General features: G+C 71.4%; 8 protein-coding genes (1 of these 8 running past the window's edge). 4 read left to right on the plus strand and 4 right to left on the minus strand.

Annotation, left to right across the window (positions count from 1 at the left end; genetic code table 11):
- From AB0C46_RS14495 to AB0C46_RS14510, 4 genes are all read right to left on the minus strand, one after another.
- Window positions 1-11,099: type I polyketide synthase (locus tag AB0C46_RS14495; RefSeq protein WP_362828143.1), on the minus strand; the 11,099-nt coding region annotated here is incomplete at its 3' end.
- A gap of 92 nt (window positions 11,100-11,191) precedes the next feature.
- Entirely contained in the window at window positions 11,192-23,056 is an 11,865-nt protein-coding gene (locus AB0C46_RS14500; RefSeq protein ID WP_362828144.1) for an SDR family NAD(P)-dependent oxidoreductase, read from the minus strand.
- A 327-nt stretch (window positions 23,057-23,383) separates the two neighbouring features.
- The gene (locus AB0C46_RS14505) at window positions 23,384-38,248 is read right to left on the minus strand and encodes a type I polyketide synthase (RefSeq protein ID WP_362828145.1); all 14,865 of its coding nucleotides are present in this window, start codon (window positions 38,246-38,248) and stop codon (window positions 23,384-23,386) included.
- Between the two features lie 46 nt (window positions 38,249-38,294).
- Window positions 38,295-48,038, minus strand: coding sequence for a type I polyketide synthase (locus AB0C46_RS14510; protein WP_362828146.1), 9,744 nt, complete (start codon window positions 48,036-48,038; stop codon window positions 38,295-38,297).
- 478 nt (window positions 48,039-48,516) lie between these two features.
- Between AB0C46_RS14510 and AB0C46_RS14515 the strand changes: the two genes are divergently transcribed.
- The 4 genes from AB0C46_RS14515 to AB0C46_RS14530 all read left to right on the plus strand — a co-directional run.
- Window positions 48,517-49,881 (plus strand): NDP-hexose 2,3-dehydratase family protein, encoded by a 1,365-nt coding sequence (locus AB0C46_RS14515; protein WP_362828147.1) that lies wholly within the window; start codon window positions 48,517-48,519, stop codon window positions 49,879-49,881.
- A gap of 896 nt (window positions 49,882-50,777) precedes the next feature.
- Window positions 50,778-53,558, plus strand: a complete 2,781-nt coding sequence (locus tag AB0C46_RS14520) for an AAA family ATPase (protein WP_362828148.1) — start codon at window positions 50,778-50,780, stop codon at window positions 53,556-53,558.
- Between the two features lie 495 nt (window positions 53,559-54,053).
- A complete protein-coding gene (locus AB0C46_RS14525; protein ID WP_362828149.1) occupies window positions 54,054-54,785 on the plus strand; it encodes a LuxR C-terminal-related transcriptional regulator in 732 nt (243 codons plus the stop codon).
- An 884-nt stretch (window positions 54,786-55,669) separates the two neighbouring features.
- Window positions 55,670-57,671 carry the 5' portion of an AAA family ATPase gene (locus tag AB0C46_RS14530; RefSeq protein ID WP_362828150.1) on the plus strand. It continues 878 nt past the right edge of the window, so the window shows 2,002 of its 2,880 coding nt (coding positions 1-2,002); its start codon is at window positions 55,670-55,672; its stop codon lies beyond the right edge, outside the window.

The following is a 57,671-nucleotide window of genomic DNA, read 5'->3' on the forward strand; positions in this document are numbered from 1 at the left end:
CCATCCCCACCCTCAACCAACAACCCCCACAACTCCTCCGGCGACCCCACCCCACCCGGGAACCGACAACTCATCGCCACAATCGCCACCGGCTCATCCGACAACGCCATGGCTGCCGGAGCCACGGTCCCCGCCTCAGTCGTCTCACCCCAGCCGGACAATTCAGCTGCCAAGTGGCGAGCCACCACCAGCGGGGACGGATGGTCGAAGACGAGAGTGGCGGGCAGCTGCAGTCCGGTGGCCGCATTCAGATGGTTCCGCAATTCCACGGCAGTGAGTGAGTCGATGCCGAGTCCCCGGAAATCGCGTGTGGGCTCGATCAGCTCGGGACCCGGGTGGCCAAGGACCAGCGCCGCTTGCGTGCAGACGAGTTCCAGGAGCGCTGCTTGCCGCTCGTCCTGCGACAAGGAGGAAAGCTGGGTCCGCAGGGCGTCCGACGGGTTCTTTTCAGCCGGGGAGGAGGCAGCCGTACGCCGAGCACTTGTCCCCAGAAGGCCTCGCAGCGGAGGAGGAAGGGCGTCCGCAGAATGCAGCCCTCGCAACATGGTGTGATTCAGCTGAACCGGGATGACCACAGGTACTGCGGTCTGCCGAGCGGCGTCGAATGCTTCCACACCCCGCTCCTCGGTGAACGGCGTGATCCCGCCGCGTGCCATACGCTGCAGGTCGGCTTCGCTCAATTCGCCCGTCATACCCGCGTCCGGAGCCCACACCCCCCACGCCAATGACTTCGTCGGCAAACCGGACCCGCTACGCCGGCAGGCAAAAGCATCCACAAACGCATTCGCCGCCGCATAGTTGGCCTGCCCGGCGCTGCCAAGCGTTCCCGCCACGGACGAGAACACCACAAACTCCGCCAGGTCCTCGTCCTGGGTCAGTTCGTCCAGGAGCATCAGCGCGTCCGCCTTCGGCGCGAGTACCTTGTCCAGTCGCTCCGGCGTCAGCGAGGACAGCATGCCGTCGTCCAGCACACCGGCCGTGTGCACGACCGCGGTGAGCGGGTGCTCCTTCGGCACGGAGTCCAGGAGCCCGCGCAGTGCCTCGCGGTCGGCGCTGTCGCAGGCGGCGACGGTGACCTCGGCGCCGAGAGCCGCCAGTTCCTCGCGCAGCGCGTCCACACCAGGTGCCTGCTCTCCGCGCCGGCTGGCCAGCAGGAGGTGGCGGATGCCGTGCTCGGCGGCCAGATGCCGGGCCACCAGCGCCCCCAGACCACCCGTACCACCCGTGACCAGGACCGTGCCCTGCGGATCGAGGGGAACCGGCATCGTCAGCACGACCTTGCCGACATGCCGGGCCTGGCTCAGATACCGGAACGCCTCCGGAGCCTTGCGCACATCCCACGCCGTCACCGGCAACGGCTCCAGCACACCCCGCTCGAAGAGGTCGAGGAGCGCAGCCAGCATCTCCCCGATCCGCTCAGGACCGGCCTCCCACAGGTCGAACGCCCGATACCTGACATCCGCATGCGCGGCCGCGACCTCCTGCGCATCCCGGACATCGGTCTTGCCCATCTCCAGGAAGCGACCGCCCCGCGGCAGCAACCGCAGCGAGGCATCCACGAACTCCCGCGCCAGGGAATCCAGCACCACATCCACACCCCGGCCCGCAGTCTCCGCCAGGAACGCCCGCTCGAAGTCCAGATCACGCGAGGACGCGATATGCGCCTCGTCCAGACCCGACCTGCGCAGCGTCTCCCACTTCCCCGGACTCGCCGTCCCGAACACCTCCGCACCCAGATGCCGCGCCAACTGCACCGCGGCCATGCCCACACCACCCGCGGCAGAGTGCACGAGCACCGACTCACCCGCCTGCACGTCGCCCAGCTCCACCAGCGCGTAATACGCCGTCAGGAACACCACCGGAACCGACGCCGCCTGCGCGAACGACCAACCCTCCGGAACCCGGATCACCATGCGCTCATCAGCCACCGCCACCGGACCGAACGCATACGGGAACAACCCCATCACCCGATCACCCGGAACAAACCCGGTCACACCCGGGCCCGTCTCCATGACCACCCCCGCACCCTCAAGGCCGAAGGCTCCCGCATCGCCGGGGTACATACCGAGAACATTCAGCACATCACGGAAGTTCACCCCGGCCGCCCGCACCGCGAGACGTACCTGGCCGGCTCCCAATTCACCCTTCGCCTCGGGGCGCTCCACCAGGCGCAAGCTCTCCGACCCACGCTCGTCGGGGTTGTCGAGACACCACGTGTCCTGCGACCCGTCCGGCATCGGCAGTTCGTCCCGCCGGATGTTCGAACTCAGCCTCGGCCGATAGGCCGTGCCCGTCCGCAGGGCGAGTTCGAGTTCTCCGGTGGCAAGGGCGGTCGGCAGTGCCGCCAGTGAGGCTTCTGTCCCGTCCACGTCCACAAGGACGAAGCGATCCGGGTGTTCCAGGCGTGCGGCTCGGACGAGGCCCCAGACCATGGCTTGCGCGGGCTCTGGCTGTGGCAGCTCCGCCGGGACGGCGTTCCGCGTCACCACCACGAGTCGTGCGGCGGAGTAGCGCTCGGAGTCCGTCCATTGCTGTATGCAGGACAGCGCCCGGTATGTTGCGGCCCGTGCGGCCGCAGGAGATCCGGCGGCTTCTTCGGTAGCTCCGTCGAGCCGCAGCACGATGTATGGGGGAAGGTCTTCGACGGGTGCAGAGTCGAGGTCAGGGAGATCAACGAACTCAACGGCTTCTGCGGTCGTCTCGGGCACCGGAACCCAGTCGACCCGGTACAGCGCGTCGGAGTGGGCAGTGCCTTGCCAGGGACGGCTGAACATCTCGGCGGACATCGGACGGCGGGTGAGGGAATCGATTTCCGCCACCGGCTGTCCTACAGCATCCGCCAGCTGCAGCGAAACGCCGCCGTCCGCACACGCGGAAATGCGTGCCCGGAGCACGGTGGCCCCTGCGGCATACAGCTTCACGCCCTGCCAGGAAAGCGGCAGCTGTCCGCGTACGGAATCCCCGTCCGGTTCGAGCGCCAGCGCGTGAAGGACGGTGTCCAGCAACACGGGGTGCAGGCCGAATGATGATGCCTCGGCAGCTTCGGGGATCTCCACCGAGGCGAAGAGGTCGGCGTCGCGCCGCCATACGGCTCGCAGGCCGCGGAAGGCAGGACCGTATTCGACCCCGGCGTCGGCGAACGCCTCGTACAGGCCGTCCATGGGGACAGGCTGCGCTCCTTCCGGAGGCCAGACGGCAAAGTCGAAGGTCTCCTGGTGACCGCCCGCTCCGAGCAGACCCGTGGCGTGCCGGATCCAGGGTTCTTCCTCGACACCGGTGCTCCCGATACGGCAGGAGTGGATGGTGAGTGCGCGGGCGCCGTGGAGGTCCGGCTCCTGAATGCGCATTTGCAGCTGGACGGTTTCCTGCGCCCGGAGCACCAAGGGGGCTTCGAGGGCCAGCGACTCGATGTGGTCGCAACCGGCCTGGCCCGCAGCGCGGAGCGCGAGTTCCAGGAAGGCCGTGCCGGGCACGAGAGTTGTCCCCTCGATGACGTGGTCCCTCAGCCACGGGTGGTTCTGCACGGAGAGCTGGCCGGTGAAGACGACGGTGTGGGAATCGGCGAGCGTCATGGTGGCTGCGAGCAGTGGGTGCTCGGCAGCTTGCAGTCCGGCCGATCCGAGATTTGTGGCATCGGTGTGGGCGAGCCTGAGCCAGTAACGCTGGTGCTGGAAGGCGTAGGTCGGCAGATCGACGTGGGGGGCGCTGGTGTCGGCGAAGAGTGTGGCCCACTGGACCGCGACACCGTGGGCGTAGGCGTGGCCGAGGGCGGTGAGGAGACCGGTCGCCTCGGGCCGGTCCTTGCGCAGGGCGGGCACGAGGAGGTGGTCGGATCCGGTCAGGCAGTCCTGTGCCATGGCGGTCAGGGTGCCGTCCGGTCCGATCTCCAGGAACCGGGTCACCTCATGCTCCTGCAACCACCGGATACCGTCGGCGAACCGGACGGCGTCACGGACATGCCGCACCCAGTAGTCGGGGGAGGTCAGGTTCTCCGCCGTGGCGAGCTCTCCGGTCACGTTGGAGACCACGGGGATACGGGGCTCCGCATACGCCACGCTCTCCGCGACGGCACGGAACTCGTCGAGCATCGGCTCCATCAGCGGCGAATGGAAGGCATGGCTCACCCGCAGCCGCTTCACCTTCCGACCCTCGGACTCGAAACGCCCAGCGACCTCCGTGACCGCGGACTCCTCACCGGCTACCACGCACGAGTGCGGGCCGTTCACCGCGGCAATACTCACCCGCTGCTCAAGCCCGTCCAGCAGCGGCAACACCTCGGATTCCGACGCCTGGAGCGACACCATCGCCCCACCCGCCGGCAACGCCTGCATCAACCGTCCACGCGCCGCCACCACACGACACACGTCCTCCAGCGAGAACACACCCGCCACATGCGCCGCCACCAACTCACCAACGGAGTGGCCCACCAAGTAGTCCGGCCGGACACCGAACGACTCCACCAACCGGAACAACGCCACCTCAACCGCAAACAACGCCGACTGAGTGAAACCCGTCAGGTTCAGCCTCTCCACATCCGCACCCGCACCCGCACCCGCACCGAACACCACATCCCGCAGCGGGGTTGCCAACTCACCATCGAAGTACGCGCACGCCTCATCAAAAGCGTCCGCGAAAACCGGGAAGGCCTCGTACAACTCCCGGCCCATCCCCAGCCGCTGCGCACCCTGCCCCGTGAACAGGAAAGCCAGGGCGCCTTCGGATGTGGCCATGCCCTTGGGGATGTTCCCCTGCGGTTCGCCCCGGCCGAGCGCGTTCAAGCCGTCGAGCAGCGATTCCCGGTCCTCGCCGAGCACGACGGCTCGGTGTTCGAACGCCGATCGGGTGGTGGCCAGCGACCGTCCCACGTCCCGCGGGCCCAGTTCGGGCCGGGCGTTCAGATGCGCCGACAACCGCTCGGCCTGCGCCCTCAGTGCCGCCTTGCTGCGTCCGGACAGTACCCAGGGCACGAGGGCCGGTCCGGACACCTGAGAGGGGGCATCCTGCGGTTCGCCCACCGGGGGCTGTTCGACCACCACATGGGCGTTGGTACCGCTCACACCGAAGGACGACACACCTGCCCGACGCGGCCGGTCGCCCTCCGGCCATGCCACGTCCTCGGTCAGCAGCCGTACTCTGCCCGCCGACCAGTCCACATGCGAGGACGGCTCATCCGCGTACAACGTCCGTGGCAGAACGCCGTGCTGGAGGGCCAGCACCATCTTGATGACTCCGGCCACGCCGGCTGCCACTTGGGTGTGCCCGATGTTCGACTTCACCGAGCCCAGCCACAACGGCCGGTCCTCGTCGCGGTCCTGACCGTACGTCGCGATCAGGGCCTGTGCCTCGATCGGGTCGCCGAGCGACGTACCGGTGCCATGCCCCTCGACCGCATCCACGTCCGAAGCCGAAAGACCCGCGCCGGCCAACGCCTGTCGGATCACCCGCTGCTGGGAGGGGCCGTTCGGCGCGGTCAGACCGTTTGACGCACCGTCCTGGTTCACCGCACTGCCACGCACCACGGCCAGCACCCGGTGGCCGTTCCGGCGGGCATCCGAGAGTCGCTCCACCACCAGGACGCCGGCGCCTTCACCCCAACTGGTGCCGTCCGCGGCCTCCGCGAACGCCTTGCAGCGAGCGTCCGCGGCGAGGCCGCGCTGCCTGCTGAACTCGATGAACGCCCCCGGAGTCGACATCACGGTGACACCGCCGGCGAGGGCGAGGTCGCAGTCGCCCGAGCTCAGGGACTGGACCGCCAGGTGCAAGGAGACCAGCGAGGACGAGCACGCCGTGTCCACCGTCACCGCGGGGCCCTCAAGACCCAGCGCATACGCCACGCGGCCCGAGACCACAGCGCCGGAGCTTCCCGTGAGCAAGTGGCCCCGGAGGTCGTCGGGCATATCGCCGTCACCTGACCCGTAGCCCTGGTAGCCGCAGCCCATGAAGAGACCGCTGCGGCTGCCTCGTAGTGACATCGGAGCGATTCCGGCCTGTTCGACGGCCTCCCAGGAGACCTCCAGCAACATCCGCTGCTGGGGGTCCATGGCCAGTGCCTCGCGTGGCGAGATGCCGAAGAATCCGGGGTCGAAATCGCCGGCGCTCCGGACGAATCCACCCTCGTGCACATAACTGGTGCCCGGGCAGCCGGAGTTGGGGTCGTAGAAGACGTCGGTCTTCCAGCCACGGTCCTCGGGGAAGGGCGTGATGGCGTCGCCGCCGTCGACGATCAGCTTCCAGAGGTCGTCGGGTGACCGTATGTCGCCGGGGTATCGGCAGCCCATTCCCACAATGGCGATCGGCTCCCCGTCGTCCTGTACGGGGGGCGCGAGTGCGGCCGTGTGCTGCTCCCCGAGGTCCCCCAGCAGTTCGGCTCGCAGATGACGCGCGAGTGCCAGCGGCGTCGGATGGTCGAAGACGAGCGTCGGGGACATCGGCAGTGCGACCGTCGCGGACAGGGTGTTGCGCAGGTCGACCGCAGTGAGGGAATCGATGCCGAGTTCCTGGAAGGTCCGTGCGGCCTCGACGGATTCGGGGCCCGGGTAGCCCAGCACGGTGGCGGTGGTCTGCCGCACCAGGCGGAGCAGGTGATGTTCCTGTTCAGCCGGGGTACGCAGGGGTGCGAGGAGGCTGCGGACGCCCTCGGGCCCGGCGTCCTGGCCGGAATTTTGGGCGGCTGCTTCGGGCAGCTTGCTGAAGAGCGCGCTGCGGCCCGCGGGGAACCGGGTCCAGTCGATATCGGCGATGACGAGGTGTGTCTCGTCGTTGCGGAGTGTCTGGTGCAAGGCGACGAGCGCGGTGTCCGGCTCCATGGGCGGCAGGCCCGCCCGGCTGAGTTTGGCACGCAGGGCGGGGTCGGCGGCCATCCCTTCGTGTGCCCAGGGGCCCCAGGCGATGCTGGTCGCCGGCAGACCCTCACCGCGCCGCTGCTGGGCAAGTGCGTCCAGGCACGCGTTGGCCGCCGCGTAGTTCGCCTGGCCGGCTGCGCCAAGAGCGCCGGCGATGGAGGAGAACAGCACAAACGCGGTCAGGTCGTGTGCGCGGGTCAGCTCGTGGAGGTTGACCGCGGCCTCGGTCTTGGGGCGGAGCACGGTGGCGAACCGTTCGGCGTCCATGCTGACGAGCGTGCCGTCGTCGAGGACGCCGGCGGTGTGGAAGACGCTGGTCAGCGGCTGGTCTTCGGGGACGGAGGCGAGAAGCTGCGCCAGCGCTTCGCGGTCGGCGGGGTCGCAGGCGGCGAGCGTGGCCCGGGTGCCGTGGGCGGCGAGGTCGGCGACGAGGTCCTGGGCTCCTGGGGCGTCGGGTCCTCGCCTGCTGATGAGCAGCAGATGTTCGGCGCCTTCCTGGGCCAGTTGGCGGGCGAGGGCGGAGCCGAGGGTGCCGGTGCCTCCGGTGATCAGGGTGGTGCCGGACGGGGCCCAGGCGGACCCGCGGGGTTGTTCTGGGCGGGCGGTCCGGATCAGCCTGCGGGCGAACAGGCCGGAGGCACGGATGGCGAACTCATTGCCGTTCTCGCTGTCGTGGCCGGGGGTGTCGAGCACCGCACACAGCCGGTCCAGGGCGCGGTCGTCGAGATGTTCCGGCAGGTCGACGAGGCCGGTCCAGTGGTCGAGGTGTTCGATGGCCGCGGTACGGCCGAGGCCCCAGAGGGTGGCCTGCGAAGGGGCGCTGAGCCGGTCGGAGCGGCCGGTGCTGACGGCGCCCCGGGTTGCGGTCCACAACCGGACGGGGGCGTCGGCGCGGAGGAGCGCCTGGACGAGCGCACCGGTCAGGACGAGGGCGGCGGGGGCCTCGGGGTGGTGGGGGTCGCGGACGGTGCCGAGACCGAGGAGGGAGAGGACGTTGATCTCGTCCGGGCCGCTGTCCTGGAGGCGAGTCTCCTCGATCCGTTGCGCGATGTGGTCGGGGCCGGCGTTCGGCGGCAGGCTCACGGTGGTGACGGTCGTGCCGCGCCCGGCCAGCGCAGTGGTGAGGGCGTCGGCGACGGGCTCATGGTGCTCCGGGTCCGTGGCGGGGACGACGAGCAGCCAGTGGGCCGGTGCGGTCGCGGCGGGGCGGTGGGTGACCGGCTCCCACTGCTCTGCGTACCGCCAGGACCGGGCGGTGGAGTGCTGTTGCCGGTCGCGGTGGAACGCCGCGAGTGCGGGGACGACCGGTTCGAGGAGGGAGTGTTCGAGGCGGAGGCTGTCGGCGAGTTCCGGCAGGTTCTGCTGCTCGACGGCGGTCCAGAAAGCGGAGTCGGCCGGCCGGCTGGCGGGGGCGTCCTCGGGGGCCGTGGCGTTGAGCCAGTAGCGGGTGCGTTGAAAGGCGTAGGTGGGCAGGTCGACCCGGCGCGCGCCGGGCAGCAGGGCGGCCCAGTCGAGGGGGGCACCGGAGGCGTGCAGCCTGCCGATCGCGGTGAGCAGGCTGGCGGCCTCGGGGGTGTCCTTGCGGAGGAGGGGGGTCAGCAGCCGGTCGCCGTCGGGCAGACAGGCCGCGGCCATCGCGGTCAGGGTGCCGTCGGGGCCGAGTTCGACGAGCCGGGTGACGTGGCGCTCGGCGAGGGCGCCCACGCCGTCGGCGAAGCGTACGCTCTGGCGGGCGTGGCGCACCCAGTAGTCGGGGCTGCACAGTTCGTCGGGCGTGGCGAGGCGGCCGGTGACATTGGAGACGAGGGGGATCTGCGGCTGCTGGTAGGTCAGGTCGCGGGCCGTGGCCCGCAGCTCTTCCAGCATGGGGTCCATGAGCGGTGAGTGGAAGGCATGGCTGACCCGCAGTCGGGAGACCTTGCGCCGCAGGTCCCGGAAGTGGTCGGCGATGGTGTCCACGGTTGCTTCGTCGCCTGCGATGACGGTGGCTTCGGGGCCGTTGACCGCCGCGATGCTCACTCGGTCACCGGTGGCGGCCAGCAGCGGCAGCACCTCGGCCTCGGCTGCCTGGAGGGAGGCCATGGCGCCGCCGGGCGGGAGGGACTGCATCAGCCGTCCGCGGGCCGCCACCAGTCGGCAGGCGTCCTCAAGGGACAGCACTGCGGCGGTGTGCGCGGCCGCGAGTTCGCCGATCGAGTGGCCCATCAGGAAGTCGGGCTTGACACCCCACGAGGTGAGGAGCCGGAAGAGGGCCACTTCGAAGGCGAAGAGCGCAGGCTGGGTCTGGCCGGTCCGGTCCAGCGCAGCCGCGTCGTCGCCGAAGACGGTGGCGCGCAGCGGCCGGTCGAGTTCTGTGTCGAGGTGCGCGCAGACGGTGTCGAAGGCGTCCTTGAAGGCGGGGAACGCCTCGTACAGCTCACGGCCCATGCCGAGGCGCTGTGCGCCCTGGCCGGTGAACAGGAACGCGGTCTTGCCGCGTACGGGTGAGCCGGTGACCACCTCTGCGGCGGCAGGGCCGTCCTCGGCCAGTGCGGTCAGCCGGCTCCGCAGCTCGGCCAGGTCCGTGCCGAGGACCACCGCGCGGTGTTCGAAGGCCGACCGGCTGGTGGCGAGGGAGTAGGCCAGATCGTGCGGGTCCACGTCGGTGTGGGTGTCCAGGTGCGCCAGCAGCCGGCCGGCTTGTGCCCGTAGCGCGTCCGCACTGCGGGCGGAGAGCACCCACGGGATGTGCGGGAGGCGTGCTGGGGGGCGGTGGGACGCGGCGGCTTCAGTGGCCTGTTCCCGGTCTTCCGGGGTCTGCTCGCGGTCCTGCGGGGCCTGTTCCCGGTCTTCCGGGATCTGCTCGCGGTCCTGCGGGGTCTGCTCCCGGTCTACCGCGGCCTGTTCGCGGTCCTGCGGGGCCTGTTCCAGGATGGTGTGGGCGTTGGTGCCACTGATACTGAACGAGGAGACGGCGGCGCGGCGCGGCCGTGCGCCGTCCGGCCAGGCCACGGGCTCGGTCAGCAGCCGGACGCGGCCCGCCGACCAGTCCACGTGAGTGGACGGCCGGGTGGTGTGCAGGCTCTGCGGCAGGACGCCGTGCCGCAGGGCGAGCACCATCTTGATCACGCCTGCCACGCCGGCGGCCGCCTGGGTGTGACCGATGTTGGACTTCACCGAACCCAGCCACAACGGCCGGTCGGCCGGGCGGTCCTGGCCGTAGGCGGCCAGCAGCGCCTGTGCCTCGATCGGGTCGCCCAGCGTCGTACCGGTGCCATGTGCCTCGACGGCGTCCACGTCGGCGGCGGACAGCCCGGCGCCGGCGAGTGCAGAGCGGATCACCCGTTGCTGAGCGGGCCCGTTGGGGGCGGTGAGGCCGTTGGAAGCGCCGTCCTGGTTGAGGGCGCTGCCGCGTACCAGGGCCAGCACGGGATGGCCGTTGCGCCGGGCGTCGGAGAGCCGTTCGACGAGCAGCATCCCGGCGCCTTCGCCCCAGCCCGTTCCGTCGGCGTCGTCGGAGAACGGCTTGCACCGGCCGTCACGGGCGAGTGCACCCTGCCGGCCGAACTCGACGAAGGCGGCGGGGGTGGACATGATCGCGACGCCGCCCGCAAGGGCGAGATCGCATTCGCCGGACCGGAGGGACTGCGCGGCGAGGTGCAGGGTGACCAGCGAGGAGGAGCAGGCGGTGTCCACGGTGACGGCGGGGCCTTCGAGGCCCAGAGCGTAGGCGACCCGGCCCGAGACGACGCTGCCCGTGGTGCCGGTGAGGATGTGCCCCTCGACGCCCTCGGGGATGTTGCCGCGCAGGCCGGAGCCGTACTCCTGATTGCTGCATCCGGCGAAGACCGCTGTCCTGCTGCCGCGCAGCGTCTTCGGGTCGATCCCCGCCCTTTCCAGTGCCTCCCAGGACACCTCCAGGAGCAGCCGCTGCTGCGGGTCGGTGGCCAGTGCCTCGCGCGGGCTCATCCCGAAGAACTGCGGATCGAAGGCGTCAGCGGTGTGGACGAAGCCGCCGCGGGTGGTCGCCCCATCGAGGGCGCTCGGGTCCCAGCCCCGGTCGGTGGGGAACTCCGACAGCGCGTCGACGCCCCCGGCAAGCAGCTGCCAGTACTCCTCGGGTGTCTGCACATCTCCGGGGAAGCGACAGCTCATGGCGACGATGGCGAGGGGTTCCCCCGCTGCATCGACCAGTTGCTGGTTCTGCTTGCGCAGCCGGTCGTTCTCCCGCAGCGAGGCCCGGAGGGCTTCGACGATCTGATCCGCGGACGTGGCCATGTGTCAGCTCTCCATCATTCCGGCTTCGTCGGGTGTGGCTTCGTCAGGACGGCGGTGCTGCTCAGCCGTCGGCTTCGTCAGGACGACGGTGCTCAGCCGTCGGCTTCGCCGAAGGCGAGGCGCACCAGGTCGTCGACTTCCATGCTTTCGATGGCGGCGGGAGCGGCGTCGGCCCCGAGTTCGCGGTCCGCATGCGCGGTCGCTGGCTCCGCCAGTGCCAGCAGAGCATCGAGGAGCCCGGCCGCCCGCAGGCGTTCGAGGGGGATGGCGGCCAGCGCCTGCCGTACCCCTGCTTCGTCCTCCGGGTCGGGGGCTTCCCCCACGGGCAGACCGGGGACGAGTGTCGTGCAGAGATGTTCGGCGAGGGCCAGCGGCGTGGGGTGGTCGAAGACGAGGGTGGCGGGCAGCAGTGCTCCGGTCGCGGTGCCGAGCCGGTTGCGCAGCTCCACTGCGGTCAGCGAGTCAAAACCGAGATCCCTGAACGACTGCTGGTCACCGACCTCGGCCGCGGAGGCATGGCCGAGTACGGCGGCGATCTGGGTGCACACCACGTCGAGCACGGCATGGTGTGCCTCGTCGCGGTTCAGCGTGGCGAGCGTACGGGTCAGTGTCTCGGCCGAGTCCGCTCCGGCCGGTCCCGCCGGGTCCGCGGCCGCCGTCCGGCGGGGCGTGGTCGGCAGCAGTCCGCTCAGCAGCGGTGGGACGGGCCCGCCCGAGGCCAGGGCACGGGGATCGACCAGCATCGGCAGCAGGGCCGCCTCGGGCCGGCCGAGTGCCGCGTCGTAGAGGGCGAGTCCGCGGTCGGGGGGCAGGGCGGGCAGTCCCGCGCGTGCCATGCGTTGCCGATCGGCTTCGGTGAGTCCGCTGGTCATGCCCGTCGTCCGGGACCACGGTCCCCAGGCGAGCGAGGTGGCGGGCAGCCCGGCGGCCCGGCGCTCGGCGGCGAAGGTGTCGCAGAAGGCGTTGGCGGCGGCGTAGTTGGCCTGGCCGGGAGCGCCGAAGACGCCGGCCGTCGAGGAGAAGATGAGGAACGCGGCCAGGTCCTCGTCCCGGGTCAGTTCGTCCAGGAGCATCAGCGCGTCCGCCTTCGGCGCGAGTACCTTGTCCAGTCGCTCCGGCGTCAGCGAGGACAGCATGCCGTCGTCCAGCACACCGGCCGTGTGCACGACCGCGGTGAGCGGGTGCTCCTTCGGCACGGAGTCCAGCAGTGTGCGCAGTGCCTCGCGGTCGGCGCTGTCGCACGCGGCGACGGTGACCTCGGCGCCGAGGGCGGCGAGTTCGTCGCGCAGTGCGTCCACACCAGGTGCCTGCTCTCCGCGCCGGCTGGCCAGCAGGAGGTGGCGGATGCCGTGCTCGGCGGCCAGATGCCGGGCCACCAGTGCGCCCAGACCACCCGTACCACCCGTGACCAGGACCGTGCCCTGCGGATCGAGGGGAACCGGCACGGTCAGCACGACCTTGCCGACATGCCGGGCCTGGCTCAGATACCGGAACGCCTCCGGAGCCTTGCGCACATCCCACGCCGTCACCGGCAACGGCTCCAGCACACCCTCGTCGAACAGCGCACGGACCTGCGCAAACATCTCCCTGATCCGGTCCGGGCCCGCCTCGATCAGATCGAACGCCTGATACTGCACACCCTCGTGCGCGGCAGCCACCTGTGCGGGTTCACGGATGTCGGTCTTGCCCATCTCCAGGAAGCGACCGCCCCGCGGCAGCAACCGCAGCGAGGCATCCACGAACTCCCGCGCCAGGGAATCCAGCACCACATCCACACCCCGGCCCGCAGTCTCCGCCAGGAACGCCCCCTCGAAGTCCAGATCACGCGAGGACGCGATATGCGCCTCGTCCAGACCCGAACTGCGCAGCGTCCCCCACTTCCCCGGACTCGCCGTCCCGAACACCTCCGCACCCAGATGCCGCGCCAACTGCACCGCAGCCATCCCCACACCACCCGCGGCAGAGTGCACGAGCACCGACTCACCCGCCTGCACCTCGCCCAGCTCCACCAGCGCGTAATACGCCGTCAGGAACACCACCGGAACCGACGCCGCCTGCGCGAACGACCAACCCTCCGGAACCCGGATCACCATGCGCTCATCAGCCACCGCCACCGGACCGAACGCATACGGGAACAACCCCATCACCCGATCACCCGGAACAAGACCGGTCACACCCGGGCCCGTCTCCATGACCACCCCCGCACCCTCAAGGCCGAAGGCTCCCGCATCGCCGGGGTACATACCGAGAACATTCAGCACATCACGGAAGTTCACCCCGGCCGCCCGCACCGCGAGACGCACTTCGCCTTGTTCCAGCGGGCGCGCGGCGTCGTCGTGGGGCAGCAGGGCAAGGTGGTCGAGGGTGCCCTTGCCGGTCATGCCGAGCCGCCAGCAGGTGCCGTCGGTGGGTTCGCGCAGTGCAGTGCCGTCGTGGACCGGGGCGACCTTCGGCAGGTGCACGGTGCCCCCGCGGAGGGCGAATTGGGGCTCGTTCGCGGCCAGCGCCGCGGGCAGCGCGGCGTAGGAGGTGTCCTGGCCGTCGAGGTCGGCGAGGACGAACCGGCCGGGGTGCTCGGACTGCGCCGAGCGCACCAGGCCCCAGATCGGGGCGGCCGCCGCATCGTGGCGGGTGGTGCCGGGGGCATCGACGGCTCCCCGGGTGACGAAAGCGAGCCGGGCCGCGGCAGGTGCTTCCGCCAGCCAGGCCTGGACCAGTGCCAGTGCGCCGGTCGCCGCCTCGTGCGGTTCGACGGCGGGGAGTTCCACGAGGGTGGTGCCGCACGCCTCTTGGAGGCCGTCGGGGCTGGTCAGCCGGGCGAGGGGCAGGCCCGCGTCGGCCAGACCGGCGGCGAGGTGCGCACTGTCCAGAACGAGGAGGCGGGCCGGCTCCTCGGGGGGTGTCGCGGACACGGGGGCCACGGGAGCCACGGGCCAGTCGAGGTGGTAGAGGGGGCCGGAGGACCGTGCGGAGAGCGCTACCCGGTCGGTGGAGAACTCGCGCAGCGTCAGCGCCTCGATGTCGGCGACGGGCCGGCCGTCGGCGTCGGCAAGGGTGAGGGACACGGTGTCGGGTGCGGACAGGTCGAGGCGGACCCGCAGCTGCGTCGCCCCGGTGGCGTGGATCTGCACTCCACGCCAGGAGAAGGGCAGTCGTCCGCTGTCGGTGTCCCCCGTCGGCAGGTATGCAGTCGCGTGCAGGGCAGCATCGAGCAGCGCCGGGTGCAGGGCGAAGCGGTCCGCGTCCTGGTGTGCCATCCGGGGCAGGGTCACTTCGGCGTGTACCTGGTCGCCGTCGCGCCAGGCGGCGTGCAGTCCTTGGAAGAGTGGTCCGTAGCCGAACCCGCCCGCGCTCAGCTGCTCATAGATGTCCTCGACCGGCAGCGGCTCGGAGCCGGGCGGCGGCCATGCCGACGGGGTGGGTGCCGTGGGCTCCGGGTGGACGGCGGTGAGGGTGCCGGTGGCGTGCAGTGTCCAGGGCTCGCCGGGAGCCGGGTCGGCACGGCGCGCATGGACGGTGAACGGCCGGTGGCCCTGCCCGTCGTCGGCGTGCCCGTCGTCGGCGCCGAGGACCGCCTGGAGGTCCACCGCGTCCTCCTCGGGCAGGACGAGCGGGCTGACCAGGGTCAGGTCCGCCACCCGGGGGCAGCCTGCCCGGTCGCCGGCCAGAACGGCGAGTTCCACGAAGGCCGTACCGGGGACGACCGCGGTGCCCCCGAGCGCGTGGTCGGCGAGCCACGGCTGGTCCGATACCGAGAGCCGGCCGGTGAACAGGTGGCTGCCGTCGGCGAGTTCGACGGCAGCGCTCAGCAGTGGGTGGTCGGCCGGGCCGATTCCCACGGTGGCGAGGGGGCGGGGAGTCGGCCAGTAGCGCTGGCGCTGGAAGGGGTACGTAGGCAGGTCGCCGACGGCCGCACGGCCCGGGTGGGCGTTGGCGACGGCGGACCAGTCGAGGTCCGCGCCGTGGACATGGGCACGGGCGAGGCCGTCGAGCAGCGAGCGGGACTCGGCTGTCCGGTCGCGGAGGAGCGGGATGACCGCCGTGCCGGTGGAGCCCGGGGGCAGGCAGCCGGCTGCCATGGCGGAGAGGGTGCCGTCGGGGCCGAGTTCGACAAAGCGCTGTACGCCCTGCTCCGCGAGCCCGCGGACGCCGTCGTGGAACCGGACGGCCTGCCGGACCTGACGCACCCAGTAGTCGGGGCGGTCCAGTTCGGTGGCGACCTCGCCGGTCAGGTTGGACACGACGGGGAGGCGCGGCGGGTGATAGGTGAGCGTCTCGGCGACGGTGCGGAACTCGGCCAGCATCGGGTCCATGTGCGGTGAGTGGAACGCATGGCTGACCTGGAGCTGCTTGGTCCTGCGGCCGTCGGCGGCGAGCCGTTCGGCGAGCCGGGTCACGGCGGGACGGTCACCGGAGAGCACGACGGAGTCGGGGCCGTTGACCGCGGCGAGACACACCTGCTGGTCGAGCCCGTCGAGCAGCGGCAGCACCTCGGCCTCCGTCGCCTGGAGCGCGACCATGGCCCCGTTCTCCGGGAGTGCCTGCATGAGCCGGCCGCGGGCGGCGACAAGGGCACAGGCGTCGGCCAGGGAGAACACCCCGGCGATCTGCGCGGCGGTCACCTCGCCGATGGAGTGGCCCAGCAGATAGTCGGCGCGCAGGCCGGCGCTCTCGGTGAGGCGGTGGAGCGCGGTCTCCATGGCGAACAGTGCGGGCTGGGTGTATTCGGTCCGGTGGAGCAGTCCGTCGGTGTCGTGGAACATGACGTCGCGCAGCGGGCGGTCGAGATGCTCGGCGAAGTGTGCGCAGATCTCGTCGAGGGCGTGGGCGAACACCGGGAAGGTGCGGTGCAGTTCACGGCCCATGCCGGGGCGCTGGGCGCCCTGTCCGGTGAGCAGGAAGGCGGTGCGTGCGCCGGGATGGGCCACGCCGTCGTGGGCCCCGGTTTCCGTCTTGTGGCCGGAGGCCAGCCCCTCCAGGGCGGACAGCAGGGTGACGCGGTCGGTGCCGTGGGCGACCGCGCGGTGCTCGAAGGACGCGCGGGTGGTGGCCAGGGCGTGGCCGACGGCTGCGGCGGGCAGGTCGGGGTGGTGTTCGGCGTGCGTGTGCAGGGCCCTGGCCAGGTCGCGGAGCGCTTCGGGGCTGCGGGCGGACAGCGGCCAGACGACGGGCAGCGGGGTGGTGTTGGGGGCCTGTTGTGTGTCCGGTGGTGTGTCCGGCGTCGACTGCGTGCCGTCCGCGGGTGCGGTGGGCCCGTCCGGTTCCGGGGTGGCCTGTTCGAGGATGAGGTGGGCGTTGGTGCCGCTGAAGCCGAAGGAGGAGACCGCGGCTCTGCGGGGGCGGCCGTGCTCGGGCCAGGTGGCGGGGGCGGCCAGCAGTTCCACGGCGCCTTCCGTCCAGTCCACATGGGACGAGGGCGCGTCGATGTGCAGCGTTTGCGGCAGCAGGCCGTGGCGCATGGCCTGCACCATTTTGATCACTCCGGCCGCCCCGGCCGCGGCCTGGGTGTGCCCGATGTTCGACTTCACCGACCCCAGCCGGAGCGGCCGGTCCTCGGTGCGTTCCTGGCCGTAGGTGGCGAGGAGGGCCTGTGCCTCGATCGGGTCGCCGAGGGTGGTGCCGGTGCCATGTGCTTCGACGGCGTCGACCTCACCGGCCGTGAGCCGGGCGTCGGCGAGCGCGGCCCTGATCACCCGTTGCTGGGAGGGGCCGTTGGGCGCGGTGAGGCCATTGCTCGCGCCGTCGGAGTTGATGGCGCTGCCGCGGACGACGGCCAGCACCGGGTGCCCGTTGCGCCGGGCGTCGGACAGCCGCTCGACCAGCAGCATGCCCGCACCCTCGCCCCAGCCGGTGCCATCGGCTCCGTCGGCGAACGCCTTGCAGCGGCCGTCGGCGGACAGCCCGCGCTGGCGGCTGAACTCCAGGAACGCGGCGGGGGTCGACATCACGGTCACGCCGCCCGCCAGGGCGAGCGAGCACTCCCCCGACTGGAGGGCACGGACGGCCCAGTGCAGGGCGACGAGAGAGGAGGAGCATGCCGTGTCCACGGTGACGGCCGGACCTTCGAGGCCGAAGGAGTAGGCGATCCGGCCGGAGACCACGCTCGCCGCGTTGCCCGTTCCCAGGTATCCGCCCACGGACTCGGTGGCGTTGCCCAGGACGGTGGTGTAGTCCTGACCGTTGGTGCCGGCGAAGATGCCCGTACGGCTGCCGCGCAGGGACAGCGGGTCGATACCGGCCCGCTCGAACGCCTCCCAGCAGACCTCCAGCAGGATCCGCTGCTGCGGGTCCATGGCCAGGGCCTCGCGGGGCGAGATGCCGAAGAATCCGGCGTCGAAGCGGTCGGCGCCGGTGAGGAAGCCGCCCCGGCGGGTGTATGTGGTCCCCTCGTGCTCCGGGTCGGGGTCGTACAGCGCCGCCGTGTCCCAGCCGCGGTCGTCGGGGAACTCTCCGATGGCGTCGCCGCCGGCGGCCAGGAGTTCCCAGAACGCTTCCGGTGTCCGGATACCGCCCGGGAAGCGGCAGCTCATGGCCACGATCGCGACGGGCTCACCGGCCGTCGCGGCGTCGGCCCCGGAAGCCTGGAACTCCTGTCCGGTGCCGAGCAGTTCCGCGAGCAGGTAGGTGGCGACCGCCGCGGGTGTGGGGTGGTCGAAGACCAGGGTGGCCGACAGCCGGAGTCCGGTGCGGCGGCCGAGCGCATTGCGCAGTTCGAGGGAGGTCAGGGAGTCGAGGCCGAGGTCCCCGAAGGCACGGTCCGTGTCGACCCGGCCCGCTGAGCTGTGACCGAGGACGGCGGCTATCTCGGTGCGTACGAGGTCGAGAATCTGTGCGTGACGCTCTTCCGGTGCCAGGGCGGCCAGTGCCTGGGCCGCCGGGAACCCGGGGCCGGTGCCTGCTCCGGCCGCCGGGGCCGCGGTCCGCTTGGCGGGCCGGCCGGCGAGTTCCCGGAGCAGGGGGGCGACCGCCGGGCCGCTCCGGCGGATCGCCGCGAGGTCGAGCGGTACCGGGAGCGTGACGGCCCGGTCCTGGGCCAGGCAGCGGTCGAACAGGGCGAGCGCCGCCTCGGTGGACAGCGTGCCGACGCCGCCGCGGTCCATCCGCCGCCGGTCCGTCTCGTCCAGGCGGGCGCTCATCCCGCTGTGCTCCGCCCACAGTCCCCAGCCGAGCGCCATGGCCGGGCGGCCCTCGGCGCGGCGCCGGTGGGCAAGCGCTTCCAGGAAGGCGTTGCCGGCTGCGTAGTTGCCCTGTCCGGGGCCGCCGAAGGTGGCGGCGGCCGAGGAGAACAGCACGAAGGCCGACAGATCGAGGTCCCGGGTGAGCCGGTCGAGGTTGACCGCGGCATCGGCCTTGGGGCGCAGGACGGTGGCGATCCGCTCAGGGGTGAGGGAGGAGATCACCCCGTCGTCGAGTACGCCGGCGGCATGCACGACCGCGCCCAGGGGGTGTGCTTCGGGGAGGGTGGCCAGCAGGTCGGCCAGGGCCGCGCGGTCGGCGACATCGCAGGCGGCGAGGGTCACCCGGGCGCCGAGCCCGCGAAGCTCCGTGGCCAGCTGTACGGAGCCGGGCGCGTCCGCACCGCGTCGGCCGACGAGCAGCAGATGCCGTACGCCGTGCCCGGTCACCAGGTGTCGGGTCACAGCGGCGCCCACGGTTCCGGTGGCTCCGGTCACGAGAACGGTGCGGAACGAGTCGAAGCGGGCTCCGGCAGCGGATTCCGTGCGCGGGGTGTCCCGGGAGGGCCGGGGAAGCCGGATGAGACGAGGGGCCAGGGCGCGCTCGGCGCGGACCGCGAGCTGCGTCTCCCCGGAGCGTACTGCCGCGCTGACCGCTGCGGCGGGCAGGTCGTCGCCATCGGTGTCCACCAGCAGGAACCGGTCGGGGTTCTCCGACTGTGCGGAGCGCACCAGGCCCGCTACCGCGGCGGCGGGCAGGTCCGTGACGGTCTCGTCCGGAGTGGTGGCGACAGCGCCCCGGGTGAGGAAGACCAGCCGTGCGCCGGCCAGGCCCGGCCGGGCGAGCCAGCTCTGGAGCAGCTCCAGAGCCTTCCCGGCCGGGGCATGGGAGGTGTCGGCCGGTTCGCCGGATTCCGCGGTCCGCCAGGGGACGACGACGAGGTCGGGGGCGTCGGCACCCTGCTCCACGGCCGTGGCGAGCGCGTCCAGTTCGGTGGGGAGCGCGGGCGCTTCCGTGCCGGTCCCGGGGCTCTCCTCGCCGAGTACGGCGATCCGGTGGGGCGGCTGCTGCGGGGAGGGCGGGCGCAGCTCGGTCCACTCGACGGTGAAGACAGCGTCGCGGCCGGAGGGTGTCTGCGGCAGTGCGACCTCGGCGGCGGGGACCGGTGTGACGGAGCCGAACGAGGCGACGGGCTGGCCGAGTTCGTCGGTGAGGTGGATGTCCAGGCCGCCGTCGGCGACGGGCGCGATGCGGGCGCGCACCGATTCCGCAGCCACCGCGTGCACCACGCCGTCACGCCAGGAGACGGCGACGGCGTCGGAGTGCCCCGCGGCCGGGAGCGCCTGGAGCACCGCGTCCAGCAGGGCCGGGTGCAGGGCGAACCGGGCCGCGTCGCCGCGGTACGCCTCGGGCAGCGCGGCCTCGGCGAACACCGTGTCACCGTGCCGCCATACGCGGCGCAGCCCGTCGGACGGCAGGCCGTGCGGGGACGTGCCGCTTTCCTGAGCCCCGTGGAAGGTGTCCGGATCCAAGGGCCGGGCGTCGGCGGGAGGCCAGATGCGGAGGTCGTGTTCGGGGCGCTGCGGCGGCTCGGGGGCGAGCACGCCGTGGGCGTGCCGGGTCCACGGTGTCTCCTCGTCCCGCCGGTCGGCGGGGCGGGCGTGCACCGTGAGGGTCCGCTGTTCGTTCGGTTCCGCGGCGGCGCCGAGCACCACCTGGATCTCGACGGCGGCCTGCTCGGGCAGGACGAGGGGGGCGTCCACGGTGAGTTCGGCGAGGTGCTCACAGCCGACGACCGCGCCGAGGTGCATCGCGAGGTCGGCATAGGCGCTCGTGGGGAGCACGGCACAGCCGTCGACCGCCCGGTCGGCAAGCCACGGGTGCGCGGAGGGTGCGAGGCGTCCGGTGCAGACGACGGCGCCGCGGTCGGCCAGCGTGATGGCGGTCGGGAGCAGCGGGTGTTCGCCCTTGCGGTGCGCCGGGGCCGCCTCGGGCGCCAGCCAGTAGCGCTCGCGCTGAAAGGCGTAGGTGGGCAGTTCGACGTGGTCGGCGCCGGGGAAGAGGCGGTTCCAGTCGGGGCCGGCGCCGCGGGTGTGGAGTGCGCTCAGGGCGGTGAGGACGCTGTGGGGCTCGGCACGGTCCTTGCGCAGGGCGGGTACGAGAAGGTGACCGGTGTCCGCGTCGAGGCAGCCCTGGGCCAGGGCGGTGAGGGTGGTGTCGGGGCCGATTTCGAGGAAACGGGTGACCCCGCGCCGATCCAGTGCCCGGATGCCGTCCGCGAACCGTACGGCTTCCCGTACGTGCCGTACCCAGTATTCGGCGGTCGCCAGGTCGGTGGCCGGCTCTCCGGTCACGTTGGAGATGACCGGGATGCGTGGCTGATGGAACGTCAGATCTGCGGCCACAGCGCGGAATTCGGCGAGCATGGGCGTCATCAGCGGAGAGTGGAAGGCGTGGCTCACCCGGAGTCGTTTCGCCTTGCCGCCCTGCTGCTCGAAGCGCCGGACGAGTGGTGCGAGCGCCTCCTCATCCCCGGCCACGACAGTCGTCCGGGGCCCGTTGACGGCGGCGATGCTGAGCCGTTCACCGGCGTCGGCCAGCAGCGGCAGCACCTCGGCCTCGGCGGCCCGGAGGGAGAACATCGCGCCGCCGGCCGGAAGCGCCTGCATCAGGCGCCCGCGGGCGGCCACCAGCCGGCAGGCGTCCGGCAGTGAGAGAACGCCTGCGGCGTGCGCGGCGGCCAGTTCCCCGATGGAGTGGCCCAGCAGGAAGTCGGGGGCGAGGCCCCAGGATTCGATGAGCCGGAAGAGCGCCACCTCGAAGGCGAACAAGGCGGGCTGGGTGAAGCCGGTCCGGTCCAGCGCTGCCGCGTCCTGGCCGAAGACGATGTCCCCGAGCGGCTGCGCCGACGCCGGGTCGAGGTGGGCACAGATCTCGTCGAAGGCCTCCGCGAAGACGGGGAACGCCTCATGGAGTTCACGGCCCATCCCGAGCCGCTGGGCTCCTTGGCCCGCGAAAAGGAACGCCGTCTTGCCACGGCCGGCGGTTCCGCGGACGGCCGCGGTGTCGTCGCCCTGTGCGAACCGGCCGAGGCGCTGCAGCAGTTCCGCACGGTCCCCGCCCAGCAGCACCGCGCGTTCCTCGAAGGCGGTACGGGTGACGGCCAGCGAAGCACCGATGTCCGCGGCGCCGACCGTCGAGGGCAACTCTTGTACGTGGGCGTGCAGTTGGTCCGCTTGGGCCCTGAGGGCCGGTTCACTGCGGGCGGAGAGCACCCAGGGCACCGCCGGAAGCGGCGCCTCGGGCCGCGGCGCCTCGGCGGTCTGCTCCCCGGGGGACTCGTCCTCCCCGGGCTCCGCCGCGTGGGGGCCGGTGGCCTGTGGTGCGGTTCCGGCGGGCGGGGCCTGTTCGAGCACGGCGTGCGCGTTCGTCCCGCTGACCCCGAAGGCCGAGACCCCGGCGCGCCGCGGGCGGTCCTCACCGTCCGGCCAGTCCACGGCGTCGTTGAGCAGCCGGACGTCGCCTTCGCTCCATTCGACGCGGGTGGCCGGCCGCTCGGCGTGCAGGGTGCGGGGCAGCACACCGTGCTGCATCGCCTGCACCATCTTGATGACTCCGGCGACCCCGGCCGCGGCCTGGGTGTGGCCGATGTTGGACTTCACCGTGCCGAGCCACAGCGGGCGGCCGGCTTCCCGTTCCTGGCCATAGGTGGCCAGCAGCGCCTGCGCCTCGATGGGGTCGCCGAGGGGGGTCCCGGTGCCGTGTGCCTCCACGGCGTCCACGTCGGAGGCAGCAAGGCCCGCGGCGGTGAGCGCAGCGCGGATGACCCGCTGCTGGGACGGTCCGTTGGGGGCGGTCAGCCCGCTGCTCGCCCCGTCCTGGTTCACGGCGGTGCCCCGCACGAGACCGAGGACCCGATGGCCGTTGCGGCGGGCGTCGGAGAGCCGTTCGAGCAGCAGCATGCCGACGCCCTCGCCCCAGCCGGTGCCGTCGGAGTCGTCGGAGAACGCCTTGCAGCGACCGTCGGCGGACAGCCCGCGCTGGCGGCTGAACTCCAGGAAGGTGACGGGGGTGGACATCACCGTCACACCGCCGGCGAGCGCGAGGGAGCACTCTCCCTGGCGCAGTGCGGTGCAGGCCAGATGCAGGGCGACCAGGGAGGAGGAGCAGGCCGTGTCGACGGTGACCGCCGGGCCTTCGAGGCCGAAGGTGTAGGCGACCCGGCCGGAAGCGATGCTCGCGGCGCTGCCGTTGCCCACATGTCCTTCGAGGCCGGCGGGCGGCTCGGTGAACCGCGAGCCGTAGTCGTTGTACATGACGCCGACGAAGACGCCGGTGGGGCTGCCCTTGAGGGTCTGCCGTCGCAGACCGGCCCGTTCGAAGGCCTCCCAGGACGTTTCGAGGAGGAGGCGCTGCTGCGGGTCGGTCGCCAGTGCCTCGCGGGGCGACATGGCGAAGAAGTCCGGGTCGAAGTCGGCGGCGTCGTGGAGGAAGCCGCCCTCCCGGGTGTAGCAGGTGCCCGGGTTGGCGGGGTCCGGGTGGTAGAGGGAGTCCACGTTCCAGCCGCGGTCCTCCGGGAAGGGCGTGATGCCGTCGGTGCCGTCGGCGACCAGCTGCCAGAGGTCCTCCGGCGAGCGCACCCCGCCGGGGTAGCGGCAGCTCATGGCCACGATCGCGATGGGCTCGCGGTCACGGGCCTCCATCTCACGCAGCCGTTTCCCGGTCCGGTGGAGATCCGCCGTCACTCGTTTCAAGTAATCGCGGAGCTTTCCCTCGCTCACAGTTCAGCTCCCTTCCCCGGGCCGCTCGGCGGACCGGCGGCGCCTGCCTCATATCGGTCGGCCATGACGCTGGTTTTTCTCTACTCGCTGATCACATTCTGTGGGCGCCGACCGGCCGATCTGAGCGCTGGCCAGGGACTCTAAGAGAACCCCTAGGACGTGCCCGGCCTGCCGCGACGAGCCCTCCCAGGAGTCCGCCGCCACCCGGCCGGCGCCGCGCACGAAGGGACTGCGGTCCGCAGCCGGCGGTCCCGGATTTCTGGGAACGCACCGGCTCCGGCGGCCCTTCAGCGGGCAGCCGGAGCCGGTGTACGGGCGCTCAGCGGCTCACGATCCGCCGAGTTCCTTCTCGATGAAGTCGAACAGCTCGTCGTCCGACGCCTGGCCCAGCCGGCTCTCCAACGCGGCGTCCGCGTCCTCGGGGAGGCTGTCGAGCCGGTCCATGAGTCCCTGGAGCCGGCTACGCAGCGATGCCCTGGCGGCCGTGTCGTCCATGAGCCGCGCGGTCTGTGCCTCCCAGGCGTCGAGCGGGTCGGCTACGGAGCCGCCGTGGGGCGGCTGTTGCTCCACTGCGGCGGCCAGCCTGCCGAGCAGGTGATCGGCCAGTCCGCCCGGTTCGGGGTAGTCGAACAGCAGGGTCGCGGGCAGCCTGGTCCCGGTCACGGTGGTGAGACGGTTACGCAGCTCGACGGCGGTCAGCGAGTCGAAGCCCAGGTCCAGGAAGCCGCGTTCGGGGTCGATCGCCTCGGCCGAGGTATGCCCCAGGACCAGCGCGGCCTGGCCCAGGACGGCGTCGAGCACCGCCTGGCGCCGCTCCGTCTCCGGCAGCGCGGCGAGGCGGGTGCCGAGCTGTTCGGCTTCCGCGGCGGGCGCGGGGCCCGGCCGGCCGACGGGGGTCCGGGGCCGCGGCCGGGTCAGCGACCGCAGCAGTGGGGGCGTTTCGCCGGCCGCGCTCTGCAGTGCGGCCATATCGAGCCTGGCCGGGACGAGGAACGGCTCTTCGGTGGCGAGTGCGGCGTCGAGCAGCGCCAGCGCCTGCTCCGACGGCATGGGCAGCACCCCGCCCCGTGCCATCCGGTGGAGGTCGGTCTCGTCCAGCTTGGTGGTCATCCCGCTGCGTTCGGCCCACAGTCCCCAGGCGAGGGAGAGGGCGGGCCGGCCGGCTGCCCGGCGGGCATGGGCGAAGGTATCGAGGAACGCGTTCGCCGCCGCGTAGTTGCCCTGCCCGACCCCGCCGAAGGTCCCGGCGAGCGAGGAGAACAGGACGAACGCCGTGAGGTCGAGGTCGCGGGTCAGCTCGTCGAGGTGGAGTACGGCATCCGCCTTGGCCCGCAGCACGGTGTCCATGCGGTCCGCGGTCAGCGAACCGATCACCCCGTCGTCGAGGACGCCCGCGGTGTGGACCACCGCGGTGAGCGGATGTTCGGCGGATACCGATGCCAGCAGCCGGGCGGTGTCGTCCCGGTCGGCGAGATCGCAGGCGGCGATGTCGACGTCCGCGCCCAGTTCGCGCAGCTCCTTCTCCAGTTCGGGCATCCCTTCCGCGGTCCGCCCGCGACGGCTGGCGAGCAGCAGGCTGCGCACGCCATGAGCGGCCACCAGGTGACGGGCCACGAGCCGGCCGAGCATGCCGCCGGCCCCGGTGATCAGCACCGTTCCGCCGGCGCCGAGGCCCCGGAACGGCTCGGCCGCCCGGGCCCGTACCAGGCGTGGCACCCGGGCAGCGCCGTCGCGCAGGGCGATCTCGGGTTCACCGGTCGCCAGGGCGGCGGGCAGCGCGGCCGCGGACGGTGCCGTGCCGTCGTGGTCGAGCAGGGCGAAGCGTCCCGGGTTCTCGGCCTTGGCGGTGCGGATGAGTCCCCAGACGGCCGACTGCGCCAGTCCGGGCACCGCTGCACCGGCCCGGTCCGCCACCGCGTTGCGGGTGCACAGGACCAAGCGCGAGGCGCTGAACCGCTCGTCGCGCAGCCAGGTCTGGGCCAGGTCCAGTGCGTGGTGCACGGCCCGGCGGGTGGCCCCGGCCGGGTCGCCCCCGGTCTGCGGGCAACCGACGAGGACCGTGGCGGGCACCTCGGCCCCGGCGTCGACGGCCGCTGCCAGCGCGGCCAGCTCCTCATACCGGGCGCCGTGCCCCCCGGGTACGTGCGGTATCCCGTCCGTTCCGATGACCGCATACGGTTCGGCCGGAGGTCCGCTCAGCGCCAGGTCCGCCCAGTCCATCCGGTACAGGTCGGCCGGCTTCGGTCCGGCGGCGGCCAGCTGTGCGGAGTCGACCGGTCGCAGGACGAGCGCCGGTATCGCGGCGAGCGGGGTACCCGACGCATCCGCCAGGTGCACTTCGTAGGTGTCGTCGGCCTGCCGGACGAGACGGACCCGCAGGGTGTCCGGGGATGCGGCCGTTGCCGCGGTGACCTCCCGGAAACTGAAAGGCAGCACGGCCCGTTCGGTGTCGGGTGCGGCCAGTGCGACCGTGTGCAGGGCGGCGTCGAGCAACGCCGGATGCAGGACGAAGCCGGCGTCGCGGTACTGCTCGGGCAGGGTGACCTCGGCGAACACCTCGTCGCCCCGGCGCCAGGCGGCGTGCAGACCGCGGAAGGCCGGTCCGTAGGCGAAACCGCTCGCGGCGGTGTGCTCATACAGGCCGGACAGGTCGACCGGGTCGGCGCCAGGCGGGGGCCAGGCAGTCAGGTCGGCGGGTGTCCGCCGCTCGGGCGGGCCGTCGGCGAGGGTGCCCTCGGCGTGCCGGGTCCAGGGCTGCTCCTCGCCATCCGTGCGGGGCGCGGGGCGCGAGTGCACCGAGACCGGTCGCCGGCCCGACTCGTCCGCCTCGCCGACGGTGAGCTGGAGCTGCACCGTGCCGTCCTCCGGGACCACCAACGGGGCTTGCAGGGTGAGTTCCTCCAGGTGGCCGGCGCCGGTCCGTTCGCGGGCCTGGAGTGCCAGTTCCAGGAATGCCGTGCCGGGGAAGAGCAGTGTGCCGTCCAGGGCGTGGTCGGCCAGCCACGGCTGGCGGCCCGCCGAGAGCAGCCCGGTGAACAGGGCGCCGTCGAAACCGGCGAGCGGGACGGCCGCGCCCAGCAGCGGATGGCCTGCCGCCTCCAGCCCGGCGGCGGACACGTCCGTCAGGTCCGTACCGGCCTCCAGCCAGTACCGCTGCCGCTGGAACGGGTAGGTCGGCAGCGGCACCCGCCGGGCGCCCGAGGGCGCGAAGCAGCGGTCCCAGTCCGGGCCGTGGCCCTGCAGATGCAGCTGGGCGAGCGCGGTGGTGAGGGACGCCGGTTCGTCGGTGTCCCGGCGCAGGAGTGCGACGGCGGAGATCCCGTCCGTGGTCAGGCACTCGTCGGCCATGGCGGTCAGCACCCCCGACCCGAGGTCGAGGAGTGTCCGCGCGCCCAGCTCTTCCAGGGTCCGCATCCCGTCGTGGAACCGGACCGCCTGCCGTACATGGCGCACCCAGTAGTCGGGGCTGCACAGCTCCTCGGCCGTGGCCGGGCGGCCGGTGACGTTCGACACGACGGGGACGGCCGGCGGCTGGTAGGTCAACTCGGCTGCCACGGATGCGAATTCGTCGAGCATCGCGTCCATGTGGGCGGAGTGGAAGGCATGGCTGACCCGCAGCCGCTTGGTCCGGTGGCCCGCGGTGGCCAGCTGTCCGGTGACCTCGGTGACGGCATCGTCGTCGCCGCTGAGGACGACGGCGGACGGCCCGTTGACCGCCGCGATCACGACCCGCTCCCCGTAGGGCGCGAGCAGCGGCAGTACGTCCTCCTCAGCCGCCTGGACGGACACCATGGCGCCGCGGGCGGGCAGGGCCTGCATCAGCCGGCCGCGGGCGGCGACCAGACGGCAGGCGTCCGGCAGGGAGAAGACCCCGGCGACATGCGCGGCGGCCAGTTCACCGATCGAGTGGCCGAGCAGCAGGTCCGGGCGCAGCCCGTAGCTTTCGAGCAGCCGGAACAGGGCGACTTCGAGGGCGAAGAGACCGGCCTGGGTGTAGACGGTCCGGTCGAGGAGGTCCGCCTCTGGTGTGCCGGGACCGGCGAACAGCACCTCGCGCAGGGGCCGTTCGAGGTAGCCGTCCAGGTGTGCGCAGACCGCGTCCAGGGCGTCGGCGAAGGCATCGTGGGTCGCATAGAGGCTCCGCCCCGTCCCGGCGCGCTGGGAGCCCTGGCCCGGGAAGAGGAAGGCCAGCTTTCCGGGGCGGGCGCGGCCCACGGTGATGCTCGGGTGCTCCCGGCCTTCGGCGAACGTCCGCAGCGCAGCGGTCAGTTCACCGGTGTCCCGGCCGATTACGGCCGCCCGGTCCTCGAACGCGGCACGCGAGGTCGCCAGGGACAGCGCAACATCGGCGGGCGCGAGTTCGGGGTGGCGGGCGAGGTGTTCCGCCAGCCGCTGGGCCTGGGCCCGCAGGGCCGTGACGCCCCGCGCGGACAGCAGCCAGGGGACGACTGCCGCCGGGGCATCGGCGACCTCCGGGCGGTCCGGTGGTGCGGCGCCGGGCTCGATGGCCGCCGGCTCGGGTTCCTCCAGGATCACATGCGCGTTGGTGCCGCTGATGCCGAAGGCGGAGACGCCGGCCCGCCGCGGGCCGTCGCCCGGTGTCCACTCCTGCGGCTCGCTCAGCAGGCGTACGTTCCCCGCCGACCAGTCGATGTGCGGCGACGGCCGCGCGGCGTGGAGGGTGCGGGGCAGCACACCGTGCTGCATCGCCTGCACCATCTTGATGACTCCGGCGACCCCGGCCGCGGCCTGGGTGTGGCCGATGTTCGACTTGATCGAGCCGAGCCACAGCGGGCGTTCCGCGGGCCGTTCCTGGCCGTAGGTGGCGAGGAGGGCCTGGGCCTCGATCGGGTCACCGAGCTGGGTGCCGGTCCCGTGGGCCTCGACGGCGTCGATGTCCCGTGCGGCCAGGCCTGCGTTGGCCAACGCCTGCCGGATGACGCGCTGTTGGGACGGCCCGTTGGGGGCGGTCAGGCCGTTGGAGGCGCCGTCCTGGTTGACGGCTGTGCCCTTGACGACGGCCAGCACCGGGTGTCCGCGCCGCCGGGCCTCGGACAGCCGCTCCAACAGAACGACACCGACGCCCTCGGCCCATCCGGCGCCATCGGCATCCGCCGAGAACGCCTTGCAGCGGCCGTCGGGAGAGAGCGCCCGTTGCCTGCTGAATTCGATGAAGGTCTGCGGTGTGGAGATCACCGTCACACCGGCGGCCAGCGCGAGCGTGCATTCGCCGGACCGCAGGGCCTGGGCCGCCAGATGCAGTGCGACCAGCGACGACGAACACGCCGTGTCCACCGTGACGGCAGGGCCCTCCAGGCCGAAGGTGTACGCGATACGGCCGGAGGCGACGCTGCTCGCACTGCCCGTCGCCAGATATCCCTCCATGCCCTCCGGGGCGGTGTGCGCACGGGAGCCGTAGTCGTTGTAGTTCGAGCCGACGAAGACGCCGGCCTGCGTGCCACGGAGCGTCTCCGGGGCGATGCCCGCCCGTTCGATCGCTTCCCAGGAGGTCTCCAGGAGGAGCCGCTGCTGGGGGTCGATCGCGACCGCCTCACGCGGCGCGATCCCGAAGAACGCCGGGTCGAAGTGGTCCGCGTCGTAGAGGAATCCCCCGTCGCGGGCGTAGCAGGTGCCCGGCTTGTCGGGGTCCGGGTCGTAGATCCCGTCGATGTCCCAGCCGCGGTTGGTGGGGAAACCCGAGACGGCGTCGGTCCCCTCGTCAAGCAGCCGCCACAGCTCCTCGGGCGAGTCGGCCCGGCCCGGATAGCGGCAGCTCGTCCCGACGATGACGACCGGATCGTCGTCGACCGGTACAGCAGGTGCCGCCGGGTCCGTGCTCTCCGGCACCGCGCCGAAGAGCCCGTCGTGCAGGAACGCCGTGAGCGCGGCCGCCGTCGGATGGTCGAACACCAGCGTGACCGGCAGCCGCAGGCCGGTTGCCTCGGCAAGCCGGTTGCGCAGCTCGACGGCGGTCAGCGAGTCATAGCCCAGCTCGCGGAACGCCCGGTCGGCGGGGATCGCGTCGGGCTGGTCGTAGCCGAGGACCGCGGCGGCCTCGGCCCGTACGTCGTCCAGCAGCGCCGCACGCCGCTCCCCCGGGGCATGTTCCCGCAGCCGCAGGACGAACGGCGCGGCATCGCCGCGCACCGCGGCCTCCTCGGTCCCCTCGCCGGCCGACGCCCGCACCTCGGGCAGCTCACACACCGCGGTCACCCGCCGGGCGGTGGCCTTGCGCCAGTCGACATCAGCGACGACCAGGAACGTCTCGTCCTCGTCCAGGGCGGTCTGCAGGGCGGAGACGGCCAGGTCGGGGTCCATCGGCGGCACGCCGTCACGGCGGAGCCGCTGCGCCAGTTCCTCGCCCACCAGACCGCCGCCGCCCCAGGCTCCCCAAGCGATCGAGGTGGCGGGCAGTCCTTCCGCGCGGCGCTGCAGGGCGAGCGCGTCCAGGCAGGCGTTCGCCGCCGCATAGCTGCCCTGGCCGGGGCCGCCGAGCGTGCCCGCCATGGAGGAGAAGAGGACGAATGCCGACAGGTCCAGATGCAAGGTCGCCTCGTGAAGGGCGAACGCCGCACCTGCCTTGGGCTCCCACACGGTCGCGGCACGGTCCGGGGTGAGCTGGTCGATCACCCCGTCGTCGAGGACTCCCGCGGTGTGCACCACGGCCGTCAGCTGCTGCTCCGGCGGCAGGCTCCCGATGAGCGCCGTCACCGCCGTCCGGTCGCTGACGTCACACGCCCGCACGGTCGCCCGCGCGCCGAGCCCGGCAAGCTCCTCGACGAGCTCCGCGGCGCCCGGCGCCTCGGGGCCCCGGCGGCTGACGAGTACGAGGTGCTCCGCACCGTTGCGGGCGAGCCAGCGGGCAAGATGCCCGCCCAACGCGCCCGTACCACCGGTCACCAGGACGGTGCCGCGCGGCCGCCACCCCTCCCGGGCCGGCCGGTCACCCGGCAGCGAACGCAGCATCCGGCGCGTGAAGGCACCGGAAGCCCGCAAGGCCACCTGGTCCTCACCCGAATCCTGCGCCAGCAGGGCAATCAGCCGCCGTCCGGCCCGCTCGTCCAACTCGCCCGGCAGGTCGACGAGTCCGCCCCACCGCTGCGGATATTCGAACGCGGCGATCCGGCCCAGTCCCCACGCCATCGCCTGTGTCGGGTGCGCGACGGCGTCGGCACGGTTGACCGACACCGCACCACGGGTCGCACACCACAGCGGAGCGTCGATCCCGGCGTCACCGAGCGCCTGCAGCAGCGACGTCATCAGGACCAGCCCGGCCGGCAGGGTCTCCGTGACGGTCCACGGCTGCTCGTCCAGGGCGGCGAGGGACAGCACCCCGCCGATGCTCCCGCCCCCCGTCGCGGCCTCGTCCCGCAGCCGGCCCGCGAGCCGTTCCCGGTCGGCGTCCTCGGCTCCGACGATCAGGGTCCTGTTGTCCACGGCGCCCGACCCGAGCGCGCGGACGACGCCCTCGACCACCGGGGAGTCCTGGTGTCCGTCAGGCACGACGACCAGCCAGGTACCGTCCAGGCGGGTCCGTTCGGGCTCCGGCCGGGGCCGCCAGGCAATCCGGTAGCGCCAGCCGTCGACCGTGCTCCGCTGCTGGCGCTGCTGGTGCCACAGCGACAGCGCGGGCAGCACCTCGCGCAGCGCACCGTCGTCGGACAACCCGAGCGTTTCGGCGAGCGCATCCGCGTCCTCGCGCTCGATGGTCTCCCAGAATCCGGCATCGACGAGCCCCGAAGCGGCCGGTCCTGCTGCGGACTTGTGCGATTCCAGCCAGTAGCGGCGGTGCTGGAAGGCATAGGTGGGCAGGTCGACGAGCTGGGGCCGGTGCACCGCGAAAGCCGGGGACCAGTCCACTTCCACACCGTGCGTGTACAGCTCGCCGAGGGAGGTGTAGAGCCGGGTCAAGCCTCCGTCATCGCGGCGCAGTGTGCCCGTCACCACCGCCTCGGCGCCCGCGGCCTCGGCCGTCTCCTGCACCGGCATCGTCAGCACCGGATGCGGGCTCACCTCCACGAACACCCGGTGATCCGCAGCCAGCAGCGCACGCACCGCAGGCTCCAGCCGCACCGTCTGCCGCAGATTCGTGAACCAGTACCCGGCACCCATCTCCGCCGTGTCCAGCCACTCCCCCGTCACCGTCGAAAAGAACGGCACCTCGGATGTGCTGGGCACCACCGGCGCCAAAACCTCCAGCAACTCCTCCCGAATCGACTCCACATGAGCCGAATGCGAGGCGTAGTCCACGTCAATGCGGCGCGCACGCACCTCGCGCTCGCGGCACACCTCCATCAGCTCATCGAGCGCGTCCGCGTCACCGGAGACCACTACGGATGTGGGGCCATTGACCGCCGCAACCGAAATGCGACCGCCCCACGGCTCGATCACTTCCGCTACCTCGGATGAGGGCAGCGCCACCGACACCATCCCGCCGCGACCCGACAACGCACGGATGGCCTTACTGCGCAGCGCGACGACCCGCGCGCCGTCCTCCAGAGTCAACGCCCCGGCGACGCACGCCGCGGCAATCTCCCCCTGGCTGTGCCCCACCACCGCCGCAGGCTCCACACCATGAGCACGCCACACCTCAGCCAACGACACCATCACCGCCCACAACACCGGCTGCACCACATCCACCCGGTCCAGCCCCGGAGCCCCCTCGACCGCACGAAGCACCTCACACAACGACCAGTCAGTGAACGGCTCCAACACCGCCTCACACTCCGCCAACCGACCCGCAAACACCGGCGAAGAATCCAACAACTCCACCGCCATCCCCACCCACTGCGACCCCTGACCCGGGAAGACGAATACCGTCCGGCCCGGGTCGTTCACCGCAGATGCAGGGCTCAACTCCCCCACCTTCATGGTGAGTTCAGCGATCTCGGAGCCCACGACCACCGCCCGGTGCTCGAACGAGGACCGGGACGCCACCAATGACCAACCCACCTCAGCCGGCGACCAGCCACTGTCCGCCACCCGCGACGCCAACCGCTCCCCCTGCGCCACCAACGCCTCGGCAGAACGCCCGGACACCACCCACGGAACCACCACACCTGAAGCCGACGGCGGCACGACGGGCTCGTCGTCAGTCGACTCCGCCCGCCCGGCCTGCTCCGCCTGCTCCACGATCACATGCGCATTGGTCCCGCTCACACCGAAGGAGGAGACGCCGGCGCGGCGCGGACGGCCGTGTTCCACCGTCCACGGGCGAGCCTCGGTCAGCAGTTCCACCGCGCCCGACGCCCACTCCACATGCGGCGACGGCTCGTCGGCATGGAGCGTCGCCGGCAGCTCGCCGTGGCGCAGCGCCTGCACCATCTTGATGACACCGGCCATGCCGGATGCGGCCTGGCTGTGTCCGATGTTCGACTTGACCGAGCCGAGCCACAGCGGCCGGTCCACCTCCCGCTCCTGCCCGTACGTGGCGAGCAGCGCCTGCGCCTCGATCGGATCGCCCAGCGATGTCCCCGTACCGTGCGCCTCCACCACATCCACCTCGCCGGCCGACATACCGGCATTGGCGAGCGCGGCACGGATCACCCGCTGCTGGGACAGGCCGTTGGGCGCGGTGAGACCGTTGGAGGCACCGTCCTGGTTGACCGCCGTTCCGCGGACGACCGCCAGCACTCGGTGGCCGTTGCGGCGGGCGTCCGAGAGGCGTTCCACCAGCAGGACACCGACACCCTCTGCCATGCCCATACCGTCGGCAGACGCCGAGAACGGCTTGCACCGCCCGTCCCGCGCCAGCCCCCGCTGACGGCTGAAGCCCACGAGGCCGATCGGTTCACTCATCACGGCCGCGGCGCCGGCGATCGCCAGGGAACACTCCCCGGAGCGAAGCGCCTGTACGGCCAGGTGCAGCGAAACCAGCGAGGACGAACAGCCCGTGTCCAGCGTTACCGCGGGGCCTTCCAGCCCGAGCGTGTAGGAGATGCGGCCGGAGGCGATGCTGGTCACCGTTCCGGTGATGAGGTGCCCCTCCAGTCCTTCGGGGGCCTCGCCGTTGCCGTATCCCTGGTAGGCGGCCCCGAAGAAGACACCGGTCGGAGTGCCCCGCAGCGTTCCGGGGTCGATGCCACCGCGCTCGATCGCCTCCCAGGAGGTCTCCAGGAGGAGTCGTTGCTGCGGGTCCATGGCGAGGGCCTCGCGCGGCGAGATCCCGAAGAACTCGGGGTCGAAGTCACCGGCTGCGTCGAGGAATCCGCCCTCGCGGACGTAACAGGTGCCGGTGCGGTCCGGGTCCGGGTCGTACAGACCGTCGAGGTCCCAGCCCCGGTCGGCAGGGAACTCCGAGATCGCGTCCGTCCGGTCCCGCACCAGCTGCCACAGGTCCTCGGGCGACTGCACGCCTCCGGGGTAGCGGCAGGCCATGGACACGATCGCGATCGCGTCGTCCTCGGCAGGGGCGGCGGGGGCCGCGGTGCGCGGGCCGTCGGCCGGTGCGGGCAGGGTGTCGCCGGCACCGACCAGAGTGGTCTCCAGATGCCCGGCGAGCGCCCTCACGGTCGGATGGTCGAAGACCACGGTGGCGGGGAGCTTCAGGCCGGTGGCCGTGTTGAGCCGGTTGCGCAGCTCCACCGCGGTGAGGGAGTCGAAGCCCAGCTCGCGGAATGGCCGGCCGACCTCGACCTCCGAGGTGTCCGAGTGTCCGAGTACGGCCGCGACCTGCTTGCGTACGAGGTCGGAGAGCTGCCGCTCACGTTCGGCAGGAACCAGCCCGGCGAGCTGGGAGCGGAGCGCGTCGGAGGTGTTCTCTGCGGCGTCCGTGCCGGCCTCGTCGGCCTCCATTGCCCGCAGTACCTCGGGCACCTCGTGCAGCAGCGGGCGGCGGTGTGCGGCGGTGAAGACGGGGACGAAGCGTTCCCAGTCGATGTCGGCCACGGCGAGGAACGTCTCATCGTGGTCGAGCGCCTGCTGGAGCCCCAGTACGGCCAGCTGCGCCGGCATGAACGGAATGCCGCGCCAGCGCAGCTGTTCCTGAACCACTTCGACGGCCATTCCGCCGCCCTCCGGGCTCCAGATGCCCCAGGCGATCGAGGTGCCCGTCAGACCGCGGGCACGCCGGTGTGCCGCGAGCGCGTCGACGTAGGAGTTCGACGCGGCGTAGGCCCCGTGGTCGCCGCTGCCCCAGGTGCCGGCGACGGACGAGTACAGGACGAATGCGTCCAGTCCGTCACGGTCGAAGAGCGCGTCGAGGTTGCGGGCACCGAGCAGCTTGGCGCGGGCGCCCTCGGCGAACTCCTCCAGTGTGGTGTCGGCGAGCGGCACGAGCAGACCGACTCCGGCGGTGTGCACGACGGAGCGGATGGCAGGGCCGTCGGACTCGACCTGGGCGACCAGCTCGGCCAGCGCGTCGGCGTCGGTCACATCGCAGGCGGCGATGGTGACCCGAGCCCCCAACGCGGCCAGCTCGTCCCGCAGTTCGGCTGCGCCCGGTGCGTCCGGGCCGCGTCGGCTGGTCAGCACCAGATGCTCGGCTCCGTTACGGGCGAGCAGCCGGGCGGTGTGCGCACCGAGACCACCGGTACCGCCGGTGACCAGCGCGGTTCCGCTGGTGCGCCAGGGGGCGGCCGGCTCGCTGTCCAGCGGGGCGCGGGTCAGCCGGCGGGTGAGGAGTGCGGAGCCGCGGAGGGCCAGCTGGTCCTCGTCCCCGCCCGCGGCGAGGACCCCGGACAGCAGTGCCGCCCCGCGGTCGTCCAGTTCGGCGGGCAGGTCGACGAGGCCGCCCCACTGCTTGGGGTGCTCCAGGGCGAACACCCGGGCCAGGCCCCAGACGGCTGCCTGGAGCGGGTGCCGGACCTCGTCGTCGGCTACACCGGTGGCGGCGGACTCGGTCGTGAGCAGCCACAGCGGAGCCTCGACAGCGGCATCGAGGAGCGCCTGCATCAGGGCCACGGACTGGACGAGTCCCACGGTGACCTCGGGGTGCCCGGTCAGGGGCCGCTCGTCCAGTGCGAGGAAGGAGACAACGCCGCTGGGGGCGCCGACCGTGAGGGAGTCGCGCAGCTGATCGGCCACGCCCTTGCGGTCGGTGGTCGACTCCTCCAGGACGAGGAGTACGGTCTCGGCGCCGTGGTCCCCCATGCCCTGGAGAGTGGCGCGTACGAGGTCGTTGTCCAGGTAGTCGGCGGGCACGACAACGAGCCAAGGGCCCGCCAACTTGCCTTGTTCCGGTGCGGGTTGGGGCCGCCAAGCGATCCGGTAGCGCCAGCTGTCGACCGTGCTCCGCTGCTGCCGGCCCTGCCGCCACGACGACAGCACCGGCAACACCTCACCCAAAGCCCCCGAATCCGTCAGACCCAGCGTCGCCGCCAGACCCTCCAGATCCGCACGCTCCACCGAGTCCCAGAACCGCGCATCCACCGGATCCACCACACCGGCCGCTGACGGCTGGCCCGACTCCAGCCAGTAGCGGCGACGCTGGAAGGCATACGTGGGCAGCTCGACGACCTTACCCCGACGAGGGGCGGCGAAGGCGGGGGACCAGTCGACGTCCACGCCGTTCACATACAGCTCGCCGAGGGAGGTGTAGAGCCGGGTCAAGCCTCCGTCGTCGCGGCGCAGTGTGCCCGTCACCACCGCCTCGGCGCCCGCGGCCTCGGCCGTCTCCTGCACCGGCATCGTCAGCACCGGATGCGGGCTCACCTCCACGAACACCCGGTGATCCGCAGCCAGCAGCGCACGCACCGCAGGCTCCAGCCGCACCGTCTGCCGCAGATTCGTGAACCAGTACCCGGCATCCATCTCCGCCGTGTCCAGCCACTCCCCCGTCACCGTCGAAAAGAACGGCACCTCGGATGTGCTGGGCACCACCGGCGCCAAAACCTCCAGCAACTCCTCCCGAATCGCCTCCACATGAGCCGAATGCGAGGCGTAGTCCACGTCAATGCGGCGCGCACGCACCTCGCGCTCGCGGCACACCTCCATCAGCTCATCGAGCGCGTCCGCGTCACCGGAGACCACTACGGATGTGGGGCCATTGACCGCCGCAACCGAAATGCGACCGCCCCACGGCTCGACAAGGTCCGGGACCTCGGACGACGGCAGGGCCACCGACACCATCCCACCGCGACCCGACAACGCACGGATGGCCTTACTGCGCAGCGCGACGACCCGCGCCCCGTCCTCCAAACTCAACGCCCCGGCGACGCACGCTGCAGCAATCTCCCCCTGGCTGTGACCGACGACCGCCGCAGGCTCCACACCATGAGCACGCCACACCTCAGCCAACGACACCATCACCGCCCACAACACCGGCTGCACCACATCCACCCGGTCCAGCCCCGGAGCCCCCTCGACCGCACGAAGCACCTCACACAGCGACCAGTCAGTGAACGGCTCCAACACCGCCTCACACTCCGCCAACCGACCCGCAAACACCGGCGAAGAATCCAACAACTCCACCGCCATCCCCACCCACTGCGACCCCTGACCCGGGAAGACGAACACCACATCGGCGTCGCCCTCCAGGGCTCCCGCATCGCCGACCACCGCACCGGCGGGTGTCTCGCCCGCCGTCACGGCACGCAGTCCGGCGACCAGTGCGTCCTGGTCGGATCCCACCACCACGGCCCGGTGCTCCAGGGCCGCACGCGAGGCCACCAGCGCATGCCCCGTGTCCGCCGGCGCGTGTCCGGCGGTCTCCGCCCACGACGCCAGTCGGTCTGCCTGAGCGCGCAAGGCCGTCGCGGAACGCCCGGAGACCACCCAGGGCAGCGCGGCGGGCGCCGCGTCCGCTGCGGGAGTTTCCTCTGCGGGCTGTTCGTCGGCGGGCTGTTCGTCGGCGGGTTCGTCCACCGGTGCCTGTTCGAGCAGGACATGGGCGTTGGTGCCGCTGCCGCCGAAGGACGAGACACCGGCCCGCCTCGGTGCTTCGGTCTCGGGCCATGCCATCTCGTCGGTGAGCAGCCGGACGTTCCCCGTCGACCAGTCGACATGCGGCGAGGGCGCGTCGACATGGAGCGTCGCGGGCAGGACGCCATGGCGTATCGCCTGCACCATCTTCATCACTCCGGCGATGCCGGAGGCGGCCTGTGCATGCCCGATGTTCGACTTGAACGAGCCGAGCCACAGCGGCCGGTCCGCTTCCCGCTCCTGCCCGTACGTGGCCAAAAGCGCCTGTGCCTCGATCGGATCGCCCAGGGACGTCCCCGTGCCGTGCGCCTCCACCGCGTCCACCGCACCGGCCGACAGACCGGCATTGGCCAGCGCGGCACGGATCACCCGCTGCTGCGAGGGACCGTTGGGTGCGGTCAGACCGTTCGAGGCACCGTCCTGGTTGGTGGCGCTGCCGCGTATCACCGCCAGTACCGGGTGGCCGTTGCGGCGGGCCCCCGACAGGCGTTCCAGGAGCAGCACACCGACGCCTTCGCCCCACCCGGTGCCGTCGGCGGCCGCGGCGAACGGCTTGCAGCGGCCGTCCCGAGCGAGTCCCCGCTGACGGCTGAACTCCACGAAGTTCCGTGCCGAGGACATCACGGTCGCTCCGCAGGCGAGCGCCATCTCGCACTCGCCGTGCCGCAGCGCCTGGACGGCGAGATGCAGGGCGACCAGCGAGGACGAGCACATGGTGTCGACGGTGACGGCCGGTCCCTCCAGCCCGAAGCTGTAGGCGAGCCGTCCGGAGAGCACGGCTGCCGAGCCTCCGGTCAGCAGATGGCCCTCGACGCCCTCGGGGGCCGTGCTCCCGTCGGCGGCAGCGGCATAGCCCTGATTGCTGGATCCGACGAAGACGCCGGCTCCGCTGCCGCGTACCGACGTCGGGTCGATGCCCGCGCGCTCGAAGACCTCCCAGGAGGTCTCCATGAGGAGACGCTGCTGCGGGTCCATCGCCAGGGCCTCGCGCGGGGAGATCTCGAAGAAGCCGGCGTCGAACTCCGGGGCGTCGTAGAGGAAGCCGCCTTCCCGCACATAGCTGCGGCCCGCCCGGTCGGGGTCCGGGTCGTACAGCTTGTCCACGTCCCAGCCGCGGTCGGTCGGCATGGGCCCGATGGCGTCAGTGCCTTCGGCCACCAGCCGCCACAGCTCTTCAGGAGAGCCCACCCCGCCCGGAAGACGGCAGGCCATAGCGGTGATCGCGATGGGGTCTTGCTCTCGTGACTCCACCTCCTGCAGCCTGCGGCGGGTCTGCCGCAGGTCCGTGGTGACCCGCTTGAGGTAGTCGCGGAGCTTGTCCTCGTTGTCCATGTAGCGTCAGCCCTTCAAGAAACCGGCGGTCGGTGTACGTACCGGGTCAGCCGATCCCGAGTTCCCTGTCGATCAGGTCGAACATGTCCTCGTCGCTCACTTCCGAGAGTTCGTCGTCGACGGTCTCCGCTGGTGGCGGCGTCTGGCTTTCCCAGTGGGTGAGCAGGCTGCGCAGCCCTTCGGTGAGCGCTCGCCGTGTGTCGTGGTCGGTGGCCTTTTGCAGTGCGCTCGCCACCTCTTGCAGCTCGGGGAGCAGGGAGGTTCCGTCTCCTGACTCCGGTTCCGGTGGCAGGAGTTCGTCCCGCAGGTATGCGGCGAGCGCGGTGGGTGTGGGGTGGTCGAAGACCAGCGTGGCGGGGAGGGTCAGCGCGGTGGCCGCCTTGAGCCGGTTACGCAGCTCCACCCCGGTCAGCGAGTCGAAGCCCAGCTCACGGAAGGCCCGTGTGGGCCTGACCGAGTCGGCCGAGGAGTGGCCCAGCACGGCGGAGGCCTGGGTGCGGACAAGGTCCAGCAGCAGGCGGTTGCGCTTGCTCTCCGAAAGCGCGGCGAGCTTGCCCAGCAGGTCCGAACCCTGGTCGCCTGCCTCGTCCGCCTTCTCCTCCTGGCCGGCGAGCAGGTGCCTTACCTCCGGCAGCTCGTCCAGGAGCGGCCGGGACCCGCTCACCGTGTAAGCGGGCAGGAAGCGGTCCCACCGGATGTCGGCGACCACGAGGGTGGTCTCCCCATGCTCGACGGCTTCCCTCAGTGCGTGTACGGCCAGGCCGGGATCCATGCCGGGGACACCTCGGCGAGTCAGCTGCTCGGCCACGGCGTCGTCCACCATGCCGCCTCCCGCCCAGGCACCCCAGGCAAGGGAGGTGGCGGGGCGGCCCTGGGCCCGGCGCCATTCGGCGAGGGCGTCGACAGCGGCATTGGCTGCCGCATAGGGCCCCTGGCCGCCGTTACCCCACACTCCGGCCCCGGAGGAGAACAGGACAAAGGCGTCCAGCGGATGGTCGGCCAGCAACTCGTCGAAGTGACACGCACCGGAGACCTTGGTGTGTACTGCGGCCATGGCGTCGTCGAAGGAGACCTCGGTGAGGGGGCGGGCTTCGCCCACGACGCCCGCGGTGTGCACGACGGCGGTCAGCGGCGGCTCGTCGGCGAGCGAGTCCAACAGCTTGGCCACTGCGGCCCGGTCGGTCACATCGCAGGGAGCCACCGTGACGCGCGTCCCGAGTGCGGTCAGCTCGGCGGACAGCTCGGACGCGCCGGGGGCATCGGGGCCACGCCTGCCGACGAGTACAAGGTGCTCCGCGCCGTCGGCAGCGAGCGCCCTCGCCACATGGGTGCCAAGCGCGCCGGTGCCGCCGGTAATGAGGACCGTCCCGCGGGGCTGCCACTGCTCGGCCCCGACTGCCGGGACCAGGGGCCCGCGGACCATGCGCCGGACATGGACACCGGAGGCGCGGACGGCGTATTCGTCCGGGCTGCCGCCGCCACCGCTGAGCAGCGACACATAGCGGCGCAACGCGTGCTCGTCCAGGGTCCCCGGCAGGTCGATCAGGCCACCCCAGCGATCATGATGGTCGAGTCCGAAGACGCGCGCCAGACCCCAGATCGCCGCCTGCCCGGGATGGCGGATCGGGTCGGAGACCGGCTGAGCTTCCGGCCCCTGTGTGGAGGCATCGGTGGAGACGGCGCCCTGGGTGATCCCCCACAGACGGGCAGGCACCTCCGCGTCAGCCAGTGCCTGAGTGAGGGACAGGGTGCTGAAGAGGCTGCTGGGCACCCCCCGGTGGCCGTCGACATCCCGGTCGTCCAGCGCGAGCAGCGACACCACATGCAGCGGCGCATCGGCTGCGCTGCACTGCGCCGCCAACTGCTCCGCCAGTTCCGCACGGTCGGCGGTTGCCGATACGGGCAGGATGCGGGCCCGGTCGCCGAGACCTCGGGATGTCGCCTGTACGAGGTCGTCGTCCAGGTATCCGGCGGGAACGACGATGAGCCAGGTGCCGTCCAACTGGGCTTGCACAGGCTCGGGTTGAGGGCGCCATACGATCCGGTAGCGCCAGCCGTCGACCGTGCTCCGCTGCTGCCGTCCCTGCCGCCACGACGACAACGCCGGCAGCACCTCACGCAACGCCCCCGGGTCCGCGGTCAGCCCCAGCGTCCCCGCCAGACCCTCCAGATCCGCACGCTCGACCGCGTCCCAGAATCGCGCATCCACCGGATCCACGACACCGGCCACCGACGACTGCCCGGACTCCAGCCAGTAGCGCCGGTGCTGGAAGGCATAGGTGGGCAGATCCACGAGCTGGGGCCGGTGCACCGCGAAAGCCGGGGACCAGTCCACTTCCACACCGTGCGTGTACAGCTCGCCGAGGGACGTGTAGAGCCGGGACAGGCCACCGTCGTCGCGGCGCAGCGTGCCCGTCACCACCGCCTCGACACCGGCATCCTCGACCGTCTCCTGAAGCGGCACCGTCAGGACGGGGTGCGGGCTGACCTCCGCAAACACCCGATGACCGGCAGCGGCGAGGGCCTGGACAGCAGGAGCGAACTCCACAGTCCCCCGCAGATTCGCGTACCAGTAGTCGGCATCCATCTGCGCCGTGTCCAGCCACTCCCCCGTCACCGTCGACAACAACGGCACCCCAGCCGAACGCGGCACCACCGGCGCCAAAACCTCCAGCAACTCCTCGCGAATCGCCTCCACATGAGCCGAATGCGAGGCGTAATCCACCTCAACCCGCCGCGCCCGGACACCACCCCCACGGCACTCAGCAATCAACTCATCGAGCGCGTCGGCATCACCAGAGACCACCACGGACGTAGGACCGTTAACCGCCGCAACCGAGACCCGACCGCCCCACGGCCCGATCAACTCCTCCACCTCGGACGACGCCAACGCCACCGACACCATCCCACCGCGACCCGACAGCGCACGGATGGCCTTGCTGCGCAGCGCGACGACCCGGGCACCGTCCTCCAAACTCAACGCCCCGGCGACGCACGCTGCGGCAATCTCTCCCTGACTGTGACCGACGACCGCCGCAGGCTCCACACCATGGGCACGCCACACCTCAGCCAACGACACCATCACCGCCCACAACACCGGCTGCACCACATCCACCCGGTCCAGCCCCGGAGCCCCCTCGGCCGCACGAAGCACCTCACACAGCGACCAGTCAGTGAACGGCGCCAACACCGCCTCACACTCCGCCAACCGACCCGCAAACACCGGCGAAGAATCCAACAACTCCACCGCCATCCCCACCCACTGCGACCCCTGACCAGGAAAGACGAACACCGTCCCACCCGGATCAGCCACGGCAGCTGAATGGCTCAACTCCCCCAGTTTGTCTGCCAGTTCCTTGGTCTCCGAGCCCACAACGACCGCCCGGTGCTCGAACGACGATCGCGACGCCACCAACGACCAACCCACCTCAACCGGCGAAAGGTCGCCTTCTGTCACCCGCGACGCCAACCGCTCCGCCTGCGCCGCCAACGCCTCAGCAGAACGCCCGGACACCACCCACGGCACCACCACACTCGCGCCCGCATCCGCACCCGCACCCGCACCCGCAGACGGGACCGAAGACGGGAGCGAGGCCGGGACCGAGGCCGGCACCAGGGCGTCCGCCGTCTCATACGACGACGCCGGGTCGGCCGCCTCCGTCTGCGCCGGCTCCTCCCCCTGCTCGACGATCACATGCGCATTGGTCCCGCTGATGCCGAAGGAAGAGATGCCCGCCCGGCGTGGACGGTCCTGCTCCACCGCCCACGGCTGAGCCTCGGTCAACAGCTCCACCGCGCCCGCGGACCACTCCACATGCGGTGACGGCTCATCCACGTGCAAGGTCGCCGGCAACTCGCCGTTCCGCATGGCAAGCACCATCTTCATCACACCGGCCACACCGGAAACGGTCTGGGTGTGCCCGATGTTCGACTTGACCGAGCCGAGCCACAGCGGCCGGTCCGCCGCCCGCTCCTGCCCGTACGTGGCGAGCAGCGCCTGCGCCTCGATCGGATCGCCGAGCGTCGTGCCCGTGCCGTGCGCCTCCACCGCGTCCACCGCACCGGCCGGCAGACCGGCATCGGCCAGCGCCGCCCGGATCACCCGCTGCTGCGAGGGGCCGTTGGGGGCGGTGAGGCCGTTCGACGCACCATCTTGGTTGACCGCCGTACCACGGACGACCGCCAGCACCGGATGGCCCTTGCGGCGGGCGTCCGACAGGCGTTCCACCAGCAGCACACCGACACCCTCGGAGAGGGCGAAGCCGTCGGCCGCCGCGGAGAACGGCTTGCAGCGCCCGTCCCGTGCCAGGCCCCGCTGACGGCTGAAGCCGACGAACGGCCCCGGATCCGCCATGATCATTGCGGCGCCCGCGACGGCGAGCGAGCACTCCCCCGAGCGGAGTGCTCGCACCGCCATGTGCAAGGCGACCAGCGACGACGAGCATGCGGTATCCACCGTCACGGCCGGGCCTTCCAGCCCCAGCGTGTAGGCGACCCGGCCGGAGGCGACGCTGGTGGCCGATCCGGTCGCGAGGTATCCCTCGATCTGCTCGGGGTCTGCCGCACGCAGACGATTGCCGTATTCCTGGTCGGTGACGCCCATGTAGACACCGGTTGCGCTGCCGCGCAGGGACTTGGGGTCAACGCCCGCGCGCTCGAAGGCCTCCCAGGAGGTCTCCAGCAGAAGCCGCTGCTGCGGGTCCATGGCCAGGGCCTCGCGCGGCGAGATCCCGAAGAACCCGGCGTCGAAGTCACCGGCGTCGTGCAGGAATCCGGATTCCCGGACGTAGCTGCTGCCCGGCCGGTCGGCGTCCGGGTCATATATGCCGTCCAGGTCCCAGCCCCGGTCGGTGGGGAAGGGAGACACCGCGTCGACGCCGTCCCGGATCAACCGCCACAGGTCCTCGGGCGACTGCACGCCGCCCGGGTAGCGGCAGGCCATGGCCACGATCGCAATCGGTTCATCGCCCGTGAGGACGGGAGCGGGCGCCACGGCCGGCGTCGCGGCGGGTTCCTGCTCGTCGGCCAGCTGGACGTCTACGTACGCGGCGAGCGCGGCCGGACTCGGATGGTCGAACACCACGGTCCTGGGCAACTGCAGGCCGGTGGCCCGGCTCAGACGGTTGCGCAGCTCGACAGCGGTCAACGAGTCGAAACCCAGCTCCTTGAAGGGGCGTTCGGTGTCCAGCGGCGCCGCCCTGTCGTGACCGAGAACGGAGGCGACCTGTTCGCGGACGAGATCCAACAGTGCTGCTGTGCGTTGCCGGACGTCGAGTCCCGCGAGCCGTTCGGCGAGTTCCGATCGGGTGGGCGCTCGCTCCTTACCGCCGCCGCCACCGCGGTCGCCCTCACCATCGCCCTCGCCGAAGCCATCGCCATCATGGTCGCCGTCCGCCGCGAAGTGCGGGATCTCCGTCAGCAGCCGGCTGGGCCGTACCGAGGCGAAGACGCTGCCGAAGCGCTGCCAGTCCACCTCGGCGACCGCGATCGATGTCTCATCGTGGTCGAGCGCCTGCTGGAGTGCGGTAATCGCGGTGTCCGGATCGATGACGGGCACGCCGCGGCGCCGCAGCACATCGTGGACCGAGTCGGCGATCATGCCGCCGCCGGCCCAGGGGCCCCAGGCGACCGACAGCACCGGCAGACCGTCGGCGCGGCCACGTTCGGCGCGGGCGTCGAGGAGGGCGTTGGCTGCGGCGTAGGCACCGTGGTCGGCCACTCCCCAGGTGCCGGAAATGGAGGAGAAGTAGACGACGGCGTCGAGTGGTGCGGGATCGAGGACGCACGACAAGTGGTCGGCTCCGGCGACCTTGCCCGCGAGCGCCGCCGCGAGATCTGCCGGACCGGCCTCCGCCAGCGAGCCGAGGGCGCTGACCCCAGCGGCGTGCACCACGGCCCGGATGGGCTCCCCGTCCCGCTCGATCTGCCGCACGAGGTCCGCCACCGCCTGCCGGTCGCCGACGTCGCAGGCAGCCACCGTGACGTGGACGCCCTGGTCGCTGAGTTCGCTGAGTTCGGAGCGCAGTGCGTCCACACCAGGAACATCGGCGCCACGGCGGCCGGTGAGGACGAGATGTTCCGCACCATTGGCGGCGAGCCAGCGGGCGATGTGCGCGCCCAGTGCGCCTGTGCCGCCGGTGACGAGGACGGTACCGCGGGGCCGCCAAGCACGTCGGCCGGGTGTACCGGCGACCGGTGCAGGGACCAGCCGCCGCCCGAAGAGGGCGGTGCCTCGGACAGCCAGCTGATCCTCGTCGTCACCGGCGGCCAGGATCCGCGCAAGCAGTGCCGCTGACTGGTCATCGGCCTGGCAGGGCATGTCGACCAGGCCGCCCCAGCGCTCCGGGTGCTCCAACGCCGCGACCCTGCCGAGCCCCCATATCCCGGCCTGGTCGGGATGCACGGGGGCATCCTCCGCGCCGGTGGCGCCACGGGTGGTGATTCCGGTGGCGACCGCGCCTCGGGTCACGCACCACAGCGGGGCGTCGACCCCGGCATCTCCGAGTGCCTGGAGCAGCGTGAGGGAGAGCGAAAGACCGCTGGGAACGCAGGGGTGTGCACGGTCCGGCCGTGCGTCCAGAGCCAGCAGCGACAGCACACCGGCGAACGGAGCAGCCCCGTTGTTCAGCTGTTCCGCGAGACCGGCGCCGTCATCGATCACCAACGAGTAGGTGCGCGCGCCCGCTTCCGCCAACGCGACGCGGACGCTGTGCACCAGCGTGTCCTCCTCGTACCCGGCCGGAACGACCACGAGCCAGGTGCCGTCGAGTGGGCGGGCGGCCGGTTCCGTGAGGGGCCGCCACACAATGCGATAGCGCCAGCCATCTGCCGTACCGCGCTGCCGCCGATTCCGGTGCCACGAGGACAGCGCAGGAAGTACGTCGTGCAGGGGCTCGGCACCGGGCAGCCCGAGCGTGCCCGCCAGCGCTTCCGCGTCCTGGTCCCCGACAGCTGTCCAGAACGCCTCTTCTTCGGGGGTTGCCGCCACAGCCGGCGCGTCCGGCTCCAGCCAGAAGCGCCGGCGCTGGAACGCATAGGTCGGCAGCTCCACCCGGCGCGGGCGGCGGTCGGCGAATACGGTGGACCAGTCGACGTCCACGCCGTGCGTGTACAGCTCCCCGAGGGACGTGTAGAGCCGGGAAAGCCCTCCGTCATTGCGGCGCAGCGTGCCCGTCACCACCGCCTCGACACCGGCATCCTCGACCGTCTCCTGAAGCGGCACCGTCAGGACGGGGTGCGGGCTGACCTCCACAAACACCCGATGACCGGCAGCGGCGAGGGCCTGGACAGCAAGAGCGAACTCCACAGTCCCCCGCAGATTCGCGTACCAGTAGTCGGCATCCATCTGCGCCGTGTCCAGCCATTCCCCCGTCACCGTCGAAAAGAACGGCACCTCGGCCGGACGCGGCACCACCGGCGCCAAAACCTCCAGCAACTCCTCCCGAATCGACTCCACATGAGCCGAATGCGAGGCGTAATCCACCTCAACCCGCCGCGCCCGGACACCACCCCCACGGCACTCAGCAATCAACTCATCGAGCGCGTCGGCATCACCAGAGACCACCACGGACGTAGGACCGTTAACCGCCGCAACCGAGACCCGACCGCCCCACGGCCCGATCAACTCCTCCACCTCGGACGACGCCAACGCCACGGACACCATCCCGCCGCGACCCGACAGCGCACGGATGGCCTTGCTGCGCAGCGCGACGACCCGGGCACCGTCCTCCAAACTCAACGCCCCGGCGACGCACGCCGCAGCAATCTCCCCCTGGCTGTGCCCCACCACCGCCGCAGGCTCCACACCATGAGCACGCCACACCTCAGCCAACGACACCATCACCGCCCACAACACCGGCTGCACCACATCCACCCGGTCCAGCCCCGGAGCCCCCTCAGCCGCACGAAGCACCTCACACAGCGACCAGTCAGTGAACGGCTCCAACACCGCCTCACACTCCGCCAACCGACCCGCAAACACCGGCGAAGAATCCAACAACTCCACCGCCATCCCCACCCACTGCGACCCCTGACCCGGGAACACAAACACCGCCCCGCCCGAGCAGCCGGACCCGCCGCCGAGCGTCACTGCGGCATCGGGGCGCCCTTCCGCCACCGACTGGACCCCGGCGGCCAGTCCGTCGGTCGCCGACCCCACCACGACGGCCCGGTGCTCGAACGACGACCGCGACGCCACCAGCGACCAACCCACATCAATCGCTGAAAGACTGGCTCCTGCCACCCGCGACGCCAACCGCTCCGCCTGCGCCATCAACGCCTCAGCAGAACGCCCGGACACCACCCACGGCACCACCACACCCGTGCCTGGATCTGCACCCACACCTGCACCCACACCCGCGCCCACACCCGCACCCGCACCCGCACCCGCACCCGCACCCGAGGTGTCCGTCATCCCAGGCAACGATGCCGGGGCGGCCTCCTCTGCCTCCTCGGCCTCCTCTGCCTCCTCCGGCTCCGCAGCCCGCGCCACCATCAGATGTGCATTCGTCCCGCCCATGCCGAACGACGAGACTCCTGCCACGAGTTGTCGCCCTTCCTGCGCCGTCCACGCGGCCGCCTCCGTCTGCACCCGAAGGTTCAGGCTGTCGAGGGGGATGTCGGGATGGGGTGTCGTGAAGTTCAGGCTCGGCACGAGGTGGCCGTGCCGCACGCACAGCGCCACCTTCAGCAGTCCTGCGATGCCGGCGGCGCCTTCCAGGTGGCCCAGGTTCGTCTTGACCGAACCCACCCGCAGCGGAGTGCTGCGCCGTGGGGCGGTGCCGAGAACGGCGCCGAGCGATGCCGCCTCGATGGGGTCACCGACCTTGGTGCCGGTGCCGTGCAGCTCCACGTAATCGACGTCACCGGGGTCGACGCCGGCCCGTTCGCAGGCCAGGCGCAGCACCTCTTCCTGCGCGGAGGCGTCCGGGATCGTGAGGCCGGGGCCACCGCCGTCGTTGTTGACCGCCCCGCCGCGGATCACGCAGTGGACGTGGTCGCCGTCCGCCACTGCCCTGGCGAGTGGTTTGAGGACGACGAGGCCGCCTCCCTCGCCACGTACGAACCCATTGGCGCGGGCATCGAAGGTGTAGCAGAGACCGCTCGGGCTGAGCGCGCCGAGGCGAGCCATCGCGATGGTGCTTCCGGGGGCGAGGTTGAGGTGTACCCCGCCCGCGAGGGCGACCTCGCAGTCTCCGCGACGCAGGCTGTCGCACGCGGCCTGGACCGCCACGAGCGACGAGGACTGAGCGGTGTCCAGGGCCATGCTGGGGCCGCGCAGGCCGAGGTGGTACGAGAGGCGGTTGGCGATGAGTCCGCGGTTGAGGCCGGTCGGAGTGTGGTGGTCAAGAGCCTCGGTGCCCTGCTGGTGCACGAGGACGGCGTAGTCCTCAACGGTGGCTCCGATGTACACCCCGGCCCGGTGGCCGTGGAGCCGCTCCGGACGGAGGCGGGCGTTCTCCAGGGCTTCCCAGCCGAGTTCGAGGGCCAGCCGCTGCTGGGGGTCCATCGACTGTGCCTCACGGGGCGAGAGTCCGAAGAATCCGGCGTCGAATGCGGCGACTTCGTCAAGGAATCCGCCCCGTGCGGGCTCGACCCCTGACTGCGCGAGGAACTCCGCGTTCCATCGGTCGGCCGGCGCTTCGGTGACGGCACTCCTGCCTTCGCGGAGCAGTTCCCAGAGGGCGTCCGGATCGGCTGCCCCGGGCAGGCGGCAGGAAAGGCCGATGACGGCGATCGGCTCGCCGTGCGTCGTGGACATCGTGGAGCCCGCGGTTTCCGACCCGTTCATCAATCGCACTCCCAACCCGAACCAGCACAGTCATGGCTTGAACTCACCGTTCCACAGCGTCGGGCACGGAAAGGACCGACGAAGGCCACCACTAGGGGAACTCCTAGGCGTGGCGATGAGCCTTCCGCACCGTCCTGAGCAGGGCTTCCCTCTCGGGGCGCCGCTCGTCCGGAGCGCTCGACGCCTGGCCCGGACGCGTCGCTGGTTCCCCTGGCGCCGGCTCCCTAGGGTCATTTCGGACCCTGATCCACCGGACAGGCCTTAGGTGTGTTGTGCCGGCACGTTGGTGACGGGCGACATGCCTAGCCGCTCGGCCGTCGGCGGGCAAGGCGCAGAGACTAGGTGAATGCCAGAACTCCCCGGTGCAGGCTGCGAAGGGAGATGTCGGCCGACCGGTGCCGTACACACATCAGCGTGGAGGTGCGCAGCAATGCATATGGACAGCGCAGCGGTGCCGTTGCACACATCCGGTTCCGCAGTGTCTTCCGGGCGGGCCGGGGCACTGCCCTCGCGGCTGGCTGTCTCCGCCCTGGCCACCGAAGGCGGGGTGATGAGCAATGACGCGTTCCACGCATGGTTCGAGGAGCGGCAGCGCACCCACGCGCTCCAGGTCAGCCGCATACCCTTCGAGGAGCTGCAGGGGTGGAACTTCGCTCCGGGAAACGGAAATCTGCGGCACGACAGCGGGCGGTTCTTCTCCATCGAGGGCATCCGGGTCCGCTCCGACTACGGGCCGGTGGGCGCATGGTGCCAGCCGATCATCCATCAGCCGGAGATCGGTGTGCTCGGAATCGCGGTCCGCGAGATCGACGGAGTGCTGCACTGTCTGATGCAGGCCAAGCCGGAGCCGGGGAACATCAACGGGGTGCAGCTCTCCCCCACGGTGCAGGCCACCAAGAGCAACTACACCCGGGTGCACGGCGGTTCCCCCGTTCCGTACATGGACTGCTTCATCGACGCCGATCCGGGCCGTGTGCTGGCCGATGTGCTCCAGTCCGAGCAGGGCTCGTGGTTCTTCCGGAAGCGCAACCGCAACATGGTGGTCGAGGTGGGCCCCGAGGTCGAGGCGGGCGAGGATTTCTGCTGGCTCACTCTGGGCCAGCTCGGCGCGCTGCTGCACCACCCCGATCTGGTCAACATGGATGCCCGTACGGTGCTTTCCTGCATCCCTGACTGGCGGGCGGGCTCGGCGACGGCCAACGCCGGTCTGCACTCCGATACGGAGATCCGCAGCTGGATCACGACGCGGCGGGCCCGGCACGAGATCACCACCGAGCCACTGCCCCTGCGAGAGACGGAGGGCTGGCGCCGCTCGGAGAAGGCGATCTCGCATGAGAGTGGGCTCTTCTTCAGTGTCGTCGCCGTGGATGTCAGCTCGCACCGGCGTGAGGTTCCTGCCTGGTCACAGCCGCTGCTCGAACCGCATGGTCTGGGGATCGCCGCGCTGCTGGTGAAGCGGATCCGCGGTGTGCCGCACGCCCTGCTGAGCGCACGGGTCGAGCCGGGGTTTCTCGATGTGGTGGAACTCGGGCCCACCGTGCAGTGCACTCCGGAGAGCTACGCCCAGCTTCCCGCCGAGGACCGTCCCCGGTATCTCGATGTCGTGCTGGACCGCCGTCCGGAGCGGACGCTGTTCGATGCTGTGCTGTCGGAGGAGGGCGGCCGGTTCCGTCACGCCCGGAGCCGCTACCTGATCATCGAGGTGGGCGACGAGTTCCCGACCGGGACACCCGCGGGCTTCCGTTGGGTGACGCTCTGTCAGATCAATGAACTTCTGAAGTACAGCCACCATCTGAATGTGCAGGCCAGGACCCTGGTCGCGGGGATGAGGACGCTGCCGTAGCCGGGCGGGGAACGGCGCTCCGAGGTGTGGCCCGGAGCGCCGGCCTCGTCCGAGCAACTGCACCGGCACGCCCTGGCCCGGCCACACGCCGAGGGGCCGGCTCCCCCTGCCTGGCCCCGGTGTCGGGCCGGCGCGCCGGGTGCCCGTGACCGGCGCCGCCTCGGCGACGCTCTGTGTACCCGAGGGCGCCGGCCAGTGACGAAGTCTCAGATCTTCCGCAAGATTCTCGCGCCGCACCCGATATTGCGTGCGAAACACCGGTCACATCATGGCGGCCCGGCAGCCTCGAAGTCGAATTCCTCGCTGTCCTCACCGTGCGCTCCATGGTGCCGAGGCCACTCGGAGCCGATGCCGCGCCGAGCCCGAGTCCTCCCGCGAAAGTTTTCCTGACGGACGCCGCTCGCAGGCAAATTTGTTTCCCCGGGACCTCTACCGCCGAGTACTTCCGGACGGCCCTGCGTCGCGAGGGCCACTGTTGCTTTTCACCGGCGCCCCGTTTCCTACCCCTGAGAGGGCTTCCCGGAACGATGTGGCAACCTTGACATGGCGCATGACGAAATGCCCGGGACCCGAGCTTCTGTTGGAAGGTGAGCGCCGAAAGAAATCACAACAGAAGCAAACTGGCTGCCATACACGCCGTGCGCTCCGCATGAGCGGCAGAAACCCGGCAGGCTTCCTTGACCGCGCCGCCGGCCGGATTCTTGCAATTCCTGCCCCTCCTCCAGCGCCCTCGCGGCGACATGTCCGTTCGGTAGGCGCCCTGTGCTCTGCGCGCCCATGGTGGTGCGGTCGGGAAGCCCGTTGGGTACCGCTTCCCCTGCTGCCCGCACCGCGTGCAGCACCCTTCGCGCCGACCGCTACGACACCATCTCGCGGTCTGAAGGGATCTGAACCTGATGTTGCTGGACCGCGAGGCTGAACTCGTCCTGACCGCCAACGCCCTGAGGAGCAGACGAGGGGCCCTGGTGCTGGTCACCGGTCCATTGGGGGTCGGCAAATCAGCCCTGCTCGACGGCATCGGCGAACTCGGCGCGGCACAGGGATCCCAGCACCTGCGGGTGAGCGCGGCTCCGATGGAGCGGGACTTCTCCTTCGGGGTGGCCCGCCAGCTCCTGGAACCGGTGCTGCGGCACGCCTCACCGGAGGAGAGGGCGCGGTGGGAACCGGGGGCCGTCCGTCGCGCTCGGCGCGCGTTCGACGCCGGCCGGCCCGACGGGGCAGAACCGGAAGCCCTGGACGGTCTCACCGCACTCATCGAGAACATGGCCCGTGACCAGCCCGTTCTCATGCTCGTCGACGAACTGCAGTGGGCGGACTCGGCGACCCTCCGGTGGCTGCGGCACCTGGGAGAGCGGCTGTCCGACCTGCCGGTCGTGCTCGTGTGCGCCGTCCGCGAGGGCGACACCCTGACCGGCCATCCTGCCGTCCAGGGCGTCATCGGGCACGCCACGCACGTCCTGCGCCCGGGGAACCTCCCCCTGCATGACTCCCGCGAGATGATCTGGCGGTTCTACGGAGAAGCGGTGGACGCGGAATTCGCGCGGGCCTGCCACCGCGCCACCGGCGGCAATCCCCTGCTCCTCAGCTGCCTTCTGGAAGATGCCGCCCCCCGGAGCCTCCAGCCCACCGCGGGCCACGCGGAAACCGTCGCCGCACTCCGCCCGGCCGCGCTGGAGCATCGGCTGCTGCAGCGCCTGGACGCTCAATCGGAGCAGGTCAGGAGGACCGCCCGAGCCGTGGCCGTGGTCGGCGACGACACCAACCCCGAGTTGCTGGGCAGGCTCGCCGACCTGGACACCGCGGGGCGGGACCATGCCCTGCGGCACCTGACGGACCTCGGCCTGACGACCGGCATGCAGTACCCCCGGTTCGTACACTCCCTCGTGCGGGAGTCGGTGGTGGAGGGCATCCCACTCACGGAACGGACCGCCATGCATGAGCTGGCGGCCGAGTTGCTGCACCGGGCCGGCCGGCCGCCCGAGCAGGTGGCGAGGCACCTGATGGCGCTCACGGCGCCGACGTTCCCCTGGGCCACCGGGGTGCTGCGCTCGGCAGCCTTCACCGCGCAGCGCAGGGGTGCCCCCGAGGTCGCCGCACGCTATCTGCGACGGGCTCTGCTGGACAGCCTGCCGGACAGTGACCGGGCGGAACTGCTGGTCGACCTGGCCACATCGGAGCGGAGTTTCGCCCCGTATGCGTCCGTACGGCACATCACCCAGGCCGCTTTGCTGTGCGACGGACCGCGACAGCGCGCCCAGGCCGTGGTCCGGCTGGCGCCCAGCTGCTACTCCTCGACGCTGCTGCCGGTGCACGAGCTGCTGCGGGAGACGGCGGACGCGCTGGGCCCCGCGCACCTGCTGCAGGGTCCGGACCGGGAGCTGGCGCTGCGCCTGGAGGCTCGCATCCGGCAGGCGGCCCTGCCCGATCCGCAGCAATTGGCCGATTCGACGGCCCGCCTCGCCGCTCTGGGCCCCGAACCGAGGACCGGCACCGTGGCCGAGCGGGAGTTGCTCGCCCCGCTGCTCGGCGCCGCGACGTTCTCCAACGCGCTGCCTGCCCATGAGGTGGCGCAGCAGGCGAACCGCGTCCTGGCGCACGAGCCGGCCTTGCCCTCGCATGTGCACACCACATTGCCTCTGGTGGTGGCATGCCTCGTGGCCGCGGACTCGGTCGAGACACTGCGTTCCTGGCTCGATGCGGCCCAGCAGAACGCGGTGGGTCGGCAGTCCCGCGTGGAAGAGGCGATGATCGGCAGCGAGCAGGCGCTCGTCTCGCTGGCCCGTGGCCGTCTGACGCAGGCCAAAGGGGAGGCGCTCGCGGCCTTCGAGCTGGCCGGGGCGAAGCACGAGGAGGTCTTCTCCTTGTCATCGATGACCCTGGCCTCGTGCGCGATCCTGACCGGGGACGACCAGCTCACCGATCGGCTGCTCGCCGTCAAGTACCGGGCGGAGGAGGACCCGTACGTGTGGTCGGGGCTGTCCATGCTGAAGGGGCAGAGCGCGGCGCGGAAGGGCGATCTGGAAGCGGCCCTGGACTACTTCCTCGGCGCCGGGCGCCGTCTTGAACAGTGCGGATGGCTCAATCCGGCGCTGCTCCCCTGGGCCTCGGCCGCCGCGTTTCTCCACCTCTACCTCGGTGAGCGCAAGCCGGCCGTCGAACTGAGTGCACTGGAGGTGGAACGGGCCCGTGCCTGGGGTGCACCGGGTCCGCTCGGCCGGGCGCTGCGTGTGCACAGCCATATGCTCGAAGGCCCGGACAGCACCGAAGTCCTGCTGGAGGCCGTGGAGGTGCTGTGGCACTCCGCCAACCGCTTCGAGCGGTGCCAGGCCCTGCTGGATCTCGGCCGGCGCGTCGGCCCGGCCGACGCCCGTGGCCGGGCGGCGCTGCGCGATGCCCGTGAGGAAGCCGCCGCGTGTGACGTCCCCTGGCTGGCCCGCCGCGTGGAGGAGTCGCTTGCCGGGGCGCCCCCGGACCCCGAGGCCACGCGCGCTCAACTGACCCCCGCAGAACGGAAAGTGGCCGAACTGGCCGTCTCGGGACTGACGAACCAGTTGATCGCCGGCCAGTTGAACATCACATGCCGGGCCGTGGAAAAGCATCTGACAAGTTGCTACCGAAAGACGTCAATTCCAGGACGGGCGCACCTCGCCGCGGCATTGCGAGAACTCGACCGGTAGTGCGGCTCCCCTGCACACGGCTGTGTCCTGCTGACCCGCACGCCCTCCTCTTTGCAGCCGACGCCGCTTGGCGGATACCTGCCCCACTCAACAATCTCACCATGACAAAGAGTCATTACTACCGCACCGTATTGACACCGAACCACCGCACCGAAACACCACAGTGTTTTGCGATATGCCACATCTCGCGTTGACTCACGGGATTCGGGATTCTTACGCTCGGAGCAACGGAATACCAAGCAATGAAAGGCACTTCGCTCCACAGACCGAAGGAGCGGGGACGACCAATGCCTCCTTCGACGGCCGGGTTTCCCGGTACGTCGACCGAGAAAGACGGTAGCTCCCTTGACATCCCAGCACGACGCCGTCCCGATCCCTCTGGCGGCAGCCCCCCACACCCCAACCCCCCACGCCCCGACCCCCCACCCCTCACGTGCGTCCGAGCAACCCGCCCCCGGGGAAAGGCGGCGCCCGCTCCAGCACCCACAAGCCTGTATGGCGAGCCTCGATGCCTCACTGGCGATCGTGGCCGCCGACGCTGACTTCTTCCACCTGTTCGGCCAGGACTCCACAGAAGCCTGTGGCCGTAGCCTCTACTCCCTTCTGCACCCCAGCGCACCGGGTCTGCTCAACCGGCACTTCGCCCGTCTGGCTGAGGGACACCGTCCACGGTTCGTGGAACGGATGGTGGGGATCCGCGGCGAAACGGTGCCGTTCTCGGGGGAACTCACCGGCATCGCAGTGCGGAGCGTGCCGGCGCAGGAACCGTCCTTCGTCGTGGTCGTCCGGCCCGACGACGAGTCGGCGTCGCTCACCGGCGAGGACGATGCGTCGGCCAGGCGCAAGCAGTTGCTCACCGAACTCGACGCGCAGATCCTCACCGGCGTGGCCAGTGGCGCCTCGACGGTGCAACTGGCCGCCCGGCTCTACCTGAGCAGGCAGGGCGTGGAATACCACGTCGGCCTGATGCTGCGCAGACTCAAGGCGCCCAATCGCGCTGCGCTGGTCGCCCGGGCGCATTCCATGGGGATGCTCACCATCGGCAGTTGGCCGCCCAGGGTCCTGCCCGAGTTCGTGAAGGACACCGACAACCGGCGCAGGCGCAGCCGCAGCCGGGCGGACACTCCCGACAGCACCCGGCGGCCGCCCTCCCCGCGCCACGGACACCGTTCGGCCCGCCCCGGCACACAAACCGCACCGGGGACGGCGAACTCCCGGGCTTCATAGGGATTCAGTACGGACCGACACGGCGATGGGGCGTCCCGGACGGGGCGCCCCATCTCTGTACGCCGGCCACTCCCGCATCGTTCCGCCGAGGCCTCTCGGCCCCGCACCGGGGCCGCCGTCCCTCGTCCCCATCGAGGAACGGCCCCTGGAGTGTAGGGAATTCCTCAGCTTCCTGCGGTCAGGATGGAGATGCCGTCAGCGTGCTGCTCCGGGCCATGGGTCCCGCGTCCCCGAGAGTCACGCTGCACGACGGCGAGGCCGGCACCGCGCGCGTCCGGCCTGTAGCGCACCGGCTCCGCGAGGCACTCCCCCCTTCCTCGCGGAGCCGGTGTTGCGTGGTACGGCGGTGGATGAGTCCGGGCACCGGCACATCGCCCTTTCCTCCCTGGCCTGCTGAGGCCACATCAGCTCTCCGGATCCCGGTAGCGGCCGGCGCGGACCGTCACTCCGGCACTCCCGTACCGGTGTTGGTCCCGGGTGAAGTTCCCGGACCGGTGGCGAGGTTGGTGCCGCATCGAACGGACACCCTGGCCACCGAGCCTGGCCACCGAACCGGTCCGCCGCAGAGACAGCCCGCCGGCCGGCGAGGGCGCCCCCCGATGAGACATCTTCACCGGGGAATCTGCTTCCCGGGCACCCCCGGAGTCTCCCATTCCCCTCAGTAGGGAGAGACTGGAGAAAACATCCCTACAAGGACGGGGCAAAGGAAGTGGTCATGGACAGGCGACAGCCCCGCGTACCCGAGCGTCGCCGCGTACCACGCGGGGTCTGCGCGGGGACGGACCGGCCGTCGACCGGCGGCCGCCCGCACGCTGCGTCCTTGCTCACGGCGGGCTGCCCGGCATGACCGTGCCGGGTGCAGGTGCGGACAGAGGAGACTCCCGATGACCGACGGGATGCCCACCGACGCGTTCGAATGCCAGCGGGACCGGTTGACACTCGTCAATCGCGAGGAGGAGATGTCCTCCCTCTCCGCTCTCGTGCAGGACGCCCGCGCCGGTTCAGGCGGCATCGCGCTGCTGGAGGGCGTCGTCGGCATCGGTAAGAGTGTGCTGCTGCACAGGCTGGTTTCCGCTCCTGCCGTCGAGGGTCTTCGGGTGCTGGAGGCGCGCTGTGACGCTCTGGCGCACGACGTCCCGTTCGGAGTCGTGCGCCAGCTCTTCGAACCACTGCTGGCCACCCTCGACGAACCGCAGCTCGACCGGCTGCTGACCGGAAGTGCCCGGACGGCCGCGCAGGCGCTCAGCGGTGTGACGCTCCCGTGCAGCGCCGTGCTCGCCACCGAGGACATGTCGTACGCCGTACTGCACGGGCTGTACTGGTTCACCTGCAATCTGGCGGCGGATTCTCCGCTCGTCATCGTGGTCGATGATGCGCACTGTGCCGATATGGCCTCGCTGCGCTTCCTGACCCACCTCGCCCGACGGATCGAGGGCCTTCCCGTGCTGCTCGTCCTGTCCCGGCGCACCGGCGACGAGGCGACGGACGCCGGGCTCCTCAGCGACATCGCAGAACAGCCGCTGTGCCGGGTACTGCGGCCCGGTCCGCTGACCGGCGACGGGATCGGCCACCTCGTACAGACCGTCTTCGGCCATGAGGCGGACGACGCGTTCCACGACGCCTGCTCGGCGATCACCGGCGGCAATCCGCTGCTCGTCCACTCCCTGCTGACCGTGCTGCGGCTCGGCGGTCACCTGCCGACCGTCGACGGTCTGCAGTACATCACCGCGAACGACGGTGCGTTCTTCCACGGGGCGGTCCGGTCCATGCTGCAGAGACAGCCGGAGTCCGCATCGGCGGCGGCCCGCGCCCTGGCGGTCATGGGCGACGACGCCCCGCCGGACGTGTGTGCACGGCTGGCCGAACTGGACGACGCGACCCACAGTGCCGCCATGCGGGCACTGCAGTCCAACGGTCTGGTCTCGGAGGCCGACGACGGCCGGACGTGGTCCTTCAACCACGGCCTGATCAGGGAAGTGATCGTGGCGGACATGCCACCCGAGCGGCTCGCGGAGGCGCACCAGCGCGCTGCCCGTCTGATGCTGGACGCGGGGGCGCGCGCCGAGCAGGTGGCCGGCCACCTGCTGATGACCCCCCTGCCGGCCACCGGGGACTGGGCGGTCACCGTGCTGCGGGAGGCCGCCCGGGAGGCCTCGTTCCGTGGGGACCCGGCGCTGGCGGTGCAACTGCTGCGGCACTGTCTTCCCGAGGAGGGGGAAACGCCCGCGGACCCGTCCGTACTCGTGGAACTGGGCCTGGCCGAGGCCGGCGTGGACCCGCAGGCGAGTGTCCGGCATCTGCAGGCGTCCATGGAGCATGTGCACGAACCGCCCCTGCGCTTTCGGCTGCTGAACTCCCTGGCCGGCGGTCTGATCCGCAGTGGGCAGTCGCTCAAGGCGGTGCGGCTGCTCACTGAGCAGGGACCGACGGTCCGCGACCCCGATCTGCAGCTTCTTCTGGAGGGCCAGCGGCTCATGGCTTCGGCCGAGGGTCTGCAGAGCTTCGCCGTGACCTTGCCGGAGTACCCATTCGACATCGATCTGCCCGGTGACACACCCGGTGAGCGGGCGCTGATCGCCGCACGTGCCGGCCTCAGCTCGGTTCGTGCGGACCGGGCACCGGAGTCGGCCGCCGCGGCGCGCAAGATGCTGGAGCGCAGCGTGCCCGGCATCGACCCGCCGTTCTTCCAGACCACGGCGGCGACGGCGCTGCTGTACGCGGGAAAGACGGACGAGGCGGACACCGCATTTCAGCGAGTCATCGACGCCACCCGGCAGAGCCGGCGCCTGCTGCTGTACGGACTGTGCCTGGCGCTGCAGGCCGAGACACGCTACCGCCTGGGGGCGCTGTCCGAGTCGCTGGCGGCCACCCGGTCGTCGCTGAACG

This window comes from Streptomyces sp. NPDC048637 (assembly GCF_040650675.1).
Lineage (GTDB): Bacteria > Actinomycetota > Actinomycetes > Streptomycetales > Streptomycetaceae > Streptomyces.

Excerpts from the sequence above, each read along its gene's own strand:
- AB0C46_RS14505 (WP_362828145.1), bottom strand. The coding sequence starts at position 38,248 with ATGGACAACGAGGACAAGCTCCGCGACTACCTCAAGCGGGTCACCACG.
- AB0C46_RS14525 (WP_362828149.1), top strand. The coding sequence starts at position 54,054 with ATGGCGAGCCTCGATGCCTCACTGGCGATCGTGGCCGCCGACGCTGAC.
- AB0C46_RS14510 (WP_362828146.1), bottom strand. The coding sequence starts at position 48,038 with ATGAACGGGTCGGAAACCGCGGGCTCCACGATGTCCACGACGCACGGC.
- AB0C46_RS14520 (WP_362828148.1), top strand. The coding sequence starts at position 50,778 with ATGTTGCTGGACCGCGAGGCTGAACTCGTCCTGACCGCCAACGCCCTG.